Source organism: Streptomyces sp. NPDC056161 (genome assembly GCF_042268025.1).
In the GTDB taxonomy this organism is placed as follows: Bacteria; Actinomycetota; Actinomycetes; order Streptomycetales; family Streptomycetaceae; genus Streptomyces.
Genome location: NZ_JBHJUV010000048.1, coordinates 1 through 57,671, shown reverse-complemented (window position 1 = coordinate 57,671; position 57,671 = coordinate 1). Strand labels below are relative to the sequence as shown.

The following is a 57,671-nucleotide window of genomic DNA, read 5'->3' as shown; positions in this document are numbered from 1 at the left end:
CAAAGCCAGCAACCGGTTCACCACTACGGAGCGCATCCTCGCACCGTTCGCGGCCACCAATCCCTACCGGCCCGACGCGAACGAGTCTGTACCCAGCGAGATGTTCTACGGGCGTCAGCAGGAGCTCAACGACATCACCTCCATGACCGGCGCCCAGCTCCTGTACGGAGGACGTCAGCTGGGCAAGTCGGCGCTCCTACGAGCCGCCGCACGACGTTTCGAGACGACGCCGAGTCACGTTGCTCTCTACATCCCGCTGCCCACCACTCTCGGGCTCGGCCAGAAGACCGACGAACTGTGGGACATGATCGGCCGCGAACTCGACCGCAAGAACGTCGTCCCGACCCGGCAGGCCCGGCGTGGTACCGCGCAACAGCGTGTCACTGCCGCCATCACCACCTGGCTCGACGAAGACTCCGCCCGCCGTCTCCTCGTGCTTTTCGACGAGTGCGACATCTTCTTCGACGCCGAAGCCCAGGAGAACTTCCCCCAGACGACCCGCCTGCGTGAACTCATGAGCACCACCAACCGCAGATTCAAACCCGTCTTCGCCGGCCTCCACCAGGTGCAGCGCTTCTCCGGTCTGCCCAACCAGCCGCTCTACGACGCCCATTTCGGTAAGCCCGTCGTTATCGGGCCGCTGGCACCCGCACCGGCCTTCCGGCTCGTCCGGCAACCCCTGGAAGCCCTGGGGATCCGCATCTCCGACGAGCTTGTCCACCGGATCCTCGCCTACTGCAACTACCATCCCAAGCTGCTACAACTCGCCGGGCAGGCGCTCGTGCGGGCGTCCCTCAACACGCGCGTGGGCACGCCGCCTGTTCCCGGCACACCACCGTGGTGTATCGACAATGCTGTCCTCGAACGCGTCATCGGTTCTCAGGACCTCACCGACCGTACACGCAATACCATCAACCTGACCCTCGAACTAGATCCCCGCTACAAGCTCATTGCGCTCGTCGTAGCCCTCGAGGCCCATGCAGGTGGCATCGACCGCCGGATTACCACCCGGGCGCTGAGTAGGGCATGCGACGACTGGTGGCCGCAGGGGTTCACCGGCCAGGGCCCCGACGAGTTCCGCGCGCTGCTGGAGGAGATGGTCGGCCTGGGCATTCTGGCCAGCGATCCGCAGGGATGGAGGCTGCGCTCGTCCAACGTCCTACGCCTCCTTGGCAACCAGCACGCCATTGAGGAGGCACTGGAGAACCACGACACCTCCAAGCCGCTGACCAAGCTGACCGCCACCCAGGCACGGCGACCCATTGCTGCCGACAACCGCATCAGCCCGCTCACCGAACAGCAGCTTGCCCGCCTCACCACCCCGGGAAACGAGCTGCGGATCGTGATCGGCAGTGCCGCCACCGGCCTGGGCACCGTCACCGCCGTGCTGGAGGACCAGCAGAAGAGAGCCCCTTCCAAACTGGACCCCATCGTCTGCTCCACGTCACCGTCCCATTACAAGGAGCTGCTCAGCACAGGCAAGCCCGGTCCACTGCACCGCATCGTGGTGGTGAAGCTCAGCCGCTTCAACGACATCGACAAGGCCAGGGCCAGCCTCCGACAGGCAGAGACGATCCAGCCGCCCGCAGGCGTCACCCGGACAGTCGTCGCCCTCGCCGACGCCTGCAAGGCCGAGCACGTCGCCCTAGCTGCGGAATTCGATCCCGACAACGCTCTGATCCCATTGCGCCGGGTCACTCTCGATGGAATCAGCAGTTGGGCTACCGACGTGGAGGCGCTCGCGCCCTTCGCAGAGACGGAAGCCCGCAACCAGCTCATGGACGCCACAGGGGGCTGGCCGATCCTCTTGGACGCAGCACTCGTACAGGCTCGTCAGGGCCGCCGCGTTCTCACAATCTGCAAGACAATCCATGAGGGAGTCAGCTCCGGAGGACTCGGCACCAACCTCCTGGATGGCCTCGGCCTCACGGAGTCCCCTGACATGCGCACACTCCTGACTGACCTGGCCGCCCTCGACGAACCCCTCCCATGGGACGACCTTGTGGAACTCCTCCAGGACTCCCACTCCGCGCCGCAAACGGCCCTGGAGAAGCTGCGCATGCTCGACGTGCTCGCCGAGGACGAAGAGCAGCTCTACCTGCTGGACCCAGTAGTCCGCCGAGCATGGCCAGCGCAGTGGCACGGCGAGAGTCCCTCGCCTGTATGAGCCTGCGCCTGTACCACCGTCAAGTGTTGGGTCGTCACTGACGACACGAAGGCATCCCTCGTTCGACGGTGAAGTACTGGCACGGGTATTGGTCGGAGATGGCTTGATCAGGCACGGTGAGGGTCGACTCGGGGGCACGGTCATTGTTGCCCTTGACCCGACGTACTGACTGGGGTAGCCACGCCTGGCCTGATGTGCGTGTCCTACAGGCGTAGAGCCAGGAGGTGAATTTGGGGAGTGGGGAGGGCGACGCTACGGATGGGGGTCGGCTGCCGCGTCCCGCTTCAGGCGGCCCCTGCCCGGGAATCGCTCGGTACATGTCACGCTCGAATGCGGCGACGCCCCTCCTGACCTGCGCTGTACCAAAGTGCCAACTAACCTTCTGATTCCGTACCTCGGTTGCGGAACCCTAGTTGGCATCAGCCCAGGACACGAAGATTGCGTAGTGCCAACTATCGATCCTGGTCACAACCCGGGCGAGCGCGCCGGAGGCGGCGACCCCGGCGGAGGCGGCGACCGCGCAGAGGGCGGCGACGGCACGGACCTCGACCGCTCGGAGGCGTCGGCCGCAGTGGAGGCGTCGGCGGAGGTCCCGGCGACGGGTTCGGGACCGGCCCCGGGGGAGTCGGGGCGTGCCGAGCGGTGACACCGGCCGCGAACAGGGCATGCCGGACCGGTGGGTTGCCGCGCGGGCGCGCTCGGCGCCGTGGACGCGGACGGCACGGCCGGGTGCGGCGGAGCCGCGCACACCGTTCTCGCCGCTCCCGGCATTCCGAAGCCCAGGTCCAACCCCCGGCCGCCCGGCGCACAGCCCCCGGCTGCCGGCGCACAGCACCGCGCCACCCGGGCCGCCTAGTTCGGACCCGGCGTGGTACTCGTCACCACCTGCTCGCCCTGCGCGGACGCGACCGGCCCCCCGCTAGCGGACCTGCGGGCGGCCCGGACCGGCCGCGAGGCAGCTGCCGGACCGGAGCCCCGGCGGCCCGCCGTGGCCCTGGCCGCGCTCCTTGCCGACCCGTCCTACAGTGCCGCCCGCGCCCTCTGCGCCGGTGACCGGACGTCGGCCGCAGACCTGGAGGACGGGAAGAAGCCGTCGAGCCGGGCAGCCGTCGACCGTGGTCCGACCCTGTCACCGCCCGTCGACCGTGCCGCCCGCCCGAGCCGTCCCCGCGGCGATGCCACCCCGGGCGGCGACGCCTCCACCGTCCCGTCCGGTGCCGGCGGCGACTTCACCGTCGGCCGAATCAACAGGGGAGCACGACAACGCCCTTATGGGTATCACCATCTCGGCGGCCGGCACGGTCGCCGTGGCGAACACCGGCGGAACCGCGAACGCCTCCGTCGTCGTGTTCCGACCCGCGGCCCGGTGGCACACCTGGCCGCCCGCCCATCGACAGGACCGCCGCAACCACCGTGACGACAACCTCGATCAGCTCCACGTTCACCTCAAGCAACGCCATGGGCACCGCAGTTGTGGCCTGGGCGTTGGCCGGGCCCGCGTAGTGTCCGCGCTGCGCCAGACACAGAAGGAGGTGCGGATGGCCACCTGCCGCGGCATGGACGTGTCCGCCCATCAGGGCACCCAGGACTGGGCCGCCCACAAGAAAGACGGCGTCGTGTTCGCTTTCGCCAAAGCCAGCGAAGGCCAGCACACCCGGGACCCCAAGTTCGACAACCACATCACCGGGATCACCAAGGCCGGGATGGTGCCCGGCGCCTACCACTTCGCCTGGCCCAACCAGGACGTCGCACAGGAGGCCGCGAACTACATCGGCGCGGTCAAGTCCCACGCGAAGAAGGGGTTCACGCACTGGCTTGACCTCGAACGCTACTCGGACGGCCGCAACTACAGCGGCCGCAGCGCGGCCCAGATCCGGAGCTGGGCCGCCGCCTGGATCGCCGCCGTGCGGAAGGCGTTCCCCGGGCAGCGCGTCGGGATCTACACCAGCGGCGACGACCTCGCCGCGGGCCATGTGCCCGCCGGGATTCCCCTCTGGTACCCGGCCTATCCCTGGGGCGCCGCCCCCTACAGCAAGGCGGAGGCCGCGGCCCGGCCGAAGCCCAGCGGACGGGACCCGCTCGTCTGGCAGTTCACCAGCCAGCCCCTTGACCGATCCATCGCCTATCTGTCCGAGGCGGGCCTGCGCGCCTGGGCCGCGGGTGACACCTCCGAGGAGGACGACATGCCCCAGTACGTGAACCTCGGGCTCGCCAAGCCCTACACGCTCCGCCCCGGCGGGTGGGACTCGATCGAGTTCACCAACGAGTGGAGCGACGAGACCGGTGACCACGTCACAGGCGGCAGCGTCTGGGCGCGTGGCCCGGCCCGCTTCACCGGCAGCATCAGCCTGCACATCGCCGGACTGCCGGCCGGCGCGGTCGTCCAGGCCCGGATGTCCGAGTACGAGGGCGACACGCACCAGGCCGACCATCCCATCCACGAGATCATCGGCACCGCCGACGGGACCTTCGCCGTGATCCCGTTGACGAAGCGGCTCGGCAAGGGCCACGGCATGCGGGTACGGCTGCTCAACCAGGCCAAGGCCCCGGTCACCGTCAGCAGCGCCGTGCTGACCCTGGTCGTCTGGAAGGAGGGCTGATCCGCGCGGCTGCGGAGGACCGCCGGGGATGTCGTGGCGCCGAACGGGGTGGGTGCCGGTGAACCGGCGGAGCGCGAGCCATCGCGCCGCCGCGAGCGCGCCGGTATCTACGCGGTGACCACGCCGTCGCGGACCCGGCCCGGGGGCACCCCCGGGTCCCGGGTCCCTTTCCCGCCGACCGGGGACAATGGAGCCGTAACGACGGCTGCATCGGATCGCGGAGGCATGCGTGGGACTGCGGACCCGGGTCGCGGACGAACTCAGGGCGACCGTGCACGGCGGGGACCTCGAACTGCACCGGTACGAGGGGCCGCCCGGTGATCCCGGGTTGCTCGGGATCACCCCCGGCGATCCCGCCTGGCGGGTGCACGGACATCTGACCGGCATGCTCACCGGCGGTTTCGCCGCGCTGATGCTCCAGTCACTGCACCCGCTCGCCATGGCCGGGGTCGACCAGTACTCCGACTTCCGGGCCGACCCGGCCGGCCGGCTCGCCGGCACCGCGCGCTTCGTCACCACGACGACCTTCGGCTCCACGCGGGCCGCGCACGAGGCGATCGCCCTGGTGCGGCGCATCCACACCCGGGTCCGGGGCATCGCACCGGACGGGCGGCCCTACCGCGCCGACGACCCCGAGCTGCTGACCTGGGTGCACACCGCGGAGGTGCACAGCTTCCTGGCGGGCTACCAGACGTACGCGCCGCGCCGGTACCGGCTCACGCCCGCCGAGTGCGACACGTACTACCGGCAGGTCGCCCCGGTCGCCGAACTGCTGGGCGCGGAGCAGGTGCCCCGCGACACCCGGCAGGCCGAGCGCTACCTGGCCCGAATACGTCCCGGGCTCCGGGCGACCGAGGCCGCGTGGGACTCCGTGCGGTTCCTCCGCGGCTTCGGCCGGACCGCACGGGAACGGCTGGTCGTGCACCAGTTGATGAACGCCGCGGTCGGCCTCCTGCCGGACTGGGCCCGGTCCGAACTCCGCATCGTCCGTCCGGCGGCCGTTCGCACCTGCTGGGACCGCCCGGCGGCCACGGCGGTCGGCCGCACGCTCGAATGGGCACGCGGCCCCTCGGAGATACACACGGCGGTGCGCCGCCGCCTGGCCCAGGAGACCGTCACGAGGCCCTGACCGCAGCACTCGGGAACCGGGAACACGGGGGCGGCGGGACAGCGGGCCGGTGCCGTCAGGCGGTCAGCTCCGTCCGGGCCGCGGCCTCGGCCGCAAGAGGGTGACGGATGAACCACTCGGTGGCGAACAGCCGTTGCCACGCGGCCGGCGGAAGGCCGGAGACGATCCCCGGCAGGGCTCCCCGCGTCACCTCGGAGCGATGCGCGAGCACCGCGGCGACCTTCTGCTCCAGCCAGGGGCCGACATCGACGGTCGCGGTGACCTGCTCGTCCGGAACGCTGTACGCCGCCTTGCGCGCGCCGATCACGTCCTTGAGCGCGGGCACGGCCGAACGCGGGTGCGTGGCCAGGTAGAGGGCGCGCGGCTGCCAGGGGGCACCGGCGTCCGGGTAGAGCTGCCCCAGCCCGGCGGCCTGGGCGGCGAGCACGGTCACCCGGTGGGTGTGCAGGTGGTCCGGGTGACCCGTCAGCCCGCCGTAGCCGTCATGGGTGACCATGACGTCCGGACGGAATTCCCGGATGTGCGCCACCAGGCGCCCCACGGCCTCGTCGAGCGGTGCGTCGCACAACCGTGGCCGGTCCGGGGCCGAGTGGGGTACGCGCGCGTCGGCGTAGCCGAGCAACCGCGGCCCGCCGGCGCCGAGGATCCGCAGCGCCTCCGCCAACTCCGCGGCCCGCGGGGTGCCCTCGGCCCAGGTCGCCGTGACGACCGCGGTCCGCGCGCCCCCGGCCGCGTGACGGGCGAGCACACCGCCCGCCGAGAGGGATTCGTCGTCGGGGTGGGCGAACACCGCGAGCAGGCTCGGCACGGGCATCGACGGACCGCCTTCCGGTGCGAAGGGAGCCGATCGTACGGCACGGGGCACGTCGCCCGCCCCGGCCCGCCGGAGCGGAGGCGGTGCGCGCGAGCCCCCTGGCCCGCCCCGGGCAGCAGGTGACGCGGTGTTCGTCCGCCGCCATACAAAGTCGGACGATAGGCCGCCATACTGGACTTGCGGGGGGAGTGTCATGCATCGGGGCGGCTCGGCCGTACCGTGGCGCGGTCCCCGGGGAAGGGCGAGCGGCGACGGACGGGGGCGACGGCGCGCCATGGCGGACACCAGACTGGTCCAGGGCCGGTACCGGCTGCTCGACCTGATCGGGCGGGGCGGGATGGGCGAGGTGTGGCGGGCACGCGACGAGTCGCTCGGGCGGCAGGTCGCCGTGAAGTGCCTCAAGCCCCTCGGCCACCAGCACGACCAAAGATTCACCCGCGTCCTGCGGGAGCGGTTCCGCCGTGAGGCACGGGTGGCCGCCGCGCTCTCCCACCGCGGGGTGACCGTCGTCCATGACTTCGGCGAGTGCGACGGCGCCCTCTACCTGGTGATGGAACTGCTGGAGGGCCGCAACCTCGGCCAACTGCTGGAGGACAACAAGCAGCACCCGCTGCCGGTCGACGACATCGTGGACATCGCCGACCAGGTCGCCGCCGCCCTCGCCTACACCCACCGGCAGGGCGTCGTGCACCGGGACCTGAAGCCCGCCAACATCATGCGGCTCACCGACACGACCGTGAAGATCTGTGACTTCGGCATAGCCCGCCTCGGCCACGACATCGGCTTCACCGCCCGGCTGACCGGCACCGGCATCGCGATGGGCACCCCGCACTACATGTCCCCGGAACAGATCAGCGGCACGGAGGTCGACCGGCGCAGCGATCTGTACTCGCTGGGCTGTGTCCTGTACGAGATCGCCACCGGCGTGCCGCCGTTCGACCTGGGCGATGCCTGGGCGATCCTCGTCGGCCACCGCGACACCCCGCCGGTCCCGCTGCGCCGCCACCGCGCCGAACTGCCCGAGTACTTCGAGCGGATCGTGCTCGACCTGCTGGCCAAGCGGCCCGAGCAACGGCCGTACGACGCAAGCGAGGTGGGCCTGCGGCTGACGGCCGGCCGTACGGCGCCCGCCCGTGCCGCGACGGTGATGACGCCCCGGCCGTGGCCGCCCGAGGCGGCTTCCCGCGTGCTCGGGCTGCCGTCCTGGACCCGGGGCATGACCGCCGGGCCCAAGGCGGGCGGCGGCGCGCCGCGCACCACGCCCGCGGACCCCGCGGCCGGGCTCTCCCGGGAGTGGATCCCCCGGCCGCCCACCGGTCCGGACCGGCCCGGCCCGTCCTGCGCGCCGCCGGAGGCGGCCTGCGCGCTCGTCGGCCGGCACGACGCCGGCCTCGGCCTGGGACGGCTCGGCCGCTGGGCCGAGGCCGGCGAGGTGCACCGCGCCGTCGCCGCCGACCGCGCCCGGCTGCTCGGCCCGGCCCACCCGGACACCCTCGCCAGCCGCTACGAGATCGCCTTCACGCTCAGCCGCACCGGCCGCGCCGCCGACGCCCTGCGCGTCTTCACCGAGGTCGCCCGGGAACGCAACCGGGTGCTGGGCCCCGACCACCCCGACTCCCTCGCCGCCCGGCAGGAGATGGCGTACGTCCTCGGACAACTCGGCCGTCACTCCGACGCCCACCGGGTCTACGCGGCGGTGCTGGCCGCCCGCGAGCGCACCATGGGCCCGGACCACCCCGACACCCTGCGCTGCCGCCACAACCTCGCCTTCAGCCTCAGCCGGCTCGGCCGTCCGGACGACTCGTACCGGACGGTCCGCGAGGTGGCCGCCGCCCGCGCCCGGGTGCTCGGCCCCGATCACCCCGACACGCTGGTCACCCGGTACGAGGTCGCCTACGCCCTGGGACAGCTGGGCCGCTGGGAGGAAGCCCTGCGCGCCTACCGCGAGGTCGCCGAGGCGCGGGCCAGGACCCTCGGGCCCGACCACCCGGACACCTTCGCCGCCCGCTACGAGGTGGGCATCAGCCTGGGCCGCCTCGGCCGCAGTGCCGACGCGCTCCGGCTCTACCGCGGCCTGGCCGACGACCGCACCCGCGCCCAGGGGCCGGCCCACCCCGAGACCCTGCGCGCCCGCCACGGCCTCGGCGTCAACCTCGGCCGGCTCGGCCGCTGGGAGGAGGCCCTCGCCGAGTCCCGTGACGTGTGCGCGCTGCGGACCCGCGTCCTCGGCCCGGACCACCCCGACACCCTGGTCAGCCGCCGTGAGGTCGCCGTCGGCCTGGGCTGGCTCGGCCGCTGGCCGGACGCGCTCGGCGAGTACCGCCGGGTGTCCGCCGCCCGCGAGCGGGTGCTCGGCCCGGCTCACCCCGACACCCTCGCCAGCCGCAGTGACGAGGCCCACTGCCTGGAACGGCTCGGCCGGAGCGCCGAGGCGGGCGAGCTGTACCGGAGACTGGCCGTGCTGCGCCGACAGCAGGCGACGTCCGGCGGAGGCTGAGTCGGCGGACGCTGGGCGGGTGGTGGGTGGTGGGTGGTGGGTGGTGGGTGGCGGGTGGCGGGTGGCGGGTGGCGGGTGGCCGATCGGCGGTCGCCGATCCGGTCGCGGGCCGCGGTGCGGCACGCCTCTGGCCGACGTAGATCATCACGTGTTACGAAGAACCATGCCAGCACACGAGGGATCCCGGACCTACGACGCCGTCATCGTCGGGGGTGGCCACAACGGACTGGTCGCCGCCGCCTACCTGGCCCGGGCCGGACGGTCCGTGCTGGTCCTGGAGCGGCTGGAGCACACCGGCGGCGCGGCCGTCTCGACCCGCCCGTTCGCCGGGGTCGACGCCCGGCTCTCCCGCTACTCCTACCTCGTCAGCCTGCTGCCCCGGAAGATCGTGCGGGACCTGGGCCTGACCTTCCGCGTCCGCGGCCGCACCATCTCCTCCTACACCCCGACCGAGCGCGCCGGGCGCCCCACGGGACTGCTGGTCGGCGGCGGCGAGCGGCGCACCCGGGACGCCTTCGCGCGGCTGACCGGCGGCGAGAGCGAGTACGCGGCCTGGCAGCGCTTCTACGGCATGACCGGCCGGGTCGCCCAGCGGGTCTTCCCCACCCTCGTCGAACCGCTGCCCACCCGCGACGAACTGCGCCGCCGCGTCGACGACGAGGACGCCTGGCGGGCCCTGTTCGAGGAGCCCATCGGGGTGGCGATCGAGCGGGAGTTCAGCGACGACCTGGTGCGGGGCGTCGTCCTCACCGACGCGCTCATCGGCACCTTCGCCGACGCCCACGACCCCGACCTGCCGCAGAACCGCTGCTTCCTCTACCACGTGATCGGGGGCGGCACCGGTGCCTGGGACGTGCCCGTCGGCGGCATGGGCGCCCTCACGGACGCGCTGGCCGCCGCCGCGCGCGCGGCCGGCGCCACCCTCGCGACCGGGCACGAGGCCGTCCGTATCGACACCGACGGACAGCACGCCGAAGTCGTCTACCGCACGGTCGACGGCGAGGGCGTCGTCGCCGCCCGGCACGTGCTCGTCAACGCCTCGCCGCAGGAACTCGCCGCCCTCACCGGCGATCCGCGGCCCGCCCCCGCCGAGGGCGCGCAGCTGAAGGTCAACATGCTGCTCAAGCGGCTGCCCGCGCTGCGCGACACCACCGTGGACCCGCGGGAGGCGTTCGCCGGCACCTTCCACATCGCCGAGGGGTACGGGCAACTGGCCGCCGCCCACGCCGAGGCCGCGGCCGGTCGGCTCCCCGCCGCACCGCCCTCGGAGATCTACTGCCACTCCCTGACCGATCCCTCGATCCTCGGTCCCGACCTGGTCGCCAGGGGATACCAGACCCTCACCCTGTTCGGGTTGCACACACCCGCCCGGCTTTTCGCCAAGGACAACGACGCCGTACGCCGTGACCTGCTGAAGTCGACGCTCGCCCAGTTCGACGCCCAACTCGCCGTACCCCTCGCCGACTGCCTGGCGACCGACGCCGACGGCCGCCCGTGCATCGAGGCGAAGACCCCGCTCGACCTGGAGCGCGACCTGCGGCTGCCCGGCGGCAACATCTTCCATCGCGCGCTGGCGTGGCCCTATGCCCAGGAGGACACCGGACGCTGGGGCGTCGAGACCCGGCACGCCAATGTCGTGCTGTGCGGTGCGGGTGCGGTGCGCGGGGGCGGGGTGAGCGGGGTGCCGGGGCACAACGCGGCGATGGCGGTGCTGGAGCGGGACTGAGGACGGGACGCGGCGGTACCCGCCCACCCGGCGGCCGCCTCCGCCCGGCACGGCGCCCGGACCGCGGCGGTGCTCTCGCGGGCGGGAATGCGCCGACGGCACGTGCGGCCCGGGAGCGGCCCCCCGAAGAATCCGACGCCGCGCATGCGACGCCGCGCATGCGACGCCGAGAATCTGACGCTGTATCAGAAAACCTCTTCCGTCGTCCCGGGGACTGCGGCATCCTGCGCCCATGCAGACGGAGCTGAGCAAGCAACTGGGAGTCGAGCACGCCGTCTTCGGCTTCACGCCGTTTCCCGCCGTCGCCGCGGCCATCAGCCGGGCCGGCGGCTTCGGGGTGCTCGGCGCGGTCCGCTACACCGCCCCCGACGAACTCAGACGCGACCTCGACTGGATCGAGGCCCACGCCGAGGGCCGGCCCTACGGCCTCGACGTCGTCATGCCCGCCAAGAAGGTGGAGGGCGTCGGCGAGGCCGACGTCGAGGCGATGATCCCCGAGGGACACCGCCGGTTTGTCACGGACACCCTCGCCAAGTACGGGGTGCCCGAACTCGCCGCCGGCGAGGCGTCCGGCTGGCGCATCACCGGCTGGATGGAGCACGTGGCCCGCACCCAGCTCGACGTCGCCTTCGACTACCCGATCCGGCTTCTTGCCAACGCCCTCGGCTCCCCGCCCGCCGACGTCGTGGCCCGCGCGCACGACCGGGACGTGCTCGTCGCCGCCCTCGCGGGCAGTGCGCGGCACGCCCGCAAGCACCGGGACGCGGGCATCGACATCGTCGTGGCGCAGGGCTACGAGGCGGGCGGCCACACCGGGGAGATCGCCTCCATGGTGCTGACACCCGAAGTGGTCGACGCCGTCGCCCCGCTGCCCGTGCTGGCGGCGGGCGGCATCGGCAGCGGACAGCAGGTGGCGGCCGCGCTGAGCCTGGGCGCCCAGGGCGTGTGGCTGGGCTCCATCTGGCTGACCACCACGGAGGCGGACCTGCATTCCCCCGCCCTCACCCGCAAACTCCTCGCCGCCGGGTCCGGCGACACCGTCCGCTCCCGCTCCCTCACCGGCAAGCCCGCCCGCCAACTGCGCACCGAGTGGACCGACGCCTGGGACGCCCCGGACGGACCCGGCACCCTGCCGATGCCGCTCCAGGGACTGCTGGTCGCCGAGGCGGTCTCCCGGATCCAGAAGTACGAGGTCGAGCCGCTGCTCGGCACCCCCGTCGGACAGATCGTCGGCCGGATGACCACCCAACGCGACGTCCGGGCCGTCTTCGACGATCTCACCCGCGGCTTCGAGCGGGCCGTCGACCGCATCAACCGCATCGCCGGAAGGAGCGGCCAGTCGTGAACACACCTCCCACCGGTTTCTGGGCCCAGGCCGCCCAGGACCCCGACCGCACCGTCCTCATCGCCCCCGACGGCGAGGCATGGACCGCCGGCCGACTGCACGCCGCCGCCAACCAACTGGTCCACGGCCTGCGCGCGGCGGGCCTGGAGCGCGGCGACGCCCTCGCCGTCGTGCTGCCCAACGGCGTCGAGTTCCTCACCGCGTACCTGGCCGCCAGCCAGGCCGGGTTCTACCTCGTGCCCGTCAACCACCACCTCGTCGGGCCCGAGATCGCCTGGATCGTCGCCGACTCAGGCGCCAAGGTGCTCGTCGCGCACGAACGGTTCGCCGGGCCCGCCCGCCAGGCCGCCGACGAGGCCGGCCTCCCGGCGACACACCGGTACGCGGTCGGCACCGTCGAGGGCTTCAGGCCGTACGCCGAGCTCCTCACCGGACAGGACGCGTCGGCGCCCGCCGAGCGCACCCTCGGCTGGGTGATGAACTACACCTCGGGCACCACCGGCCGGCCCCGCGGCATCCGGCGCCCGCTGCCCGGCAGAACCCCCGAGGAGGCGTACCTCGGCGGGTTCCTCGGCATCTTCGGCATCAAGCCGTTCGACGACAACGTCCACCTGGTCTGCTCGCCGCTCTACCACACGGCCGTGCTCCAGTTCGCGGGCGCGTCGCTGCACATCGGGCATCCGCTGGTGCTGATGGACAAGTGGACACCCGAGGAGATGCTCCGCCTCATCGACACCCACAGGTGCACCCACACCCATATGGTCCCCACCCAGTTCCACCGCCTGCTGGCGCTGCCGGAGCGGACACGGCGGTCGTACGACGTGTCGTCCATGCGGCACGCCATCCACGGCGCCGCGCCCTGCCCCGACCACGTGAAACGGGCCATGATCGACTGGTGGGGGCACAGCGTCGAGGAGTACTACGCGGCCAGCGAGGGCGGTGGTGCCTTCGCGACCGCCGAGGACTGGCTGAAGAAGCCCGGCACGGTCGGCAGGGCCTGGCCGATCAGCGAACTCGCGATCTTCGACGACGAGGGCAACCGGCTCCCGCCCGGCGAACTCGGCACCGTCTACCTGAAGATGAACACCGGCGGATTCTCCTACCACAAGGACGAGGCGAAGACCCGGAAGAACCGGATCGGCGACTTCTTCACCGTCGGCGACCTCGGCTACCTGGACCAGGACGGCTACCTCTTCCTGCGCGACCGCAAGATCGACATGATCATCTCGGGTGGCGTGAACATCTACCCCGCCGAGATCGAGTCCGCCCTGCTCGCCCACCCCGCCGTCGCCGACGCCGCCGCCTTCGGCATCCCGCACGACGACTGGGGCGAGGAGGTCAAGGCCGTGGTGGAACCGGCCCCGGGGCACGAGCCGGGACCCGGTCTCGCCACCGCCCTGCTCGACCACTGCGCGCGGCACCTCGCCGGCTACAAGTGCCCCAAATCCATCGACTTCGTCGCCGAACTGCCCCGCGACCCCAACGGCAAGCTGTACAAGCGACGGCTGCGGGAACCCTACTGGGAGGGCCGGAACCGCTCCGTATGACCATGCGCCGGCCCCCGCGACGGCGACGCCGGCGAACCCACCGGGACCACCGCCGCGCGACGCCGGGACCGCGCCGTGCCGCCGCGTCCTTGACCCGCTCGCGCACCGCCCGCAGGATCGGGTGCCATGACGCAGGGACACGGCAGCACGGTCGACGGGGTGCTGCGGCGCAGCGCCCGGCGCACACCCGCGCGGATCGCGGTGGAGTACGGCGAGCGCCGCTGGACCTACGCGGAACTCGACGACGCCGTCTCCCGCGCCGCCGGCCTGCTGCGCGCCCGCGGCCTGGCCCCCGGCGACCGGGTCGGCGCCTACGGCCACAACTCCGACGCCTATGTGATCGCCTTCCTCGCCTGTGCGCGGGCGGGCCTGGTCCACGTGCCGGTCAACCACCACCTGACCGGCGACGACCTCGCCTACGTCGTCACCCAGTCGGGCAGCGCACTGGTGCTCGCCGACCTGGCCCTCGCCGCACGGCTGCCGGACGGCGTCCCCGTGCTGGCGCTGCGCGACACCGACGACTCGCTCCTCGCCTCGCTCGCGACGGCGGCGCCGTACGGCGGTCCCGAACCGTGCGCCGAGGACCTGGTGCAACTGCTGTACACCTCCGGCACCACCGCGCTGCCGAAGGGCGCGATGATGACGCACCGGGCACTGGTCCACGCCTACTTGAGCGCGATCACCGCCCTCGACCTGCGGGCCGGGGACCGGCCCGCGCACGCCCTGCCGCTGTACCACTCGGCGCAACTGCACGTGTTCCTGCTGCCCTACCTCGCCGTCGGCGCCACCAACACCGTCCTCGACGCACCCGACGGCGACACCCTCTTCGACCTGATCGAGGCCGGGCGCGTGGACAGCCTGTTCGCACCGCCCACCGTGTGGATCGCGCTGTCGAACCGGCCCGACTTCACGACCCGCGACCTCGGCGGGCTGCGCAAGGCGTACTACGGGGCGTCGATCATGCCCGTACCGGTCCTGGAACGGCTCCAGGAGCGACTGCCGGAGCTGGCTTTCTACAACTGCTTCGGGCAGAGCGAGATCGGCCCCCTCGCCACCGTGCTCGGCCCCGACGAGCACGCCGGCCGACTCGACTCCTGCGGCCGCAGTGTGCTGTTCGTGGACGCCCGCGTGGTCGACGAGAACGGCGCGGACGTGCCCGACGGCACACCGGGCGAGGTCGTCTACCGCTCGCCGCAGCTGTGCGAGGGCTACTGGGACAAGCCCGAGGAGACCGCCGAGGCGTTCCGCGACGGCTGGTTCCGCTCCGGCGATCTCGCCGTGCGGGACGCCGACGGATACCTCACGATCGTCGACCGGGTGAAGGACGTCATCAACTCCGGTGGGGTGCTGATCGCCTCACGGCAGGTCGAGGACGCCCTGTACACGCACGAGGGGGTGGCCGAGGCCGCCGTCGTCGGGCTGCCCGACGAGCGCTGGGTCGAGGCCGTCACGGCGGTCGTCGTGCCGCGCGGCGAGGTCACCGAGGCCGAACTGATCGCCCACGCGCGCGAGCGGCTCACCCCGTTCAAGGCACCCAAGCGCGTGCTGTTCGTCACCGAACTCCCGCGCAACGCCAGCGGCAAGATCCTCAAGCGGGCACTGCGGGACCGCTTCGGCGGCGGGGACTGAGCGGGCCGGGTGAGGGCGCGGCGGACGAACGAGGGCGCGGCGGACGAGCGACGGCGCGGCGAGCGCCTCGCGGCACGGCCGGCGGAGCGCTCAGCGCGGGCGCAGGTCCACGATCCGGCGGATCTTGCCCACCGACCGCTCCAGCGACGCCGGGTCGACGATCTCCACGTCGGCCGACACGCCGATGCCGTCCTTGACGGCCGCGGCGACCAGCCGGGCCGCCTCCCGGCGGGTCTCGGGGGTCGCGTCGGGGCGTGCCTCGATCCGTACGGTGAGGGCGTCCAGGCGGCCCTGCCGGGTGAGGCGGAGCTGGAAGTGCGGGGCGAGGCCGGGGACGCGCAGCACGATCTCCTCGACCTGCGTCGGGAAAAGATTGACGCCCCGCACGATCACCAGGTCGTCGCTGCGGCCGGTGATCTTCTGCATCCGCCGGAACACCCGGGCCGTGCCCGGCAGCAGCCGGGTCAGGTCGCGGGTCCGGTACCGGACGACCGGCATGGCCTCCTTGGTGAGCGAGGTGAAGACCAGTTCGCCCTCCGCGCCCTCGGGCAGCAGCTCGCCGGTGACCGGGTCGACGACCTCCGGATAGAAGTGGTCCTCCCAGACGTGCAGGCCGTCCTTGGTCTCCACGCACTCCTGCGCGACGCCCGGACCGATCACCTCGGACAGCCCGTAGATGTCGACGGCGTCGATCCCGAACCGCTCCTCGATCTCCCGCCGCATCTCCTCCGTCCACGGTTCCGCACCGAAGATGCCCACCCGCAGCGACGTGCCGCGCGGATCCACGCCCTGCCGCTCGAACTCGTCGAGCAGGGTGAGCATGTACGAGGGCGTCACCATGATGATCCGCGGCTCCAGATCCGTGATGAGCTGGACCTGGCGGGCGGTCATGCCGCCGGACGCGGGGATCACCGTGCATCCCAGCCGCTCGGCGCCGTAGTGGGCGCCGAGGCCGCCGGTGAACAGCCCGTAACCGTACGCCACGTGGACGGTGTCCCCGGGCCGCCCGCCCGCCGCCCGGATGGAACGGGCCACCATGTCGGCCCACAGCGAAAGATCGTTCTCCGTGTAGCCGACCACGGTGGGGCGTCCGGTCGTGCCGCTCGACGCGTGGATCCGGCGGATCCGGTCGCGCGGCACGGCGAACATCCCGAACGGGTAGTTCTCGCGCAGGTCCGCCTTGGCGGTGAAGGGGAAGCGGGCCAGGTCGTCCAGGGACCGGAGGTCCTGCGGGTGGACGCCGGCGGTGTCGAAGGACTCGCGGTAGAACGGCACGTGGTCGTAGGCGCGGCGCAGGGTCGTCCGCAGCCGCTCCAGCTGAAGCCGCCGCAGCGCCTGCGCGTCGAGCCGTTCCCCCGCGTCGAACAGCTCACTGGCCTCCGTCATGGGGTACCTCTCCCTCGCCGGGTCCATCGACTCACACCGACTCACACCGACTCACACCGACTCACACCGACTCACACCGACTCACATCGACTCACATCGGTACACGTCAATTCGGACGACCGATCATTCCGTCGCCGTGTCCGGGATCAGTAATTCAGGCCGGGGCGGGGCCGGGCAAGGGGGCGGCCTGCACTTTCTCGCCCGTCCGGCCGATCCGGAACCCCGTTGCGGGCCGGCCCGGCCAAGCCGGATGATCGGCGGGATGCCCGCGTTCACGGCGCCCGACGGGGCCCGTCTCGCGTACCACGTCCGCGGCGCGCGGGAGCCACTCGTCGTGCTGCCCGGCGGCCCCACGCGGGTCTCGGCCTATCTCGGCGACCCGATGCGGCGGCCGAAGACCAGGCCAACGACGCGGCGGCCGGCGCCCTCGCCCCGGACACCACCCGCGCCGCCCTGAGCCGTCTCGCCGCTCCCGTCCTCGTCCACGCGGGGGAACTCGACGGCGGCCCCCGTCCCGGTCCGGCCCGCCGCACGGCGGAGGCGTTCCCGGACGCGGTCTGCGTCATCCAGCCCGGCGCCGGGCACTGTCCCTGGCTGGACGACGCGGAGCGGTTCGCGCGCCGGATCGCCGCCTTCCTCGATGCGGACCCGGCCCTCTCCCCGCCCCCTCCGGGGTAGCGGCGGGCGCGTCCGGCGGACCACCGGTGTGCGCCGGACGCCCGGGGCACGCGTCCTACCGGTCCGCGGCGGCCGCCACCTCCCGCGCCCACCGGTAGTCCGCCTTGCCGCTGGGCGAGCGCCGGACCGCCTCCGTGAGCACGAGCTGGCGCGGGATCTTGTAGCCGGCCAGCTGGGTGCGGCAGTGCCGCTGGACGTCCGCCAGGGACAACGGGGCGGCGCCCGCGCGCAACTGCACCACCGCCGCCACATGATTGCCCCAGGTGGCGTCCGGCACCCCGGCCACGAGCGCGTCGTACACGTCCGGATGCGACTTGAGCGCCTGTTCGACCTCTTCCGGGTAGACCTTCTCCCCGCCGGTGTTGATGCACTGCGAGCCACGGCCGAGCACGGTGACGACGCCGTCCTCGTCGACGGTGGCCATGTCGCCCAGCAGCACCCAGCGCCGGCCGTCCTTCTCGAAGAAGGTCTCGGCGGTCTTCGCCGGGTCGTTGTAGTAGCCGAGCGGGACGTGCCCGCACTGCGCGACCCGCCCCACCTCACCGGCCGCTACCGGTTCCCAGGTGGCCGGATCGACCACCAGGGTGCGGGAGTTGACGCGGATGCGGAACCCGCGCTCCGGTCCGGAGTCGTCCGTCGCCGTGCCGTTGAACCCGGACTCGGAGGACCCGAAGTTGTTCAACAGCAGGGCGTTCGGCACGAGTTCGCCGAACTGCCGGCGCACCGTCTCCGACATGATCGCCCCCGACGAGGAGACGCTGAACACCGACGAGCAGTCCGTGCCCTTCATCGGGCCCCGCAACGCGTCGATCAGCGGCCGCAGCATCGCGTCGCCGACCAGGGACACGCTGGAGACCTTCTCCTTCTCGACCGTCCGCAGCACGTCCTCGGGCGTGAACTTGCGGTGGAGCACCACACGCTGCCCGAAGTTGAACCCGATGAACGCCGTCAGCGTGGACGTGCCGTGCATCAGCGGGGGAGTGGGGAAGAAGGTGATCCCGGCACCGCCGGCCGCGACCCGCTCGGCCAGTTCCTCCGGCCTGCGCACCGGCTCACCGGTCGGTGCCCCGCCTCCCATGCCCGAGAAGAACAGGTCCTCCTGTCGCCACATCACGCCCTTGGGCATCCCGGTGGTGCCGCCGGTGTAGATGATGAACTGGTCGTCGGCCGAGCGTGCCGCGAAGCCCCGCTCCGGCGACCCGGCTGCCTCGGCGTCGGTGAAGGCCACGGCGGGCACCTCGGCCTCGCCCGGCGCCGCGGCACCCACCCGCACCAGATGCCGCAGCCCCGCGGAGCGCGGCAGCGCCGCCGCCACCCGGTCCGTGAACTCCGCGTCGAAGACGAGCGCCACCAGATCCGCGTCCCGGTAGAGATAGGCCAGCTCGTCCTCGACGTAGCGGTAGTTGACGTTGACCGGGACGACGCGCGCCTTCAGGCAGCCGAGCACCGTCTGCAGGTACTCGACGCCGTTGTAGAGGTGGAGCCCAAGATGCTCGCCCGGCCGTATCCCGCTGTCGGCGAGATGGTGCCCGATGCGGTTCGCCGCCGCGTCCAGCTCCGCGTACGTCAGGCGGCGCTCCGTGCCGGTACCCGGGTGGTCGATGTACACGAGGGCTTCACGGTCCGGGACCGCGTCGACGACCGACTCGAACAGGTCGGCAAGGTTGTACTCCACCGTTCCTCCTGACCCGGGCGTACCTGGCATCCGACGGTTCGCCGGTCATCAGAGCAAAGGGCGCCGCAACTGTGAAGGCTTCCCGCGAAGAAATCTGACTGACTGTCAGAAAACCCTTGAAGTGCCCACCCGCCTACTGCAACCTGTTCTCGTTCCGGCAGAGGGGAGATGGGTCATGGCCGGCACCGAACACCTCACCGTGCGGCACGAAGGCGCCACACTGGTACTCACACTCAACAGGCCCGAGGCCAAGAACGCGCTCTCGCTGCCGATGCTCGTCGGCCTGTACGACGGCTGGCTGGAGGCCGACGCGGACGACACCGTCCGCTCCGTCGTGCTCACCGGCGCCGGAACCGCCTTCTGCGCCGGGATGGACCTCAAGGCCCTGGCCGGCGGCGGCATGGTGGGCGAGCACTACCGGGACCGGCTCAAGGCCGACCCCGACCTGCACTGGAAGGCCATGCTGCGCCACCACCGGCCGCGCAAACCGGTGATTGCCGCCGTCGAGGGGCACTGCGTGGCCGGCGGCACGGAGATCCTCCAGGGCACCGACATCCGGGTGGCCGGCGAGTCCGCGACCTTCGGCCTCTTCGAGGTCAGGCGCGGCCTGTTCCCGATCGGCGGCTCCACCGTCCGACTGCAACGCCAGATTCCCCGCACCCACGCCCTGGAGATGCTGCTCACCGGCCGGCCGTACAGCGCCCGCGAAGCCGGCGGCATCGGACTCGTCGGCCACGTCGTCCCCGACGGCACCGCGCTCGCCCACGCCCTGGAGATCGCCGAGCGGATCAACGCCTGCGGCCCGCTCGCCGTCGAGGCCGTCAAGGCGTCCGTGTACGAGACCGCCGAGATGACCGAGGCCGACGGCCTCGCCGCGGAACTCGAACGCGGCTGGCCGGTCTTCGACACCGCCGACGCCAAGGAAGGCGCCCGCGCCTTCGCGGAGAAGCGGCCCCCCGTCTACAAGCGCGCCTGACCCCGTGCCGGGCCGCCCGAACAGCGAAGGAGACAGCCGCCGATGCCCGACGTCCTCAAGGCCCCCCTCGTCCTGGAGTTCCCCTTCACCCGCTCGCTCGGCCCCGTCCAGAGCGCCTTCCTCACCGGCCTGCGCGAACGCGTCGTGCTCTGTGTGCGCACGGGCGACGGCCGCACCCTGGTACCGCCCGTCGAATACGACCCGGTGACCGCCGAGGAGATCCGCGACCTCGTCGAGGTCGCCCCCACCGGCACGGTCACCACCTGGGCCTGGAACCACGAGCCCCGGCCCGGCCAGCCCCTCACCACCCCCTTCGCCTGGGTCCTGGTCCGGCTCGACGGCGCCGACACCCCCCTGCTGCACGCCCTGGACGCCCCCGGACCCGACTCCGTGCACACCGGCCTGCGCGTGCGGATCCGCTGGGCCGAGGAGCGCACCGGCGCCATCACCGACATCGCCTGCTTCGAACCGTACGACGGCACCGCCGCCGAACCCACCGGCCACAGCGGCACGTTCGCGGACCCCGTCACCGGCATCGTCGCCCCCGCCCGCCTCGACTACACCTACACACCCGGCCGCGCCCAGAGCGCCTACATCGAGGCGCTCGCCGAACACCGCACCGTCGGCGAACGCTGCCCGTCCTGCCGCAAGGTGTACGTCCCGCCCAGGGGCGCCTGCCCCACCTGCGGCGTCGCCACCGCCGAGCAGGTCGAGGTGGGCCCCCGCGGCACGGTCACCACCTACTGCATCGTCAACATCAAGGCCAGGAACCTCGACATCGAGGTGCCCTACGTCTACGCGCACATCGCCCTCGACGGCGCCGGCCTCGCGCTGCACGGCCGCATCGGCGGCATCCCCTACGACCGGGTGCGGATGGGCCTGCGCGTCGAACCGGTGTGGACCGAGGGCGCCCGCCACCCCGACCACTACCGGCCGACCGGCGAACCCGACGCCGACTACGACACGTACAAGGAGCTGCTGTGACCCGTGCAGACGCGCCGGCCCCCCGGGAGATCGCCGTCGTCGCCTTCGCGCAGACCGCCCACCGGCGCGCCGACGAGGAACACTCCGAGGCGGAGATGCTCCTGCCGGTCCTGCACGAGGTGCTGGAGAGGACCGGCCTGAAGACCTCCGACATCGGTTTCACCTGCTCCGGCTCCAGCGACTACCTGGCCGGCCGTGCCTTCTCCTTCACCCTCGCCCTGGACGGCGTCGGCGCCTGGCCGCCGATCTCCGAGTCGCACGTCGAGATGGACGGCGCCTGGGCGTTGTACGAGGCATGGACCAAACTCCTCACCGGTGACGCCGACACCGCCCTCGTCTACTCCTACGGCAAGTCCTCGCCCGGCTCCGTCCGGGACGTCCTCACCCGCCAGCTCGACCCGTACTACGTCGCCCCGCTGTGGCCGGACGCCGTCGCCCTCGCCGCGCTCCAGGCGCAGGCGCTCATCGACGCGGGGGAGACGGACGAGGCCGCGCTGGCCGCGCTCGCCGCCCGCAACCGCGCGTCCGCCGCCGCCAACCCCCATGCCCAGCTGCGGGGTTCCGTCCCACAGGGGGAGTACGTCGTACGGCCCCTGCGCACCGGCGACTGCCCGCCCGTCGGCGACGGCGCCGCCGCCGTGATCCTCGCTGCGGGCGACCGGGCCCGTGAACTGTGCCCGCGGCCCGCCTGGATCCGGGGCATCGACCACCGCGTCGAGGCCCATGCCCTCGGTCTGCGCGAGCTGACCGACTCGCCCTCCGCCCGGCTCGCCGCCGAACGCGCCGGCGCCTTCGAACGGCCCGTCGACACCGCCGAGTTGCACGCGCCGTTCAGCGCACAGGAGGTCGTCCTGCGCAAGGCGCTGCGGCTCGGCGACGACGTGTGCGTCAACCCGTCCGGCGGCGCCCTCGCCGCCAATCCGGTCATGGCGGCCGGGCTCGTCCGCATCGGCGAGGCCGCCGCCCGCATCGCACGCGGCGAGTCCGACCGGGCGCTCGCCCACGCCACGTCCGGCCCCTGCCTGCAACAGAACCTGGTCGCCGTACTGGAAGGGGATCCCCGATGAGCAAGGAGCCCGTGGCCGTCATAGGGATCGGCCAGACCAAACACGTGGCGGCCCGCCGGGACGTGTCGATCGCGGGCCTGGTCCGCGAGGCGGCCCGCCGCGCCCTCGACGACGCCGAACTGACCTGGTCCGACATCGACGCCGTGGTCATCGGCAAGGCGCCCGACTTCTTCGAGGGCGTGATGATGCCGGAGCTGTACCTGGCCGACGCGCTCGGCGCGGTGGGCAAGCCGCTGCTGCGGGTGCACACCGCCGGTTCCGTCGGCGGCTCCACCGCCCTCGTCGCGGCCGGCCTCGTCGCCTCCCGGGTGCACGCCACCGTGCTCACCCTCGCCTTCGAGAAGCAGTCCGAGTCCAACGCCATGTGGGGCCTGTCCCTGCCGATCCCGTTCCAGCAGCCGCTGCTGGCGGGCGCGGGCGGCTTCTTCGCCCCGCACGTGCGCGCGTACATGCGGCGCAGCGGCGCCCCCGACACCATCGGTTCCCTGGTCGCCTACAAGGACCGGCGCAACGCCCTCAAGAACCCGTACGCCCACCTGCACGAGCACGACCTCACCCTGGAGCAGGTCCAGGCGTCCCCGATGCTGTGGGACCCCATCCGCTACTCGGAGACCTGCCCCTCCTCCGACGGGGCCTGCGCGATGGTCCTCACCGACCGGGCCGGCGCCGCCCGCGCCCCCCGGCCGCCCGCCTGGATGCTCGGCGGCGCCATGCGCAGCGAACCCACCCTGTTCGCCGGGAAGGACTTCGTCTCCCCGCAGGCCGGCAAGGACTGCGCCGCCGACGTCTACCGGCAGGCGGGCATCGCCGACCCGCGCCGGGACATCGACGCCGTCGAGATGTACGTGCCGTTCTCCTGGTACGAGCCCATGTGGCTGGAGAACCTCGGCTTCGCCGCGGAGGGCGAGGGCTGGAAGCTCACCGAGTCCGGGGTGACCGAACTCGACGGGGACCTGCCCGTCAACATGTCGGGCGGTGTGCTGTCCACCAATCCGATCGGCGCCTCCGGCATGATCCGCTTCGCGGAGGCCGCCCTCCAGGTGCGCGGACAGGCCGGGGAACACCAGGTGGAGCGGGCCAGGAAGGTGCTCGGGCACGCCTACGGCGGCGGCTCGCAGTTCTTCTCCATGTGGCTGGTGGGAGCGCGGCCGCCCGACTTCTGAAAGGTCCCCCACACGTGGCCTGTCGGCCGTCGGAACCGATCGCTAGGCTGGCCGCGGACGACGAACCGGGAGGAGCACGGACGTGGCCGAGAGCACCACCCAGCAGCAGCCGCTCAGGGGCTGGGACAAGCCGGATCTGGACCTCAGCAACGCCGATTGGCAGTCCAGCAGCCGAGGGCTTGGCGATGTCCAGATCGCCTTTGTCGAGGGCTTCATCGCGATGCGCAACAGCGGTCGCCCGCAGAGCCCTTCCCTGATCTTCACTCCGGCCGAATGGGGTGCCTTCGTCTCCGGCGCGCGGGAAGGCGAGTTCGACCTGACCTGACCCGCGCGGCACCGGGTGCGCCGCCGAGCCGATCCGGGGGACTTCCGCACCGATTTCCCAACACGCGCCCGACCGGGCCGTCCCGGGACCGGCACCTGGGCGAGGCTGACCCCCGCAAGGCACAGCCGCATCCCGGAGGTCAGGAACCATGAGCACGCTGCCGGTGATCGCCGCGGTCGACGGTTCGGACGACAGCCTGCGTGCCCTGGACTGGGCTCTCGACGCCGCCAGGCGCCGCGCGGCACCGCTGCGCGTGGTCCATGTGCGGCAGTACGCGCCGTGGGGCCGGCCCGAGGTGCTGATCGCCGGCCCGCCCGAACCGGACGACGACGACATCCTCGACGCGGTGCGCACCCGGCTGCGCGGCCCGGCGGCCGGGCAGGCCGTCGAGTACGTCGCGTTGTCCGGCGCGCCCGCCGCGGTGCTGCCCGCCCTGGGCGCCGAGGCACAACTGCTGGTGCTCGGCTCCCGGGGGCGGGGCGGCTTCGCCAGCCTGCTGCTCGGCTCCAACGGCCTGGCCGCCGCCCGCGCCGCGCAGTGCCCGGTCGTCGTCGTGCCCCGGCCCGGCCGCGACACGGGTGCCGCCGCGACGGCGGGGGAGCACGGCGAGCCGCCGGCCGGGCCAGGGCCCCGGGTGGTCGTGGGCGTGGACGTGGACGACCCCGACGACGCCACGCCCGCTTTCGCCTTCACCGAGGCCGGTCTGCGCGGGGCCCGCCTCCAGGTGATCGCCGCCTACCGGTGGCCCGCGCTGCCGCTGCCGGCGCCCGGCGGCCTCGTCCCGCCCGCCATCGACCAGGCCGCCGTGGAGCACGAGACCAGGACCCTCACCGAGGACCTCCTCGCACCGCACCGCGCCCGGCACCCGGATGTCCGCGCCGACGCCCTGGCGCTGCCCGGCGACGCGGCCGGCAACCTGGTCGCGGCCTCGGGCGGGGCAGCTCTGGTCGTCGTCGGCCGGCACCGGCGGCGGCTGCTCGCGCCCGCCCCGATGATGGGCTCCGTCACCCAGGCCGTCCTGCTGCACGCGGCGAGCCCGATCGCCGTCGTACCGCCCGCACCGCCGCAGGAGTCCGTACCGCCGCGGGACTGACCCGGCTCCCCCGCCCGGCCCACCGGAACCCCGCCCGCCGATCGCCGCCCGCCGGACGCCACCCACCGAACCCTGTCCGCCGGAACGCCGCCCAGGGGCCGCGCGGCCGGTCGCCCGCGGGTTCCGCGGCGTGGCACGGCTCCCCTGACGGGACGCCGCCCGGGCGCCGTCGACCGGGCCCGGGCACGTACCATGGCCGCATGTCGTTCCTCCGTCGCCGCAGCGCCACGCCCGCCGGGCCCGACTTCGACGTCCTGGCCATGGACCCGGGCGACTGGCCCGGCAATCTGGGCGCGGGCCTGCTGCCCGCCCCCGACGGCAGCTGCCAGGGCGTCTTCCTGCGTTACGACCTGTTCGGCGGCCGTGGCCCCGCCATGATCATCGGCAATCTCCCGGAGGGCTCCCCGGCCCGTGACGTCGCCGAGGGGGAGATCCCCTTCGAGGTGGCCCAACTGCTGCTGGCGCTGGAGAACGACGAGGAGGTCACGGTCACCGGCACCGAGGACATGCCGGTGCTCCAGGGCGACAACCTGCTGATCGTGCGCCGGCTGAAGCTCACCGAGACCCGGATCTCATGCGTGCAGTTCGACCGCAGCGACGGCATCCTGGTCACCATCGCGGCCTGGGACCGGCCCATCACCGACGACCTGTACGCCCTGCTGAAGCCGCTCCCGGCGGAGCTTTTCCAGCAGGGCTGACGACGGCCGTCAGCCGGCCGACGACCGCACGTCCACGTCGGCGGCGCGCACATACGCCACCCGGTGGCCGTACTGGATCTGGTAGTATAGGTCCTTGCCCACCACGACCCACCACGACCCGGTGCGAGTCGGTGGCGAAGGTGACCGCGTAGAAGTACTCGCCGGGCAGCTCGTCACCGACGACGTACTCCTGGCCCGCCGGGATCGTGTACGACAGCGGAGACACCGCCTGCGCGGGCACTCCCGTCGGGTACGCCTCCTTCTCCGGGTAGGCCCGGCCGTACACCGGAACGCTCGCACGCCCCGCCTTGGGCGTGATCACGAGCCCGGAGGCGTTCACGGCCGTCGGCTGTCCGGCCGGGTTGCGGAACCATGCCTGCTGTCCCAGGTACCAGATCGCCGTCCAGTCGCCCCAGCGGTCGGCCACCGCGTACTGCTGCCCGGTCGAGACCCGCGAGGACAGGTCGTTCACACCGGTGGTCGGGGCGGTGCCGAGGCCGATGTCCTTGATCAGCGCGGAGTTCTCGTCGTGGTCCGAGTACAGCCGCACCTCGCTCGACCCGTGCGCCGGGCACGGCTCGCCCGCGGTGGTGCAGCCCGTGTAGACCGGCTGGTTCTTCGCGTAGTCCGGCAGGATCGTGACCAGCCCGCCGTTCCTGCCCGCCGTGCGCTTGAACGGGTGACCCAGCAGCTCGAAGTAGTGCCGCCAGTCCCAGTACGGACCCGGGTCGGTGTGCATGCCGGGCACGGAGGAGGTGGTCGGCCCCGGCACGTTGTCGTGGCCGAGGATGTGCTGCCGGTCCAGCGGGACGTCGTACTCGGCGGCGAGGTACTTCACCAGCCGGGCCGACGACCGGTACATCGCCTCCGTGTACCAGGCGTCGGGCGAGGCGAGGAAGCCCTCGTGCTCGATGCCGACCGACTTGGCGTTGACGTACCAGTTGCCCGCGTGCCACGCCACGTCCTTCGCCTTGACGTGCTGGGCGATCAGGCCGTCCGTGGAGCGGATGGTGTAGTTCCACGACACGTAGGTCGGGTCCTGGATCAGGTTGAGGACGCCGTCCCAGGTGCCCTCGGTGTCATGGATGACGATGTAGTCGATGCCCTGCGAGGCCGGCCTGTTTCCCAGGTCGTGGTTGCCGTAGTCGTTGTCCCCGAACTCCTCGTACGGGGCCGGCAGCCAGGTGCAGGACACCGACGCGGGGCACTCCGTGCCGTCCTGGTCGGCCGGGGCGAGACCGGCCCGCTTCAACTGCCCGGTGTCCGCGGACAGGCCCGGCCGCGCGGCCAGCGCGACCGCCTGCCCCTGGTCCGTGGTGCGCTTCGCGCCGGTGCGCAGCACGTCGTACACGTCGTTCGCGTAGGAAGCGGCGGTCGCGGTGTCGTCCGCGCCGGAGAACCGGGCCACCGCGCCGTACCACTCGGCCGGATCGGAGCCGAGGGGCCGGCCCAGCTCCTTCTGGGCCGCGGCGAGCAGCGCGGCGCCTCCGGCGACGTTGGCGGCCGGGTCGGTGCGCAGCTCGGCCGCCGGGATCCCGGTCAGCCGGGCGGCCCGCGGCAGCGTTTCGAGCCGGTCGGGGAGAGCGGCGGCGTCCGGCACGCTCACCTTCGGGTGCCGGGCCGGGCGGGCGCTGTCACCGCGGGCGTCCTCGGCGCCCTCGCCGTGGTGCGGTGCGGCGGCGAGCGCGGTGTGCGCGTCGGTGAGGTGCATCGGGCCGTAGCCGCCGGACACGCTCGGCGCGCCGGCGTGCGTGTCCCAACGGGACTGGAGGTAGGAGACGGCCAGCAGGACGCTCTGCGGCACGTGGTACTCGGCTGCCGCGGAGGCGAAGGCCCCCTGGAGGTCGCCGGCGGCGGACCGGCCGGCGCCCTGGGACGGTGCGGCGCCCAGCAGCGGCAGCAGCAGCGCCGCGGCGGCGATGCCTCCTGCGGCCCTGCGCGTACGTCTCCCGCGCGGAGCGGACGTGGGGTCGGTGGCGGATCCTCGCAATGCGGCCTCCTGGGACGATCGAGCGCGGTGGGGCGTGCGGGGCTGAGCGATGCTCAGTGGTACCGGTTCGCCGACGATCCGTCAATCATGCCCAGGAAACAGCGATTTCCCACGTCAGACGGGGGTGAGAGAGTTTCGTGGCTGCGCCGCGCGGGCCTGCGGGGCGTCAGTGGCGTACACCAATGACCCAGGTGCGCACCGGGAACGCGGGGGACTGCCAGGGGCGCGCCGGGGGCGTGCATCGGGCCGACCGCGCCAGGCGACTTGGAGTACGGAACCGGCGCGGGCCCGGCGCGCGGCGCGACCCGCGGTGCACCGCCTCGGGCGCACCGCGGGCCGGTTCCGTCAGCGGGTGCCGACCGCCGCGCGCACGGCCCGGCGGGCCAGTTGGCAGTCGTCGTGCAGCCGCCGCAGCAGCAGGCGCTGCTCCTCCCCGGACGGTACGCCACCCGCCGCGGCCGGGCCGGAGGCCGCCGGGGGCGCGTCGTGCATCGAACGCTGCACGGCCGTCTCGTAGGTACGGATCTCCCGGGTCAGGACGAGCATCAGATTCACCAGGAAGGCGTCCCGCGACGCCGGGCCGGCCGACTGGGCGAGCTGGCTGATCTGCCGCCGTGCCACCGGCGCGTCCCCGAGGACCGACCACAGCACCGCCAGGTCGTACCCCGGCAGGTACCAGCCCGCGTGCTCCCAGTCCACCAGCACCGGGCCCGTCGGAGAGAGCAGGAGGTTGGAGAGCAGGGCGTCACCGTGGCAGAACTGGCCCATGCCCTGGCGGCCCGTCGCGTGCGCGATGCCGTGCAGCAGCTTCTGCAGGTCGCCGAGGTCCCGGTCGGTGAGCAGCCCCAGTCCGTGGTACCTGGCGATACGGGCCGCGTAGTCGAGGGGCGCGTCGAACGTGCCCGCCGGTGGCCGCCAGGCGTTGAGCCGGCAGATCGCGCCGAGGGCCGCACGGATGTCCGGGCGGGGCGGGGCCTCGGCCGGGTGCCGTTGCAGCGCCGCCACCCGGCCCTGCATGCGCTCGATCACCAGGGTGCAGTTGTCCGGATCCGCCGCGATCAGCCTCGGCACCCGGACGGGCGGCCGGTGCCGGACGAACGAGCGGTATGCCGCTATTTCGTGGCGGATGCGCTCCGCCCAGGCGGGCGACTGGTCCAGGAGACACTTGGCGACGGCCGTGCTGCGTCCCGTCGTGCCGACCAGGAGCACGGACCGCCCGCTGCGCCGTAGCAGCTGCACCGGAGTGAACTCCGGGCAGATGCGGTGCACCGACGCGATGGCCGCGCGCAGTTGCGCCCCCTGGGGACCGGACAAGTCGAGTCTCCCGCTGAGCGGTTGAGTGCCCGGCCCCGCGGTGCGCGGTGGCCGCCCCACGCCCGGCACGCCGGTCCCCGGATGCGCGGGAGCGAGGTAGGGCCCGCCGCCCGCGGGACGGGGACGCATCGGCCGGGGCGGAGCGGACACGGAGGACGATGCTGCGTACATGGGCGATACAGATCCCTTCGTGTTCCTGCAGTGTCTGCCTGGTGCGCGCGCCCACCCGGCCCGGTTGCCCGGGTGCATCCTGGGGAATGCGCCCGTCTGGAGGAGTGGTAGCCGGGTCGGGGTGGCGCGTTCCTACCTGACACCCGATGTGCAGTGGCACACCATCTGGCGCACCCTGGCGAACCCTGGCGAATAGTCGCCCGGCACCTTACGCCGGGCTACTGTCAACTCAGCCGAGAACCTGGGGGCTTGACGTGAGCGGACAATCCAACACCCGGCTCGCGGATCTGTTCGGCCTGGCCGGCTGGTCCAAGGGCGAACTCGCGAGGCTGGTCAACCGGCAGGCGGCGGCCATGGGCCACCCCCAACTGGCGACCGACACCTCCCGGGTGCGGCGGTGGATCGACATGGGAGAGATCCCGCGCGATCCGGTGCCGCGGGTGCTGGCGGCCCTGTTCACCGAGCGTCTCGGTCGTGTCGTGACCATCGAGGACCTCGGTCTGGTGCGGCACGGGCGTACGGGGAAGCGGCCGGCCGGCGGGAGAGTGGAACATCCCGACGGTGTGCCGTGGGCGCCCGAACGGACTGCCGCGGTCCTCACCGAATTCACGGGAATGGACCTCATGCTCAACCGACGCGGCTTGGTGGGCGCGGGTGCAGCGCTCACCGCGGGATCCGCACTCAGCAGTGCCATGTACGAGTGGCTGCACACCGACCCCACACTCAGGACCGACGCCCCTGCCCTCCAAGACCCCCTGCACGCCGACCCCGCTGGGTTCGACCGTTACGAGGCCGCCCCCATCGGGTCGCAGGAGATCGAGGAACTGGAACGTTCGGTCGAGGTGTTCCGGGTGTGGGACGCGGCCCGCGGTGGCGGGTTGCAACGCAAGGCGGTCGTGGGCCAGCTCAACGAGGTGGGCGGCATGCTCGCCTACCGTCACCCCGACCATCTGCAGCGGCGCCTGTGGGGCGTCGCGGCCAACCTCGCCGTCCTCGCCGGCTGGATGTCGCACGACGTCGGCCTGGAGCCCACGGCCCAGAAGTACTTCGTCATCGCCGCCCACGCGGCCCGGGAGGGCGGCGACCGGCCCCGCGCCGGGGAGGCGCTCTCCCGAGCGGCTCGCCAGATGGTGCACCTGGGTCGGCCCGACGACGCACTCGACCTGATGAAACTCGCCCAGTCCGGCTCGGGCTCCGAGATGCTGCCGCGCACCCGGGCCATGCTCCACACCATCGAGGCCTGGGCACAGGCGTCGATGGGCAAGGGCCAGGCGATGCGCCGCACCCTCGGCCAGGCGGAGGACCTCTTCGTCTCGGACCGGGGCGACGTGCCACCGCCGAGCTGGATGCAGATGTTCAAGGAGGAGGACCTGTACGGCATGCAGGCACTGGCCTACCGGACCCTGGCCGAGTTCGAGCCGGGGGCGGCCGCGCACGCCCAGCACTTCGCGGAGAAGGCCCTGGCCCTGCGGATCGACGGCCGTCAGCGGTCGAAGATCTTCGACTTCCTGTCCATGGCGTCCGCGTGCTTCATCGCCGACGACCCCGAACAGGCGGACCGGTACGCCCGGCTGGCCCTGATGTCGATGGGATCGAACTCCTCCCACCGCACCTGGGACCGGTTGAGCAAGATGTACCGGCTCACCGCCGAATTCGCCGGCTATCCGAAGATCAACGAACTGCGGGAGGAGATCGAGCTGGCCCTGCCCAAACCCAGGAGCAGGGGAAGCAGGAGCGCACAGGCGTAGGGCGTCCGTGCGCGCATTCCGGCGAAGTGCCCTCGCGGGTCCTGGCCGGAGCATCACCCGGGGCAGCGCTCCCGGGGTTTCCTAGGCGGGCAGCTTGGCGATGAGCACGCAGGCGTCGTCCTCACGCTCGCCCGCGCCGAACTCCTCCACGACCAGCCGCACGCAGTCCTCCGCGGTGGGCGCTGCGGCGAAGCGCGGGGCCAGGTCGAGGAGGCGGTCCACGGCGTCCGTTCCGCTGTGCCCGCGTACCAAGGCGTCGGTGCGCAGTAGAAGCAGGTCGCCGGGTTCGAGGGTCGCTTCGGCCTGTCCGTAGGCGGCTGACGGGGTCGTGCCGAGCAGGACGCCCCCGGGGGCTGCCAGCATGCGCCCCGTCCCGTCGCGGTACAGCAACGGGGCGGGGTGTCCTGCTTGGGCCCATTCGAGGGTCCGGTCGGCGGGCCGGTAGCGGCAGCAGACGGCGCTGGCCGGTGCGGGGTGTGCGGAGGTGTCCAGTAACTGGTTCAGCAGGTCCATCAGCCTGCCCGGCCGGTTGCCCGCCAGCGCCATGCCGCGTACGGCGCCCATCAGCATCGTCTTGTCCGAGGCGACGGTGATGCCGTGCCCGGTGAGGTCGCCCACGCCGAGCAGGGTGTCACCGTCCGGCAGTTGGAGGGTGTCGTACCAGTCGCCGCAGGTCGGCGGGCCTGCCGCGGCGGTGAGACGGCGCGCCGCGATGTCCAGGGACCGCGGTCCCCGGTGCGGGAGCCCGCGCGCCTCGTGCGACGGGGGCAGCACGGGCTCCTGCCGTTCGGCCGCGAGTCCGCCCCCGGTCTGCGCCTGCCGACGGTGACGCCGCAGCGAGTCACGGGTCTCGCGCACCGTCCACTGGCTGCGCCGCAGTTCACTGACGTCCCGCAGCACGGCCCACATCGCGGCCGTGCTGCCGTCGGCGTCCGGCACCGGCTCGCCCATCATGTGCAGGGTGCGCACGGACCCGTCGGGCCGTACGACCCGGAATTCCCCGTCGATCGGTTTGGCGTCGACGAGGCAGTCCGTGACCATCGCCGTGAGCTTCGGGCGGTCCTCGTCGAGGACCAGGGACGGCAGTTCGTCCAAGGTGAGCGCCGGCGCGGACGGGGAGCGGCCGAGGATCCGGTACAGGTCCTCGGACCAACTGGCCTCGTCCGTGAGCAGGTTCCACTCCGCGCTGCCGACCCGGCTGAGCAGTGAGCCGGTGGGCCCGCGATCGAGGCCACCGGGGACGGGCCCGGCCGGTCCGGCCTGCCGGAGCACCGGCTGCGCGGGGACGGTCGGCGGCGGGTCGTCCCGCAACTGCGCCAAGTGCTCGTCGAGGTCGCTGAGCTGATGCAGCGCCAGGTCGTACAGTGCGCGCTGCCAGCGCTCGTGCGGGTCCGCGGTGTCGCCGTGGGTGTCCCTCCGTACGGCGTCCACCTCGCCCTTGAGCCGCCGCGTCTGCGATATCAACGCCTCGACCGAGCCGCGCGCGGGCGGCTGGGCGGCGGGGCGATCCGCAGAGAGGTGGGGCGGCATGACGCACTCCGATGCGGGGACGGTACGGCCAAGAAGGAAGGGGGAGCGGTAACGACTGTTGCACAGCCCGCGACGCCCTGTAAGGGATTTGGCAATACACGATACGGTGGTGCTTCTGACATATGCCAGAGTCTCAACTGCAAGTCCGCCTCGTGCCATCAGCGTACGCGGCCGGGCGGGGCAAGTCGTAGCCCGAGTACGCGGTTTGACCGATCCGTCGGCCTGTCGTTGTGGCGCACCGCGTTCAGGTGTTCGGCGCGCTGAGGTTCCGTGGTGGTCATGCCGGCTCGCATGGTGACGTACATCACATCACAGGGTGCCGCGCAGGGTGTCATACACCCCGGTCCCTCGTGCTCGTAAGAACATGGACATCTGTATCCGGCAGCCCGCCCGAGCCCGTCTGATCACGGCCGAGGACCCGGAAGTCCCCGTGTCCGCCACCCTGCGCTACTCCGTGCAGGATCCGCTCGCCGTGTTCGTCGACTTCCCGCCGGAGGCGGCCCTCGACGGCGAGAGCGTCACCTGGACCTTCGCCCGCTCTCTGCTGGACGAGGGGCTGGCCGCGCCCGCCGGGGACGGCGACGTGCACGTCCGGCCGTGCGGACGCGGCTGCACGGTCATGGAGTTCCATTCACCGTACGGCGTCGCCCTGCTCGGGTTCGAGACCGCGGAACTGCGCCGCTTCCTCGCGCGCAGCTACGCCGTGGTGGCGGAGGGGACGGAGGACATCGGGGCCGTCGTCGAACGCGCGCTCGGCACGCTGTTCGGCAGCGTCTGACCCGGGCGGCGGCCCGATCCCGCGTCGGCGGCGGGAGCGCACCCGGCGTCGGCCTCGGAGGGCCTGACGGCGGCCGGCGGTCCACCGAGTGTCAGTCGTCGGCGTACAGGTCGGGGCGGCGCGGGAGTTCGACGGTCGTACGGCGGCCCGTCTCCAGCGCCCGGACCCCGGCCTCGGCGACGACCGAGGAGGCGTAGCCGTCCCACACGCTCGGACCGGTGACCCGTCCCCGGCGGGTGGCGTCGACCCAGGCGCGCAGCTCGCGGTCGTAGGCGTCGGCGAAGCGGACGACGTAGTCCTGCGCCACCTCCTCGCGGGCGCCGCCCCGTGCGGTGACCACCATGGTGTGCTCGTCGCCGATGCGGGCGCTGCCCGCCTCGCACACGGCCTCGCAGCGCACCTGGTAGCCGAAGCCGCAGTTGACGAAGATCTCCACGTCCACGAGGGCGCCGTGCTCGGTCTCGAACACCACGAACTGCGGGTCGGCCAGACCGTCCGGGGCGCCGCCCGAGGGCGTGGGGCGCAGTACGGTCACGGCGGTCAGCTCCTGGCCGAGCAGCCAGCGGGCCGCGTCGATCTCGTGCGAGACGGAGCTGTCGATCAGCATCGCGCTGGTGAAGCCGGGCGGCGAGGAGACGTTGCGGTGGGTGCAGTGCAGCATCAGCGGGCGTCCCAGACTGCCGCCGTCCAGCAGGGACTTCAGGCGCTGGTACTCGGCGTCGTAGCGCCGCATGAACCCGATCTGCGCCAGTCGCCGGCCCAGCCGGGTCTCCGCCTCAAGCACCCTGAGCGCCCCTGCGGAGTCGGGCACCATGGGTTTCTCGCACAGGACCGGCAGGCCGCGGTCGAAGGCGGCGAGGAGGGCCTCCTCGTGCGCCGGTCCCGGCGAGGCGATCAGGACGGCGTCCACGCCGGGCGCGTCCAGCGCGGCCACCGCCTCGGTGTGCACCGACACGCCGTCCAGGCCCGACACCGCCTCCTTGACCCGCTGGGTGTCGGGATCGGCGACGGCGGCCACCCTGGCGCCGCTCACCCCGTGGGCGAGGCGTCGGATGTGATCGGCCCCCATGTGTCCGGCGCCCAGTACCGCGACGCCCAGCACCTCAGCCATCTGTGCCCTTCCTCCCGGCCGGTGATCACGCCGTAGCGTACGCCGCGGTGGGAAGGAGCCGTCAGTACCGCAGCACGCCGGCGATGCCGTCCGCGTGATCCAGGGTGCCGTCCGGCACGAAGCGCACGTCGGCGCCGGTCTCCAGGCACTGCTCGACGATCTCGTCCACGATGTCCTCGCGGGCGTCGAGGTCCCCGGTCTCGGCGGGGACCAGATGGTCACCGTCGTCGCGGACGGTCACCCGGTGGTTCTCCTCGACGGCGAGCAGCCGGATCCGGCCCTCGCGGGCGCTGCGCCAGACCTCGTCGACACCTGCGGCGAACTCCTTGCGGCCCCGGGCCGCGTCCAGTTCCTCGGCCACGCGGTCGGCGGCCTTGCCCGCCTCCGCGTCGATCACCGGCCGGACGGTCTGCCACACCGCTTCGGGGGTACCGTTCGCCAGCCCGCCGTGCGGGATGTGCACGGCCTCCTTCGCGACGGCGCCGACCTCGTCCAGCAGGGAGAGCGCGGCCTGTTCACCGGTGACGTACAGCGGTCTCGGGTGCTCGCGCAGGACCACGGTCATCGCCGTGTCGGCCTCGCGCAGGAACTGCCGGGTGCCCTCGTCACGGAAGATGCTCGGGACGTCCCCGATCCGCTCCTGGCGCTCGGCGTCGAAGTTCTCCCGGTTCCGGGAGAGCGGGAAGCCCTCGGCATGGCTCTCGGCGACCCGGTCGACCGCGCCGGTCCACAGGGTGACGCGGTCGGCGGAGACCGAGAGCACCCAGAACGGCCGCTCGGCGGCGTGCGCGGAGACGAGGTTGCGGGTCAGGAAGGTGTCCGAGAGCACCACCCGCTCGGGCACGGTACGGGCCAGCGACCACACCTGGTGCTCGCCCGGCGCGGCGAAGATCACCAGGCCGTTCTCGGCGTGGGCGAGATCCACCTCGGTGAGGGCCCGGTCCAGCTGGCCGACCACGTCCGCGCGCCGGTCCCGGGTGACGGCGGGGTCGGACTCCAGTTGCTTCTTGGCCTCGGCCAGCACATTGCGCAGCCGGACCGGATCCTGGGCGTTGCCGGGCTCGCGGCGGTGTGTGGGTGTCAGCACGGACACCGCCGGATAGGCGCGCGGGCGTCGCAGTTCGGCGAGGGTCGCGGGACTGAGTGCGTGCTCCATAAGAGCACGATAGGGCGGATTCACATGTGGGGCATTTGGGGTAAATAGCTGCATGTGCCATGGCTCTCGCCGTGCCGTCGCGATCGGTGGACGGCGACGGGGGCCGCGGCCGCAGGAGGTGTGTGCAGATGGCCCGGCTGGTCGTGGAGGGGCGGGATCTGGTCCTGCGCCTGAGTGGCCCGGAGCGGCTGCTGGTCCGGCGTCCGCGCGCCGTCCGGATCCCGTGGGTGGCGGTGCGCGACGCGGTGGTCGAGCCCGACTGGTGGCGCGCGCTGCGCGGCCTGCCACGGTTCGGCCGGTGGCTGCCCGACCGGTTCTGCGTGGGGGAGTGGCGTCACCACGAGGGCCGGGACCTGGTCGCCGTCCGTGAGCACGGACCGGTCGTCGTGGTCGACCTGTGGCCCGGCCGTGCCCGGTATGCCCGCCTCGTGGTCTCCGTCCCCGATCCGGAAGGTGTGGTCCGGGCCGTTCGGCAGGCGATGCGGACGGCATCCGTGCCGGACGGTGCTCGGTCTGCGCCGACGGGTTCGCGGGAGCGGTCCCACCGAGGGTGACGGCGGATGCACCGAGCGCACATCCTGCGCCAGGTTCGCTTGATCAAAACTACAAAACATACGGCACGCGGAGAGGGCATCGGGCGATTTAGGGAGATTTTTACCAATGGCCGGTTCCTGGCGGATTCTGCCGGTCGGCACCCGGGATTGCGGGTCTCGTACGGGCAAAGCGCGTCCGAAAGTGTGAAGCGGCGGGGTCCGCCGCGTTACGTCCGCGTTGACCGAGCGCCGTCCCAGGCGCACCCTCGATATATAGGTGCTAACTACAACTTGTTCGGTGACAGACCGGACCCACCCACGAAGACGCAGGTGAGGCGCGGTACCGAGGCCGGACTGGAAGCAGGAGGAAGGTATGTGCGGCATCACCGGCTGGGTTTCCTTCAACCGCGACCTGCACTCCGAGGCCGCGACATTGGATGCGATGACCGAGACGATGGCCTGCCGCGGTCCGGACGACCGCGGCACCTGGATCGACGGTCCCGCCGCCCTGGGCCACCGCAGGCTCGCCATCATCGACCTGATAGGCGGGCGGCAGCCCATGACGGTCAGTACACCGGAGGGAACGGTCGGGCTGGTCTACTCGGGCGAGGCGTACAACTACACCGAACTCCGGCAGCAGCTGACCGCCCGCGGCCACCGCTTCACCACCGACTCGGACACCGAGGTCGTGCTGCGCGGCTATCTCGAATGGGGTGACGCGCTGGCCGAACGGCTCAACGGCATGTTCGCCTTCGCCGTCTGGGACGGCCGCGTCAAGAAGCTCGTGATGATCCGCGACCGGATGGGCATCAAGCCCTTCTACTACTACCCGACGCCCGACGGCGTCCTGTTCGGCTCCGAGCCCAAGGCGATCCTCGCCAATCCACTGGTCCGGCCTCGGGTCGGCATGGACGGCCTGCGTGAGCTGTTCACCTTCGTCAAGACGCCCGGACACGCCGTGTGGGAGGGCATGAACGAGGTGAAGCCCGGCACCGTCGTCACCGTCGACCGCTCCGGCCTGCGCACCCGCGTCTACTGGCGGCTGGAGACCCGGCCGCACGCCGACGACCAGGCCGCCACCGTGGCCAACGTCCGCACCCTCCTCGACGACATCGTGCGCCGCCAACTGGTCGCCGACGTGCCGCGCTGCACCCTGCTGTCGGGCGGGCTCGACTCCTCCGCCATGACCGCGCTCGCCGCCCGGCAGCTCGCCGAGCAGGGCGAGAAGGTGCGCAGCTTCGCCGTCGACTTCGTGGGCCAGACCGATCACTTCGTGCCCGACGGGCTGCGCGCCACCCCCGACACCCCGTTCGTGCACGACGTGGCCCGGCTCGCCGGCACCGACCACCACGACATCGTGCTCGGCTCCGAGGCCCTCGCCGACCCCGCCGTCCGGGCGAAGGTACTGCGCGCCCGCGACCTGCCCGCCGGCTTCGGCGACATGGACTCCTCGCTCTACCTGCTGTTCCAGGCCGTGCGCGGCCAGTCCACGGTCGCCCTGTCCGGTGAGTCCGCCGACGAGGTCTTCGGCGGCTACCAGCAGTTCTTCGACGAGGAGGTGCGCCGCGCCGACACCTTCCCCTGGCTCCACATGGCGAACGAGCACATCGGCAGGGACACCGACGTACTGCGTCCGGACCTGGCCAAGAGCCTGGAACTCGACGCGTACATCGGCGACGCCTACAGCGCCGCCGTCGCCGACATCGTCCGCCTCGACGGCGAGAGCGACTTCGAGTACCGGATGCGCCGCATCTGCTACCTCCACCTGACCCGCTTCGTCCGTGCCCTGCTCGACCGGAAGGACCGGATGAGCATGGCCGTCGGCCTGGAGGTCCGGGTGCCCTTCTGCGACCACCGGCTCGTCGAGTACGTCTACAACACCCCTTGGTCCCTGAAGTCCTTCGACGGCCGGGAGAAGAGTCTGCTGCGCGAGGCCACCGCCGACGTCATCCCGCGGTCGGTGTACGACCGGGTCAAGAGCCCCTACCCGTCCACCCAGGACCCCCAGTACGGCCTCGCCCTCCAGGAGCAGGCCAAGGACCTGGTGGCCCGGCCGGACCACCAGGTGTTCTCCGTCGTGGACCGGGAGCGGGTCGACCAGGCCGCCCACCGGGAGCTGCCCGCGGGTTCCCAGGCGGCCCGGCGCGGCCTGGAGCGCACCCTGGACCTGGCCCTCTGGATGGACCTCTACGAGCCCGAGCTGATCCTCAGCTGAGCCCGATCGCCCGGTCCGCGGCCGCCGCCGACGGCTGCCACCAGGTCGTCACCGGCTCCCACACCCGTACGGCCGCACCCGCGCCCAGCTCCGCCGCGGTGAACCCGCGTCCCCGGTGGGCCGGGTCCGCCGCGACGGAGACGGTGTCCACCGGGCGGGCCTGCGGGTCCGCCGGGTCGGCGACGGTCCGCACGGCGGCGTACGCGGTCCGGCCCGCGCCGATCCGGTAGGTGCCGATGGCGCCGTCGGGCACCGGCCGGGCCGCGCCGTCCAGGTCGCCGAAGGTGACCGTGGGCACGCGGTCGACGACACAGGCGTGGCCGGAGCGGTTGGTCACCCCGATCCGCAGCACGGACGGATCGGCGGGTGCCACCGCGGCCCGCACGGTCGGTGCCCGCTCCGGGCAGACGGCGTCGCGGGCGGCCACCGCGCCGTGCGGCGCGGCGAGCAGCAGGGACGCGGCGGCGAGGGCGAGGGCCGGGACGGCCGCGGCGGTTCGGACACGCATCGTGGATTCCCCCTGGACGGTGGGTCGGTACGGCTGCGGCGGGACGCGCCCGCCTGCTTGATGTGACGGCCCGGACGGCCCGGAGGTTGTGGCCGGTCGGCACCGTCACCCGTCCGTGGCACCGCGCGACGAGGGCGCGTACTGCGATGAGGGCGCGTACTGCGACGAGGGCCTCACCCGCTCCTGCCGCCGTCCGTATCGCGGGGCCGCGCGGTGCGGGGCGTCACCCGACCGGGTCCGCCGGGCAGGAACTCCCGTCGGCGGGCAGCGAACCGTACAGCAGGAAGTCGTCGATCTTGCGGTGGACGCACTTGGACGACGAGTAACCGGTGTGGCCCGAGCCCTTGTTGTCGAGTACCACCGCCGAGGTGCCGAGCCTGCGGGCGGTCTCCATGGTCCAGCGGTACGGCGTGGCGGGGTCGCCGCGGGTGCCCACCAGGAGCACCTGCGCCGTGTCGACGTCCTTGACCCGGTCACGGACGAAGTCCGTCCCCCCGGGCCGCCCGTAGCACATCAGGAGGTCGGCCAGCCGGTACCGGCCGAAGACCGGCGACGCCTTCTCGTACGCGGCGCGCAGCCGCCCGATGTCCTTGGTGATCTGTTCGGCGCCGGGGCGGTCCGGGTCGTCCGCGCAGTTGATCGCCATCAGCGCGGCCGACAGGTTGTCCACGGGTATGTCCGCCTCGTCGACGAGCCCGCCGCCGGACCCGCGCGCCGGCGTCAGCCCACCCGTCGCGAGGCCCGCCACGCCACGTGTGTCCCCGTCGTTCACCAGGGAGACCACGGCACGTTCGAGCGACGGCCACAGCTCCTTGCTGTAGAGGCCCTGGCCGATGGCGCTCACCAGGTCGTGTCCGGAGAGCCGGCCGCCGAAGCCGGTGGGTGCCGGATGCGCGTCGAGCCCGCGGACCAGTTTCAGGACCTGGTCCCCGGCCGTGCGCCGGTCCTGGCCGAAGGGGCAGCCGCGGTCCCGCACGCACCACTGCAGGAAGTCGTCCAGCGCGGTCTGCTGGCCCTGCGCGCTCGCCAGCCCCTGTTCGGCCAGGGGTTCGGTGAGGGTGTCCACGCCGTCCAGCGCCATCCGGCCCACCTTGCCCGGGAACTGGGCGGCGTAGACCGCGCCGAGCCGGGTGCCGTAGGAGAAGCCGAGGTAGTTGAGCTTCTCGTCGCCGAGGGCCTGGCGTATGACGTCCAGGTCCCGGGAGGCGTTGAGGGTGCCTATGTGGGGCAGGACGGGGCCGGAGTGCCGGGTGCACTCGGCGGCCACCTTCCGCAACAGCTCCATCAGCGCCTTCGGGTCTGCGTGGTCGGTGCCGTCACCCGTCACGGCCGAGGTGCTGGTGGCGCCCTCCCCGCAGCTGACGGGCGAGGACCGGCCGACCCCGCGCGGATCGAAGGTGACCACGTCGTAGCCGTTGGTCAGCCCGAGGTACGCCTTGCCGGACGTGGCGAGCGAGCTGATGCCCGCGCCGCCCGGACCGCCGAAGTTCAGCAGCACGGAGCCCCGGGACGTGCCGGTCGCCCGGTACCGGCCCAGCGCCACGTCGAGCGTGCCGGCCTCGGGCCGCGCGTAGTCCAACGGGACCGTCACCTTGCCGCACTGCATGTCCTTGCCGGCCCCGGATCCCTGGCAGGCCGACCAGGTGACCCGCTGTCGGTAGAAGCGCGACAGGTCGGGCTGGGCCGAGGTGGCGGACCCGACGGGCAGTCCGGCGCCGAACAGGGCCAGCGTGAGGACTCCGGCACTCGCGCAGCGCCGGACGGCGGACCGCGTGGGGAGCTTTGCCGGCATCGATGCCTCCAGGGGAGCCCCGCTGCGGTCCGGGGCAGCGCTTCCGCTCACCATAAGCGGGCTGCGGAATGCACGCCTCCGGGCGCATTGGTTCTGTTTTCGAGGGATTCACGACTGGTTCGATAACTGTGTCGCTCAATGGGGTGAAAGGTCGATAAGCCATAACTCGGACGGGTCGTAGGCGTTTATTCCGATACGGGCGAGCGCCCGTGACGATGTCTGGAAGGCAGGGAGCCTATGAAACGGGTTACCCGAAACGGTGTGATCGCCGTCGCAGCCGCCTCGGGGGCGATGGCCGTGACGATGCCGGCGCACGCCGACTCCGCCGCGAACGGTTCCGCGGCCGGATCGCCGGGGCTGATCTCCGGCAACACCATTCAGCTCCCGGTGCACGTCCCGGTGAACGTGTGCGGGAACACGGTGAACGTGGTGGGGCTCCTCAACCCGGCCGCGGGCAACGCCTGCGCCAACAAGGGAGGCAGCGGCGCCGGGAGCGAAGGAACGGCCCCCTCGGGCGGGGCGACCGCCCACAGCGGGGCGAAGGATTCACCCGGTGTGCTCTCCGGCAACGGCATCCAACTGCCGGTCGATCTCCCGGTCAACGTGAGCGGCAACAGCGTGAACGTGGTGGGAATCGGCAATCCGGTCTTCGGCAACCACTCCGAGAACACCCCCGGTGACCACCCGGCGAAGCCCACCCCGCCGCGGGCCACCCCGCCGGTCAAGCCACCGGCCACCCCGCCGGCCCCGCCCCGGGCCCAGCCCCCCGCCCCGGCGGTGAGCCACCGCGCCGCGCCGCCGGCCGACGCTGTCCTCGCCCACACGGGTACGGACCTGACCGCACCCGCGGTCGGGGCGAGCGCGGCGCTGCTGCTCTCCGGCGCCGCCCTGTACCGCCGGTACCGGCCGGGCGCGGGGCGCTGAGGCACCACCGGGGCCGTGGCCGGTGCCCCCGGCCGGACAGTGACCGGCCGGGCATCCGCCACGGCCCCGGGTAACGGGTCGGGGCCGGTCGCCCTGCGGGGCGGTCCGGTCGACCCGCGGGTCCGGTGCACGGCACCGGACCCGCACCGCTCAGGGCGCTCTCGTCGACGCGCTCCGCCGAGCGGGCCGTGCGGTCCCGTAGGGCGGGAGCGTCGGCGCGGGCGCTTTCGCGGCACCTGGGTGCGTCAGTCCGCGGCCCCGTGGAACCTCCGGTGCAGCGCGCGCACCTCCCCGGTCAGCTCCGGCACCGGACCCCCGACGCGCACCTCCGGCGCCACCGCGCTGATCGGCAGTGGCCGTACCGGCGCCGCCGGCACGCCCAACTCTCCCAGCCAGCACACCAGTTGTTCCGTGGACGCCACATAGACGATCCGGCCAAGACCGACCCAGGCGTGCGCCGCCGCGCACATCGGGCAGTGCTCGCCGGACGTGTACACGGTGGCGGCGGCCCGCTCCTGCGGGGTCAGCCGTGCCGCGGCCCAGCGGGCCAGCTCGAACTCCGGATGCCGGGTACGGTCCCCGGAGGCCACCCGGTTGTGGTCCTCGGCGAGCACGGTCCCGTCGGCGGCGACGAGGACCGACCCGAACGGCTCGTCCCCCGCCTCCAACGCCTCGGCCGCCAGCTCCACACACCGGCGCAGATACGGCAGCTCGTCGTCCCTCACCATGGCGCACACCCTTTCGCGCTCTCTCGCCGTACGGTTTCGGGCGCACGGTACGGCGGACGGGCCCGGAGCCACCTCATTGGACGGACGGCACGGCGTGGCGGGTCTCCTCGCGGTGCGTTCCTTTCGGCCGCGTGCCGCATGGCGCATCGCCCCGTACCGGTCCGCCCCGCCCCGCCGCGGTCGACCCCGCAGCGGACGTCCGGTGCGGGCGTCCGCTGCGCCGCCCCGAAATTCCGTTGCCGTGTTCGACTCCTGATGCTGAAGTGACCTCATGGACCGCACAGCCGTACTCGCCCACTACGACCACGACATGCGCGCGGGCGCACAGCCCGACGGCCCCGGGGCTCGGATCGAACGCACCGCCACCGTGGTCCGGCAGGTCGCCGAGGCCCACGGCTGGAACGGTGTCCTGTGGTCCGCCCTGGACGAGACGAACGCGGACGCGGTCATCGCGGCGCAGATCGCGTACTACACCGGCCTCGGTCATGCGTTCGAGTGGAAGCTGCACGGCCACGACCTTCCCGGCGACCTCGGACCGCGCCTGGCCGCGGCCGGATTCACGTCCGAACCCGAGGAGGCGCTGATGGTCGCGGAGACCGCCGAGGTGGTCGCGCTGACCGCGGACGCCGAACTGCCGGAGGGCGTCCGGGTCCAGCGCGCCGACGACGCGGCGGGGATCGATCGCGTGGTCGACGTGCACGAGAAGGTGTTCGGCACGGACGGGAGCGGGCTGCGGCACCGGCTGCTCACCCATCTCGCCGTCGATCCCGGCTCGCTCCTCGTGCTCGTCGCGCTCGCCGGCGACGAACCGGTGAGCGCGGCCCGGCTGGAACTGGTGCCGGGCACGCGGTTCGCCGGGCTGTGGGGCGGCGGGACCCTCGCCGCCTGGCGCGGCCGTGGCCTCTACCGCACCCTGATCGCCCACCGCGCCCGGACCGCCGCGGCCCACGGCTTCCGCTACCTCCAGGTGGACGCCTCGCCGATGAGCCGTCCCGTCCTCGAACGCCTCGGCTTCCACGTCCTGACCACCACGACGCCCTACCTCTACGAGGCGTAGCGGCCCGCCGCGGGCGGCGCGGTCCGCGGCGGGCGCCGTCACCGCCGGTTCGGCGTGAGGCCGGACTCAGCGCTGTGGCCGGGTCCGGTCCAGGGCCGCCACGCCCACCGCCGCGAGGCCGATCTGGATGAACCACTCGATCCAGTCCGGTCCCTTTGTGTCGGCGACCCCGAATCCGGCGGCGATCGCCGAGCCCAGCAGCGCGGCCACGATGCCGACGAGGATCGTCAACAGGACACCGATGCGCTGTCGGCCGGGCACGACCAGCCGCCCCAGCACGCCGATGACGATGCCGATGACGACGGCACTGATGACACCTGAGATCTCCATCTCCGCCCCTCTTCGTCGAAATCCCCCGTTGTTGTGCAATGTGCCCGCTGAATCCGGAGGCAGTCCGGTCCGGTTGGTGCCGGGGCTCTCTGTTCACCACCCGGACACGCCATGTACCTTTCAATCGATTGACGCGGGTAGAACCATCACCTCTGTTCTACGCGCGCAGACTTCGCGCCCGCACCGCCTCTACCCCACCCACGGAGGTCCGCCGGATGCTCGGAATCAGAACGTCCCCCCGCAGACTCACCACCGCCCTGGCCGGGTTCGCGCTGCTCGTCGCTGGAGCGGCCCTTCAGGTCGGTACGGCGGCCGGCCCCGCGCACGCGGCCACCACTCACCGCATCCTGTTCGACAACGCCCATGCCGAGACGGCCGGAAACGCCGACTGGATCATCTCCACCAGCCAGCCCGACCCGCTCGGCCAGGACTCCTCCCCGTCCGCCGAGACGGACTGGACCGGCGCCCTCTCCTCCTGGGGCGTCGCCCTGCAGAAGGCGGGCGGCTACAGCCTGAAGACGCTGCCCTCCGGTTCCAGCCTGAGCTACGGCGGCTCCTCGACCACCGACCTGTCGAACTTCGACACCCTGGTCCTGCCCGAGCCGAACACCCTGTTCACCAGCGCCGAGAAGACGGCGATCATGAACTTCGTCAAGAACGGCGGCGGCCTGTTCATGATCTCCGACCACAACGGGTCGGACCGCAACAACGACGGCGCCGACTCGGTCAAGATCCTCAACGATCTGATGACCAACAACACCGTCGACTCGACCGACCCGTTCGGTTTCTCGATCGACGTGCAGAACATCAGCTCCGGCTACCCCGCGGCCATCAGCGACAGCACCGACCCGGTCCTGCACGGCTCGTTCGGCACGGTCACCAAGAGCCTCATCGCCAGCGGCACCACGGCCACCCTCAAGCCCTCCGACAATCCGGCGGTCAAGGGCCTGCTCTACCGCTCCGGCTACTCAGGGAACACCGGCGCCTTCTTCGCCACCAGCACCTTCGGCAGCGGCCGGGTCGCCTTCTGGGGTGACAGCTCGCCGATCGACGACGGCACCGGCCAGTCGGGCAACACCCTGTACGACGGCTGGAACGACACCGGCGCCACCAACGCGGCCCTCGCCCTCAACGCCACCGCCTGGCTCGCCGGTTCGGGCGGCAGCGGCGGCGGGGACGGCGGCTCCGGCACCTGCACCGCCGCCCAACTGCTCCGCAACAACGGCTTCGAGTCGGGCAACACCACCTGGAGCGCCACCAGCGGTGTCATCACCAACTCCAGCGGCGAGGCCGCCCGCACGGGCTCGTACTATGCCTGGCTCGGCGGCACCGGCACCGCCGTCACCGACACCCTCTCCCAGTCGGTGACCATCCCGTCCGGCTGCTCCGCGACCCTGAGCTTCTACCTGCACATCGACACCGCGGAGACCACCACCAGCACGGCCTACGACACCCTGAAGGTCCAGGTCCTGAACAGCTCCGGCACGGTCCTGAGCACACCCGCGACGTACTCCAACCTGAACGCCGCCGCCGGCTACACCCAGCGCAGCTTCGACCTGAGCGGGTACGCGGGCCAGACCGTCACGGTCAAGTTCACCGGCACGGAGGGCTCCAAGCTCCAGACGTCGTTCGTCGTCGACGACACGGCGGTGAACGTCAGCTGACCCGACCGAGGGAGGCGGGCCACCCGGCCCGCCCCCTCGATCGGCTCGGTCAGCGTGCCGCCACCGTCCGCTCGGGCGTGTTCCAGCCGGAGACGCGCACCCGCGGTGCCGCGCCGCGCAGGTCGGCCGTTCGGTAGACGGCGGTCAGCGTCGTCGTCTCGCCCGGCCACAGGGTGACCTGGTTGTCGGACCAGCGCACCGGCAGCACCGGCGTGCCCGCGGCGTCGACGAGGTGGACGTCCGTCAGCAGCGACGGCGTCCGGCCGCGCCCCGCGTTGCGCAGCGTCACCGTCGTGGTCGACGTGCCGCCCGACGACACCGTGGCCGCCCGCGCGGACACCGGTGCCGGGGCCATGCGGCCGAGGCCCGTCAGATCGGCGTAGCTCGTGGTCGGTGTGTGGTACCAGTCGGTGCGGTTCCAGTCGAGGGTGTCCGGCCGGGTGGACAGCCAGTACACGTTCCGGCTCACCTCGTGGCCCGCCGCGTCGGTGAGCAGGAGCCGGACCAGATACGTCGTCGGCAGACCGCGCACCGACCGGGGCAGGGTGAGCGCCGTGACGTGCGCCCCGTCACCGGGCGCGGTCACCCCGTGCACGGTCCGGTCGAACTTCGCCGTGCCGTCGGTGCCGAACAGCGTGGCCCGCGCGGTGAGGGGTCCGGCCGTGGTGTGCCGGTTGTTGACGACGACGACCGTGCGGTCGTCGTACGAGTACTGGATGTGCAGCGGCTCGCCCGCCTTCTTCGCACCGAAGTAGGACCCGCCCTGGTCGAGGAAACGGTCCGTCAGCTGCCAGTGCAGGGAGGTCCAGCCGCTGTTGAACATCCAGTAGACCAGCCCGGTCGCGGGCTTCGCGGCGTCCGTGGCGTTGCGGGCGTACGCCTCGAACTGGGCGCGCACGTTCTCGTACTGCAGGAGCTGCGCCTTGCGCACGTAGTCGGCGAGGCCGGCCGGGGCGCCGTAGCGGCCGGCGAGGGCGGCGTCGTGGATCCGGAGGGTACCGAACGTCTCCGACGGGGAGCGGTGGTACTGCCGGGCGTCCGGATCCCGCCAGAGGGCGTCCGACTCGGCCGGTGTCAGCATCCGGCGCAGGGTGTCACGGGTGGGGATGTCCGGGCCCGCGCTGGTCTCGGAGTTGAAGCCGGTGGCCCCGCCCTCGCGCTTGGCGTACCAGTAGCCGGGCGGCACCCAGTCGTAGGGCCCGGTCATCTTCATGCCCGAACGGCCGAGCTTCGGAGAGGACTTGTCGGCGGCGGCGGGTACCACGGGTACCGGCCAGTCGGCGGCCCGCAGGGCGTCCAGATAGTTCCGTTCGATCGTGGCGTCGGGTGCGGCGTCGCTGCCGATCAGGAAGGAGAGCACGCTCGGGTGGTTGCGCAGCCGGGCGGCCTCGGCGGCCATCGAGGCCCGTGCGACCGCGTGGTCGGCGGCGCTCCACCGCTCCCCGGACCCGTCGCTGTTGGTCTGGCCCTCCCACTTGTCGCAGCACTCCCAGCCCGGCAGCGTGAGGACGCCGTGGCGGTCGGCCAGGTCGAAGAACTCGTCGGGCTCGATGTGGCCTTCCAGGCGGATGGTGTTCAGCCCCAGGTCGAGGGCGTACTTGAGCCGGTCCTCGGCGTACGTCCTGTCCCAGCGCAGGAATTCGTCGGGCGACCAGCCGCCGCCCTTGATCAGCAGCCTGCGCCCGTTGACCTGGTACTGGCGGGCGCCGTCGGCGTTCAGGGGGGCCCGGACGTCGCGGATGCCGAAGGCCGTGTGCGCAGTGTCCGAGGCGGAGGCGGAGACGGAGGCGGTCAGATCGAGGTCGTACAGGGGCTGTCCGCCCAGTCCGGCCGGCCACCACACCCGGGGCGAGGCCAGGTGCAGAGCGGGGACGTCGGCGGGGGTGAAGGTGACCGTCTTCGTCTGGTGCGCGGCGAGCGGTACGGTCCTGCGCAGGGCGGTCCCGGCGACGCCGCCGGAGACCTCGGCCGTGACGGGCGCGTCGGAGTCGTTGCGGACCTGCGCCTCGACGGTGAGGTCGGCGGTGGCCAGCGAGGGCACGTCCAGCCGGGTCAGCACGTGCGCGTCGCGCAGCGCGACCGGGCCGCCGCGGCGGACCAGCACGTCGCGCACGATGCCCATGTTCGCGTCGGGCGGCGGCTGGAGCCAGTCCAGCCATCCCATGGTGAGGTGCTTCTTCGGGTCGTTGGGCAGGACACGGAAGGCGACCGTGTTGGTGCCGGCGCGCACCAGCGGTGTGAGGTCCAGCTCGTGGTGGGTGTAGGCGCCGCTGACGTCCGTCGCCGCGGCCACCCGCCGGCCGTTCACGTAGACGTCCGCCGCCGAGATCACTCCGCTGAAGTCGAGGTAGGTGCGCCGGGAGGGGTCGGTGACGGTGAGGTCCGTGCGGTACCACCACGGGACCCGGAAGTCCGCCTCGGGGATCTTCCGCTGGTTGGTCGAGAAGAACGGGTCGGGATACCTGCCGTCGGCGAGCAGCGCGGCGAGCACCGTCGAGCGGGGGCCCGCGGGGTGCCAGCCGGTCACCGGGTAGCCGGGGGAGGAGACGGCCCCGGGGGAGTCGGTCACCTTCGCCGTGGACTGGATCGCGTAGCCGGACAGCGGGGTGGCCGTGCCGGCCGTCGCCGGGACCCGGGTCACCGCCACGGGGCCTTTCGCCGGGGAGGGATCCCGGGGCCCGGCCCAGGCGCCGGTGGCCAGGGTGCAGAGCAGGCCGAGGGCCAGGAGGGAAGTGGTGGGGCGGCGTCTGGCGGCGGGGCGAGGAAACCGAGGAAACGGAGGAAACCGAGGAAACACTGCGTCTCCAGCCTCGTAAAGTTAGGAAACTTTACTAACCCGGGTCAAGCTAGAGCGCGGGGAAGGCCGTGTCAATCATCGTGCGGTCGTGTTCATCAGGGGTGCGCTCGTGTCCGTCAAGGGCAGTCGTGTTCATCGGGCGTGCGGTCGTGTTCAACGGGGGTGCGCCGGCGTTCCTCGGGAGTGTTCTTCGGGGGTGCGGTCGTGTCTGTCGGGGTGCGGGGCCGCGCCGACGACCCTGGGGCCGTGCCGATGACCGCCGGCGGGCGTCCCGATCGCTGACCGGCCGTGCCCATCTCCGCACTGGCCAGGTCAACGACCCTGCGCGGCGAGGGACGTGGGCGTCACCCGGTCGACCTGCGGTCGAACACCAGCTCCCGCGCCGTGTCCAGTGCCGTGGCCACCGCGCCCAGCAGGACCGCGTCCTCGCCGAGTCGGCTCGCCGCGATCCGCGGCCGCAGCGGGGTGAGCGTGCGCAACTGCTCCCGCACCGGCCGCAGCAGCAGGTCCACGCTGTGCCCCACGCCGCCGCCCACCACCACCAGATCCGGGTCCAACACCGCGGCGGCCGCCGCCACGGTGTGCGCGATCCGCTCGCCTTCGAGGCGGACCGCCCGGACCGCAGCGGGGTTCTGCTGCCGCGCCGCGTCGAAGACGGACTTCGCGGTGAGTCGGCCGCTCATCCCGAATTGCCGTGCCGCCTCGACCACGGCCACCCCCGAGACCGCGTCCTCCAGCCGCTCCGGCTGCCGCTGTCCCTGCCAGGGCAGGAAACCTATCTCGCCGGCCAGCCCGTGCGCCCCCGTGAACAGCCGCCCGCCGCTCACCACTCCCATGCCGAGGCCCGTGCCGACGAGGATGTACGCGAACAGCCGACTGCCCGCGCCGACCCCGTACGTGTACTCGCCCAGCGCCGCCAGATTCGCGTCGTTGTGCACCTCCAGGGGGACACCCAGTTCCTCGCCCATCCGGTCGAACAGCCCCGCGCGTCCCCACCCGGGCAGATGCATGGCGTACCGCACCCGGCGCTGCTTCGCGTCGTACACGCCGGGCGTGCCCACCACCGCGTGCACCACCTCGGCCGGGTCGACCCCGGAGCCGGCCACGACCTGGCGGGCGGTGGCGACGACGAGGTCGGCCATGGCGGCCGAGCCGCGGGCCCGGTTGCGCACATCGGTCCGGGCCACCACCGTGCCGTCCAGGTCGGCCACCGCCACCCGCAGCCAGCCGCGTCCGACGTCCACGCCGAGGACGTGGCCCGCGGTCGGGTCGGCGGCGTACAGGACGGCGGTGCGGCCCCGTTCGGGCGCGTGGGTGCCGACCTCGTGGACGAGTCCCGCCGCCGCCAGTGCGGCCAGCGCGCTGGAGACCGTCGGCTTGGACAGCCCGGTCTGACGGGCCAGTTGGGCGCGTGACGCCGCGCCGAGGGCGCGCAGCCGGTCCAGCAGCAGCCGCTCGTTGGTGCTGCGCAGCCGCTGCCGGTTCCAGGGCTGGTTCTGCTGCTCCGTCACGTCGCTGGCGGCCATCCGACCATTCTCATGCATTTCTGACGCGTACTTGACGCATCTAGTAAGGCTCCTTAACTTTGTCGGCCATCCGGCCCGTCGGGCGCAACTACCCCGTCTCCGCGTGCACCTTCCCCTCCCCGTCCGCACCTCCCGTGTCCGCGTGCACCTCTCCGTGTCTGCGTCAGGAGTCCCCATGCCCGGTAGTCCCTCACCCGAGGGCGGTTTCGTCCGCCGCGTCGGACTGTTCCAGGCCACTGCCATCAACATGAGTCAGATGTGCGGCATCGGCCCGTTCGTGACGATCCCGCTGATGGTCGGCGCGTTCGGCGGCCCCCAGGCGGTGATCGGATTCGCCGCGGGCGCGGTGCTGGCCCTGTGCGACGGACTCGTGTGGGCCGAACTGGGCGCGGCGCTGCCCGGCTCCGGCGGCAGCTACGTCTATCTGCGTCAGGCGTTCCAGTACCGCACCGGCCGGCTGATGCCGTTCCTGTTCGTGTGGACCGCGATGATCTTCATCCCGCTGATCATGTCCACCGGTGTGGTCGGCTTCGTCCAGTACCTCGGCTATCTCGTCCCGGATCTGGGGCAGACACCGGGCGACCTGATCGGGCTCGGGGTCATCGCCCTGGTCGTCCTCCTGCTGTGGCGCGGGATCGAGCACATCGCCCGGATCACCGCCGTGATGTGGACGGTGATGATCGCTTCAGTGCTGCTGGTGATCGTCGCGGCGGCCACGGACTTCAGCCCGCACCTCGCCTTCACCTACCCCGCGCACGCCTTCGACCTGACGAGCAACCACTTCTGGCTCGGCTTCGCCGCCGGACTGACCATCGGCATCTACGACTACCTCGGCTACAACACCACCGCCTACATGGGGGCCGAACTCAAGGAGCCCGGCCGTACGCTGCCACGCTCGGTCCTCTTCTCCATCCTCGGCATCATGGCGATCTACCTGCTCCTCCAGATCGGCACCCTCGGGGTCATCGACTGGCACCGCATGACCGACCCGCACGACATCGCCGCCACCTCGGTGGCCTCGGCGGTGCTGGAGGAGACCTGGGGCAAGGGCGCCGCCGACACCGTGACCGTGCTGATCCTCATCACCGCGTTCGCCTCGGTGTTCGCCGGTCTCCTCGGCGGTTCTCGCGTGCCCTACGACGCCGCCCGCGACCGCGTCTTCTTCCGCCCGTACGCGCGGCTGCACCCCCGGCACCGCTTCCCGACGCTGGGTCTGGCGACGATGGGTGTGATCACCGGGGTCGGCTTCCTGATCGGCCGCCACACGGACCTCGCCACCCTCATCCAACTCCTGACGACCGTCATGGTCATCGTCCAGGCGCTGGCCCAGATCGTGGCCCTGACGGTGCTGCGCAGGCGTCAGCCGGCCCTGCGCCGCCCGTACCGCATGTGGCTCTACCCCCTGCCCGGCATCGTGGCGCTGATCGGCTGGTGCGTGATCTACGGGTACGCCGACCGGAACTCGCCGGGCCGCCACCCCATCGAGTGGTCCCTGGCCTGGCTCGCGCTGGGCTGTGTGGCCTTCCTGGTGTGGGCGCGGCTGGAGCGGGTGTGGCCCTTCGGGGGCAAGGAGATCAGCGAGGAGTATCTCTCGGCGCCGGCCACCGACACGACGCCCAGCAGGGCCTGAACAGCGGCGTTGCTCACCGGCGGATCCGGCAGGCCGGTCCGGCAGGCGGATGCGGCGGGGTTGACATGCAGGTGATTGCCTGCATAACGTCGAGTGTGCGATCAGAGGGCGACACCGGTGTGGACAAGGTCTTCAAGGCACTGGCCGACGGGACGCGCAGACGGCTGCTCGACCGGCTGCACGAGGCGAACGGACAGACGCTCGGCGAACTGTGCGAACACATCGACATGACACGTCAGTCGGTGACCCAGCACCTGGCCCTCCTGGAGGAAGCCAACCTGATCGGCACGGTGCGGCGGGGGCGGGAGAAGCTGCACTACCTCAACCCCGTGCCGCTCCACGAGATCCAGGAGCGGTGGATCGACAAGTTCGAGCGCCCGCGCCTGCGCGCGCTCGGCGCCCTGAAGCGACGAGCCGAGGAAGCCATGAGCGACAAGCCGAGCTATGTGTACGTCATCTACATCGAGAGCACGCCCGAGACGGTCTGGGACACGCTCACCGACGCCGATCTCACCGCCGGGTACTGGGGGCACAGCAACGTCTCCGACTGGCGGCCGGGATCCCGCTGGGAGCACGTGCGCACCGACGGCTCCGGCGTCGCCGACGTGGTCGGCACCGTGGAGATCAGTGAGCGCCCGACACGGCTGGTGACGACCTGGGCCGCCCCGGAGGACGCGGACCGGCCCGAGCGGCATTCCCGGGTCACCTTCGACATCCAGCCGCACGCGGACATCGTCAAGCTCACCGTCACCCATGAAAACCTGGGTGGGGAGGACGAGCTGCGCGACGTGTCCGCCGGCTGGCCCGCGGTGCTCTCCAACCTCAAGTCCCTCATCGAGACCGGCAGTCCGCTGCCGCAGGAGCCGTGGCTGGTGCCGGGTCACTGAGCGGGCGCGGCGGGGCCGTCCGGCTGCTGCCGGACGGCTCCCGCCTCCCGAAGGCGCTTCACGGCGCCGCTACAGCGTGTGTGGCCTGTCCTGCATCTGCGGCCTGTCCTGCATCCTGGGCGTGCTCTTCTTCGCCGCCTTCGCCGACGCTCCGGCGCAGAGCAGCCCGAGGGCCACGGCCAGCCCGCCTATGACGACGTTGTTCGCAATGACGCCCGCGTCCGGGTGGCTGCCGACGATCCACGGCGCGATGATCATCCAGACTCCCAGGGCGCACAGGCCCCAGCTCAGGCCGTACATGCGTTCCGGTGCCCTGGTGAACCCCAGGGCCAGCAGCCCGATCGCGATCCCGATGATCAGGTTGTGCACCGCGAGGGCGGGCTGGCTGGTCGTGTAGTGGACTATCCAAGGGGACGCCGCGCAGTACAGACCGAGCAGGAACAGTGGTCCGTCCATCAGTGCCACATCGCGACCGCCGAGCATGCGGGCGTAGCGCTCCCGCATTTCGGAGACATCTGGGTGGCTCGTCATGTCACCTCTGGTGTGCGAGACATCACCTCTGGTGTGCGAGACATCGGCCATGATCCGTCTCCTTCGTGACTGGCAGGCTTGACTGCGTCTGATGTGATGTGCGGTAGAGAGCCGCTTATACGCATTCTCCCCTTATTTGACCCTTATGTGTAGTGGAGCCGACTAGGGTGGCCGGTCACGGCGGATCGATCTTGCGCAGGCCGGCCGCGGCCGGACCCGTGCGGGCCCGCGGCGCCCGCCACCGTCCGGCCGACTCCTGCCGTCAACTCGGGGTCGGCGCCCGCCCCGTGGCGAAGGACCGGGCCCGCGGTCGGCCCGGGACCGCCCGGCGAGAGGTCTCGCCGCGCCTGCCCGACGGCACCGGCACCTGCCCGCGCGCCCTCTCGCCGCCGATTGCCGCGATGCCCCGGAGACGTTGCCGTACGGGCCCCGCGCTACCGGACCCCCCACGCGGCGGTCCCTCGTCCGGGGGACAGTCGGACATGGTCGTGTCCGTCCGGGGCAGACGCAGCACAAGGGCGTCGACCGTCCTGGAACGAGAGGTGACTGCCGCTATGAGTGCGAAGGTGTTGGAGCGCTTTCCGGCCGGAGCCCCGCGTGGGTCGTGGCCGGCGGAGGAGTACGCGGCACGGCGGCGGGCCCAGGGTGAGCCCGCGACCGTGGTGATGGACCTGGAGTCGGACGCCTTTCTCGTCGTGGTGCCGACGGGCGACGAGGACTGACTGACCGGGCGACAAGGGCTGACCGGGCGAGGGAAGGCCGGCCGGGCGGCGACGCCGGTCGGCCGAGCGACCCGGCCGCGGTGTGCGGCAGGCACGGCCGCCCCTCGGACGCTTCGTCCCGCCCGGGAGCGGGCGCACATGAGGGGGGCGTCACCTGCCTCGACCGGCCCACCGTGTTCGGGAGGAACAGCTGTGCGGGGCGGGGGTGCTCAGCCCACGAGGGCTCGTCCTGGCCCGAACGCCGCATTCGGACCCTCCTGTTCGCACGGCCGGAGAAGGCGGGCGCATTCCCGTTATTTTCGTTCCTGTTCCTGTTCCTGTTCCTGTTCCTGTTCCTGTTCCTGTTTTCTGTTCTGGCTCCGGCTCCGGCTCCGATTCTGCTTCCGGTTCAAGGGTTTCTCTGTCACAGCTTCGTGAAATTCCGAGGTCCGCGATACGAGACCCGTCGGGTGCTTCTTGACTGCCCTCACCGGCGACTGTCACGATCGGGAGTATGAAGATGCGACTGGACCTCACGCGGCGACGCCACGTCGACCTCGCGCGCGTCTCCAGCGCCTCCTGTTGCCCCGCGGCAGCCTGATCCCCGTACCGGTCCGCCGCGCTTCGCGCGCGCCGCATCCGTCTTCGCCCCGCCCCCTGGCACGACGTCGTGCCCTGCCGTCCGGCACCGCCTGAATTCCCGTCTGCTTCCGCCTGCCGGATCCGGCGCCCGAAAGAATTCCGCAACGGGAGTTCCGCAGGCCCCAAGCGCCCCCGGAATCCATGCCTGCGCGTGATCCGGACCGACGACCACCCCGAACTCATCGTGGAACGCCACGGGTTGTACGGCTCAAACGCACATCCCAGCCCCTCCTCGAACCCAAGCTGCTCGGCACCCCCGAAACGCCCACACCCACACCTGTATCCGTACCCACACCCCGCACGCCCCGGCCGCCCGCGAGCGGCACGGGACCGCCCGGTCCTGGGGGCCGTACGGCACGGACCCACCCGGTACTCCTGACCGCTCGGCCCGAGGCGTCCGTCGCGAGCGGACCCTCCGGACCCGGAACAGCGGACCCCCGGACCAAGAAAAAAGAGGGACCCCATGGCCACCGTCCTGTCCGTCTCCGGCAGCCCGTCCGCCTCATCCCGTACCGGCCGGCTGCTGCGCCACCTGGACCAGCGGCTGATCGCCCAGGGCCACGAGGTGATCCCGCTCGATGTGCGCACCATCCCCGCCGAGGCACTGCTCGGCGCCGACGTGCGCCACCCCGCGATCGTCGAGGCCGCCCGGCTGTTCGACCGGGTCGACGGGGTCGTCGTCGGCACGCCGGTCTACAAGGCCGCCTACTCCGGCGTCCTCAAGGCGCTGCTGGACCTGCTGCCGCAGTACGCGCTCGCCGGCAAGACGGTGCTGCCGCTCGCCACCGGCGGCACCACCGCCCATGTGCTCGCCATCGACTACGCGCTCCGCCCCGTCCTGGCCTCCATGGGGGCCGGGCACATAGTCCAGGGCTGGTTCACCCTCGACAAGGACATCACCGTGCACGAGGACGGCTCGCTGACCGTCGCACCCAACGCCGCCGGGGCCCTGACCCAGGTCGTCGACCAGTTCTCGGCCGCCCTGGGCCACACCCCGCTCCTCGCGGCGGCGGGCTGAGCACGACGGCCGTCCCTGTGTTCACCGACGGCCGCTACGTGCCGGGCGGCACCCGGCCGCCACGCCGCGGCCCGCTCTGACGGTCACTCGCGATCGGAGACCCACGTGTCCCTCACCTTCCACTGGTTCCTGCCCACCAACGGCGACAGCCGGCATGTCGTCGGCGGCGGCCACGGCCCTCCTGTGACCGCCTCCGGCCGGGACCGGCCACCGACCGTCGGCTACCTGAGCCAGATCGCCCGCGCCGCCGAGGACCTCGGTTTCGTCGGCGCGCTCACCCCGACCGGCGCCTGGTGCGAGGACGCGTGGCTGACCACGGCGATGGTGAGCCGGCACACCGAGCGGCTGAAGTTCCTGGTGGCCTTCCGCCCGGGTTTCGTCTCGCCGACGCTCGCCGCGCAGATGGCCTCCACCTTCCAGCGGCAGTCCGGCGGGCGGCTGCTGCTGAACGTCGTCACCGGCGGCGAGAGCCATGAACAACGGGCCTACGGGGACTTCCTCGACAAGGACGCCCGGTACCGCCGGACCGGTGAATTCCTGCGGATCGTACGGGAGTTGTGGGAGGGCAGGACCGTCGACCTGCACGGCGAGCACCTTCGCGTCGAGGACGCGCGGCTGACCCGGCTGCCCGATCCGGTGCCCGAGGTGTACTTCGGCGGGTCCTCGCCGATCGCCGGTGAGGTCGCGGCCGAGCACGTCGACGTGTATCTGACGTGGGGCGAGCCGCCCGCGCAGGTCGCGGCGAAGATCGAGCGGATCAGGGGACTGGCGGCGGCCCGGGGCCGCACCCTCCGCTTCGGCATCCGGCTGCACGTGATCACCCGGGACACCTCCGGGCAGGCATGGGCCGAGGCGGACCGGCTGCTCGCCGGTTTCGACCCCGAGACCGTACGGTCCGTGCAGGCGGGCCTCGCCCGCAGTGAGTCCGAGGGCCAGCGGCGCATGCTCGCGCTGCACGGCGGCGGCCGCGACGGACTGGAGATCCACCCGAACCTGTGGGCGGGGATCGGGCTGGTGCGCGGCGGGGCGGGGACGGCCCTGGTGGGCAGCCACGACGAGGTCGCCGACCGGATCGAGGAGTACCACGACCTCGGCATCGACGAGTTCGTACTGTCCGGGTACCCGCACCTGGAGGAGGCGTACTGGTTCGGCGAGGGCGTCCTGCCCAGGCTGGCCGCCCGGGGCCGGTGGCGGCACCCGGCCGAGCACCCGCGGTTCTCCTCGTCCCCGGTGCCGTCCACGAGGTGAGCCGGCTGCGGCGCGCCTCGGCGGAACGCGCGCTCATGGCCGGGTCCGCTGTCGGCCCGCGCGTTCAAGGCAAGGTCCGCCGCTGGAGCGTGTGCGCACAGCCGGGGCCGCCGCAGGCCCGTGCCGGTCCCCGTCAGTGCGGTCCCCGTCAGTGCGGTCCGCTCGCGAGGGCGTGCAGATGGGCCCGGCGTGATTCCGCCGTCTGGCCCTGGACCAGGAGGAACAGGGCCTCGCGGGCCAGCCGTTGGGCGGGCGAGGAGAGCGACAGCGCGCGCCCGCCGCCGGCGGCGACCGCCGCGGTGGTGGCCGCGCGCAGCACCTCGTACGCCTCGGCCCGCACCGTCAGCCGCTCCTCGGGGCGTGCGGCCGGCCGTTCCCCGGCGTGCTGCTGCGGTGCGGGCAGATCGGCAAGGGCGTAGGCCCGGCCGCGCACCTCGGACAGCCGGGCCCGCAGAGGTGCCGCCGTGTCCTCGTCGAGCAGGGCGAGCGCCGCCTCCGCGACGCCGAACACCGCCGGGCTGGTGTTCAGCGTCTTCGGCCGGTCGGTCGCGGCCCAGTCCGGGTACGGCAGCCGCAGGGCCACCGCCTCGTCCGGCAGCCACAGGCCGGTCAGCTCCAGCGACACCGTGCGGGACGCGGTCAGCGCCGCCAGGCGCAGCGGCGCGGACGCCCGCAGACCCGGCTGCTCCCGGGCCTCGGCGAAGGCGAACAGCGCCTCGCCGGCGTCGGTCACCCCGGCCAGCAGCATGACGTCGTTGAGCCCCCACCCGGTGTACCAGGGGACGGTTCCCGCGAACCGCCAGCCGTCGCCCTCCCGCGTCACCCGCACCGGGGTGCGCGCATGGGACCGCAGATGGGCGTAGGCCACCCCGGACAGCAGTTCGCCGCGGGCGAGCGGGCCCAACAGGCGTTCACGCACCGGGAGTTCGCTGTTCGCCAGGGTGAGCACGGGCGTGTGGTGCTGGGTCTGCACGAACCACGTCGAGCAGCACGCCCCGGCCAGGATCTCCGCGGTCCGCCGGGCGACGGCCGCCGGCGCCGCCGCACCTCCGTACGCCACCGGCGCGCTCACCCCGAGCAGCCCCGACGCCTTGATCGCCGCGATGTGGGCCGCGGGCACTTCCTCCTGGTCGACGCGTTCCGCCGCGGGGGCGAGCAACTCGTCCGCGAGACGGCGGGCGCGGGCGACGAGCGGGTGCGCTGCGTTGGTCATGGCGGGAATTCTCCCGATCCGGTGGAGCGTGGGGCGCAAGCGGGGGGTCTGCCGGGTGTTCGGTCCGTGACGCGTGCCGGTTCCGCCGTCGCGGCGGACCGGTCCGGACCGGACTCCTCCGCACTTGACTGGTCTAAACCCTTGACTGGTACAGACCAAGGCGGTTGAGTGTGCCTCCACCCCCCACCACGGCCGTGCCCTTCGCGGGGTACGGCCGTGCTCCGCAGAGGAGTTGATTCATGTTCAGGCGTCGTATCGCCGCGCTCCTGGCCTCGCTCGCGCTCGGAGCCGCCGCCCTGGTGTTCCAGTCGGCCCCCACCGCCTCCGCCGCGAGTTTCGTGGTCAGTGAGGCGCAGTTCAACCAGATGTTCCCGAGCCGGAACTCGTTCTACACCTACAGCGGGCTGACCGCCGCGCTCAGCGCCTACCC

At 72.4% G+C, this 57,671-nt stretch carries 44 protein-coding genes and 2 pseudogenes (1 of these 46 running past the window's edge); 30 read left to right on the top strand and 16 right to left on the bottom strand.

Going from position 1 to position 57,671, the window contains the following annotated elements; translation table 11 throughout:
* The 4 genes from ACFC09_RS34325 to ACFC09_RS34310 form a co-directional block, all read left to right on the top strand.
* A protein-coding gene (locus ACFC09_RS34325; RefSeq protein ID WP_376534830.1) for a hypothetical protein crosses the window boundary here: on the top strand, window positions 1-2,167 show its end. 3,662 nt of this gene lie to the left of the window's left edge; only the last 2,167 of its 5,829 coding nucleotides appear in the window; the start codon falls outside the window, past its left edge; its stop codon occupies window positions 2,165-2,167.
* A gap of 445 nt (window positions 2,168-2,612) precedes the next feature.
* The gene (locus ACFC09_RS34320; protein ID WP_376534828.1) at window positions 2,613-2,813 is read left to right on the top strand and encodes a hypothetical protein; all 201 of its coding nucleotides are present in this window, start codon (window positions 2,613-2,615) and stop codon (window positions 2,811-2,813) included.
* 625 nt (window positions 2,814-3,438) lie between these two features.
* The gene (locus ACFC09_RS34315; RefSeq protein WP_376534826.1) at window positions 3,439-4,767 is read left to right on the top strand and encodes a glycoside hydrolase family 25 protein; all 1,329 of its coding nucleotides are present in this window, start codon (window positions 3,439-3,441) and stop codon (window positions 4,765-4,767) included.
* Between the two features lie 229 nt (window positions 4,768-4,996).
* Window positions 4,997-5,896 carry an oxygenase MpaB family protein gene (locus ACFC09_RS34310; RefSeq protein ID WP_376534824.1) on the top strand — a complete coding sequence of 300 codons (900 nt, stop codon included), beginning with the start codon at window positions 4,997-4,999 and terminating at the stop codon, window positions 5,894-5,896.
* A gap of 55 nt (window positions 5,897-5,951) precedes the next feature.
* Here ACFC09_RS34310 and ACFC09_RS34305 read toward each other — a convergent pair whose 3' ends face one another.
* A complete protein-coding gene (locus tag ACFC09_RS34305; RefSeq protein WP_376534822.1) occupies window positions 5,952-6,710 on the bottom strand; it encodes a PIG-L family deacetylase in 759 nt (252 codons plus the stop codon).
* A 274-nt stretch (window positions 6,711-6,984) separates the two neighbouring features.
* On the opposite strand from ACFC09_RS34305, the gene ACFC09_RS34300 reads away from it, so the two are divergent.
* From ACFC09_RS34300 to ACFC09_RS34280, 5 genes are all read left to right on the top strand, one after another.
* Window positions 6,985-9,207, top strand: coding sequence for a tetratricopeptide repeat protein (locus ACFC09_RS34300; RefSeq protein WP_376534820.1), 2,223 nt, complete (start codon window positions 6,985-6,987; stop codon window positions 9,205-9,207).
* Between the two features lie 163 nt (window positions 9,208-9,370).
* Window positions 9,371-10,933, top strand: coding sequence for a phytoene desaturase family protein (locus ACFC09_RS34295; RefSeq protein WP_376534818.1), 1,563 nt, complete (start codon window positions 9,371-9,373; stop codon window positions 10,931-10,933).
* Window positions 10,934-11,165: 232 nt separating this feature from the next.
* On the top strand, window positions 11,166-12,278 hold the full coding sequence (locus ACFC09_RS34290; RefSeq protein ID WP_376534816.1) for a nitronate monooxygenase: 1,113 nt from the start codon (window positions 11,166-11,168) through the stop codon (window positions 12,276-12,278).
* Complete coding sequence (locus ACFC09_RS34285; protein WP_376534814.1) at window positions 12,275-13,825, top strand: acyl-CoA synthetase; 1,551 nt, start codon at window positions 12,275-12,277, stop codon at window positions 13,823-13,825. The genes ACFC09_RS34290 and ACFC09_RS34285 overlap by 4 nt, the downstream gene beginning before the upstream one ends.
* Before the next feature lie 126 nt (window positions 13,826-13,951).
* On the top strand, window positions 13,952-15,454 hold the full coding sequence (locus ACFC09_RS34280; RefSeq protein WP_376534812.1) for a fatty acyl-CoA synthetase: 1,503 nt from the start codon (window positions 13,952-13,954) through the stop codon (window positions 15,452-15,454).
* Window positions 15,455-15,544: 90 nt separating this feature from the next.
* On the opposite strand, the gene paaK is transcribed toward ACFC09_RS34280, so the two are convergent.
* Window positions 15,545-16,840: a phenylacetate--CoA ligase PaaK gene (gene paaK / locus ACFC09_RS34275; RefSeq protein ID WP_376534810.1), complete on the bottom strand. Its 1,296-nt coding sequence runs from the start codon at window positions 16,838-16,840 to the stop codon at window positions 15,545-15,547.
* A 733-nt stretch (window positions 16,841-17,573) separates the two neighbouring features.
* Window positions 17,574-19,193, bottom strand: coding sequence for an acyl-CoA synthetase (locus tag ACFC09_RS34270; RefSeq protein ID WP_376534808.1), 1,620 nt, complete (start codon window positions 19,191-19,193; stop codon window positions 17,574-17,576).
* A gap of 175 nt (window positions 19,194-19,368) precedes the next feature.
* On the opposite strand from ACFC09_RS34270, the gene ACFC09_RS34265 reads away from it, so the two are divergent.
* The 7 genes from ACFC09_RS34265 to ACFC09_RS34235 all read left to right on the top strand — a co-directional run bounded on the left by ACFC09_RS34265 (window position 19,369) and on the right by ACFC09_RS34235 (window position 25,499).
* Window positions 19,369-20,169: a crotonase/enoyl-CoA hydratase family protein gene (locus ACFC09_RS34265; protein WP_376534806.1), complete on the top strand. Its 801-nt coding sequence runs from the start codon at window positions 19,369-19,371 to the stop codon at window positions 20,167-20,169.
* A 42-nt stretch (window positions 20,170-20,211) separates the two neighbouring features.
* On the top strand, window positions 20,212-21,153 hold the full coding sequence (locus ACFC09_RS34260; protein ID WP_376534804.1) for a Zn-ribbon domain-containing OB-fold protein: 942 nt from the start codon (window positions 20,212-20,214) through the stop codon (window positions 21,151-21,153).
* Window positions 21,150-22,220: a thiolase domain-containing protein gene (locus ACFC09_RS34255; RefSeq protein WP_376534802.1), complete on the top strand. Its 1,071-nt coding sequence runs from the start codon at window positions 21,150-21,152 to the stop codon at window positions 22,218-22,220. The genes ACFC09_RS34260 and ACFC09_RS34255 overlap by 4 nt, the downstream gene beginning before the upstream one ends.
* Window positions 22,217-23,383, top strand: coding sequence for a thiolase domain-containing protein (locus ACFC09_RS34250; protein WP_376534800.1), 1,167 nt, complete (start codon window positions 22,217-22,219; stop codon window positions 23,381-23,383). The genes ACFC09_RS34255 and ACFC09_RS34250 overlap by 4 nt, the downstream gene beginning before the upstream one ends.
* 82 nt (window positions 23,384-23,465) lie before the next feature.
* Window positions 23,466-23,708: a DUF397 domain-containing protein gene (locus ACFC09_RS34245; RefSeq protein WP_376534798.1), complete on the top strand. Its 243-nt coding sequence runs from the start codon at window positions 23,466-23,468 to the stop codon at window positions 23,706-23,708.
* 148 nt (window positions 23,709-23,856) lie between these two features.
* Window positions 23,857-24,801, top strand: coding sequence for a universal stress protein (locus ACFC09_RS34240; protein ID WP_376534796.1), 945 nt, complete (start codon window positions 23,857-23,859; stop codon window positions 24,799-24,801).
* Between the two features lie 200 nt (window positions 24,802-25,001).
* Window positions 25,002-25,499, top strand: coding sequence for a hypothetical protein (locus ACFC09_RS34235; protein ID WP_376534794.1), 498 nt, complete (start codon window positions 25,002-25,004; stop codon window positions 25,497-25,499).
* 9 nt (window positions 25,500-25,508) lie between these two features.
* Here ACFC09_RS34235 and ACFC09_RS34230 read toward each other — a convergent pair.
* Together ACFC09_RS34230 and ACFC09_RS34225 are read right to left on the bottom strand one after the other, a co-directional pair.
* Window positions 25,509-27,489: pseudogene (locus ACFC09_RS34230) on the bottom strand (N-acetylmuramoyl-L-alanine amidase).
* Window positions 27,490-27,834: 345 nt separating this feature from the next.
* Window positions 27,835-28,974, bottom strand: coding sequence for an aminoglycoside phosphotransferase family protein (locus ACFC09_RS34225; protein ID WP_376534792.1), 1,140 nt, complete (start codon window positions 28,972-28,974; stop codon window positions 27,835-27,837).
* A gap of 254 nt (window positions 28,975-29,228) precedes the next feature.
* Here ACFC09_RS34225 and ACFC09_RS34220 point away from each other — a divergent pair, with 254 nt between their 5' ends.
* Window positions 29,229-30,722 carry a hypothetical protein gene (locus ACFC09_RS34220; RefSeq protein ID WP_376534790.1) on the top strand — a complete coding sequence of 498 codons (1,494 nt, stop codon included), beginning with the start codon at window positions 29,229-29,231 and terminating at the stop codon, window positions 30,720-30,722.
* Between the two features lie 81 nt (window positions 30,723-30,803).
* Here ACFC09_RS34220 and ACFC09_RS34215 read toward each other — a convergent pair whose 3' ends face one another.
* A complete protein-coding gene (locus ACFC09_RS34215) occupies window positions 30,804-32,252 on the bottom strand; it encodes a SpoIIE family protein phosphatase (RefSeq protein ID WP_376534788.1) in 1,449 nt (482 codons plus the stop codon).
* 364 nt (window positions 32,253-32,616) lie between these two features.
* Between ACFC09_RS34215 and ACFC09_RS34210 the strand changes: the two genes are divergently transcribed.
* Entirely contained in the window at window positions 32,617-33,030 is a 414-nt protein-coding gene (locus ACFC09_RS34210; RefSeq protein WP_376534786.1) for an SsgA family sporulation/cell division regulator, read from the top strand.
* Between the two features lie 91 nt (window positions 33,031-33,121).
* Here the strand turns inward: ACFC09_RS34210 and ACFC09_RS34205 are convergent, their stop codons facing one another.
* Window positions 33,122-34,141 (bottom strand): Gfo/Idh/MocA family protein, encoded by a 1,020-nt coding sequence (locus ACFC09_RS34205; RefSeq protein ID WP_376534784.1) that lies wholly within the window; start codon window positions 34,139-34,141, stop codon window positions 33,122-33,124.
* 61 nt (window positions 34,142-34,202) lie between these two features.
* Complete coding sequence (locus tag ACFC09_RS34200) at window positions 34,203-35,297, bottom strand: chemotaxis protein (RefSeq protein WP_376534782.1); 1,095 nt, start codon at window positions 35,295-35,297, stop codon at window positions 34,203-34,205.
* 128 nt (window positions 35,298-35,425) lie between these two features.
* Between ACFC09_RS34200 and ACFC09_RS34195 the strand changes: the two genes are divergently transcribed.
* Complete coding sequence (locus tag ACFC09_RS34195; protein ID WP_376534780.1) at window positions 35,426-35,851, top strand: hypothetical protein; 426 nt, start codon at window positions 35,426-35,428, stop codon at window positions 35,849-35,851.
* Between the two features lie 352 nt (window positions 35,852-36,203).
* Window positions 36,204-38,045 (top strand): asparagine synthase (glutamine-hydrolyzing), encoded by a 1,842-nt coding sequence (gene asnB / locus ACFC09_RS34190; protein ID WP_376534778.1) that lies wholly within the window; start codon window positions 36,204-36,206, stop codon window positions 38,043-38,045.
* Here the strand turns inward: asnB and ACFC09_RS34185 are convergent.
* Both ACFC09_RS34185 and ACFC09_RS34180 read right to left on the bottom strand, forming a co-directional pair.
* A complete protein-coding gene (locus ACFC09_RS34185) occupies window positions 38,038-38,553 on the bottom strand; it encodes a DUF4232 domain-containing protein (protein WP_376534776.1) in 516 nt (171 codons plus the stop codon). The genes asnB and ACFC09_RS34185 overlap by 8 nt on opposite strands.
* 223 nt (window positions 38,554-38,776) lie before the next feature.
* The gene (locus ACFC09_RS34180) at window positions 38,777-40,345 is read right to left on the bottom strand and encodes an alpha/beta hydrolase (protein ID WP_376534774.1); all 1,569 of its coding nucleotides are present in this window, start codon (window positions 40,343-40,345) and stop codon (window positions 38,777-38,779) included.
* 237 nt (window positions 40,346-40,582) lie between these two features.
* Here ACFC09_RS34180 and ACFC09_RS34175 point away from each other — a divergent pair, with 237 nt between their 5' ends.
* A complete protein-coding gene (locus ACFC09_RS34175) occupies window positions 40,583-41,269 on the top strand; it encodes a chaplin (RefSeq protein WP_376534772.1) in 687 nt (228 codons plus the stop codon).
* A 245-nt stretch (window positions 41,270-41,514) separates the two neighbouring features.
* Here ACFC09_RS34175 and ACFC09_RS34170 read toward each other — a convergent pair whose 3' ends face one another.
* Window positions 41,515-41,997 carry a nucleoside deaminase gene (locus tag ACFC09_RS34170; protein WP_376534770.1) on the bottom strand — a complete coding sequence of 161 codons (483 nt, stop codon included), beginning with the start codon at window positions 41,995-41,997 and terminating at the stop codon, window positions 41,515-41,517.
* 271 nt (window positions 41,998-42,268) lie between these two features.
* Between ACFC09_RS34170 and ACFC09_RS34165 the strand changes: the two genes are divergently transcribed.
* Window positions 42,269-43,054 (top strand): GNAT family N-acetyltransferase, encoded by a 786-nt coding sequence (locus ACFC09_RS34165; protein WP_376534768.1) that lies wholly within the window; start codon window positions 42,269-42,271, stop codon window positions 43,052-43,054.
* A gap of 66 nt (window positions 43,055-43,120) precedes the next feature.
* On the opposite strand, the gene ACFC09_RS34160 is transcribed toward ACFC09_RS34165, so the two are convergent.
* On the bottom strand, window positions 43,121-43,384 hold the full coding sequence (locus ACFC09_RS34160; protein WP_376534766.1) for a GlsB/YeaQ/YmgE family stress response membrane protein: 264 nt from the start codon (window positions 43,382-43,384) through the stop codon (window positions 43,121-43,123).
* Window positions 43,385-43,599: 215 nt separating this feature from the next.
* On the opposite strand from ACFC09_RS34160, the gene ACFC09_RS34155 reads away from it, so the two are divergent.
* On the top strand, window positions 43,600-45,048 hold the full coding sequence (locus ACFC09_RS34155; RefSeq protein ID WP_376534764.1) for a hydrolase: 1,449 nt from the start codon (window positions 43,600-43,602) through the stop codon (window positions 45,046-45,048).
* Window positions 45,049-45,097: 49 nt separating this feature from the next.
* Here ACFC09_RS34155 and ACFC09_RS34150 read toward each other — a convergent pair whose 3' ends face one another.
* Window positions 45,098-47,845: a sugar-binding domain-containing protein gene (locus ACFC09_RS34150; RefSeq protein ID WP_376534762.1), complete on the bottom strand. Its 2,748-nt coding sequence runs from the start codon at window positions 47,843-47,845 to the stop codon at window positions 45,098-45,100.
* Between the two features lie 344 nt (window positions 47,846-48,189).
* On the bottom strand, window positions 48,190-49,371 hold the full coding sequence (locus ACFC09_RS34145) for an ROK family protein (RefSeq protein ID WP_376534760.1): 1,182 nt from the start codon (window positions 49,369-49,371) through the stop codon (window positions 48,190-48,192).
* A 175-nt stretch (window positions 49,372-49,546) separates the two neighbouring features.
* Here ACFC09_RS34145 and ACFC09_RS34140 point away from each other — a divergent pair, with 175 nt between their 5' ends.
* Window positions 49,547-51,001, top strand: a complete 1,455-nt coding sequence (locus tag ACFC09_RS34140; protein WP_376534758.1) for an APC family permease — start codon at window positions 49,547-49,549, stop codon at window positions 50,999-51,001.
* Window positions 51,002-51,120: 119 nt separating this feature from the next.
* Window positions 51,121-51,888 (top strand): ArsR/SmtB family transcription factor, encoded by a 768-nt coding sequence (locus ACFC09_RS34135; RefSeq protein WP_376534838.1) that lies wholly within the window; start codon window positions 51,121-51,123, stop codon window positions 51,886-51,888.
* 69 nt (window positions 51,889-51,957) lie between these two features.
* On the opposite strand, the gene ACFC09_RS34130 is transcribed toward ACFC09_RS34135, so the two are convergent.
* Window positions 51,958-52,419, bottom strand: coding sequence for an SPW repeat protein (locus tag ACFC09_RS34130; RefSeq protein ID WP_376534756.1), 462 nt, complete (start codon window positions 52,417-52,419; stop codon window positions 51,958-51,960).
* Between the two features lie 554 nt (window positions 52,420-52,973).
* Here ACFC09_RS34130 and ACFC09_RS34125 point away from each other — a divergent pair.
* From ACFC09_RS34125 to ACFC09_RS34110, 4 genes are all read left to right on the top strand, one after another.
* Window positions 52,974-53,141: a hypothetical protein gene (locus ACFC09_RS34125; protein ID WP_376534754.1), complete on the top strand. Its 168-nt coding sequence runs from the start codon at window positions 52,974-52,976 to the stop codon at window positions 53,139-53,141.
* A gap of 493 nt (window positions 53,142-53,634) precedes the next feature.
* A complete protein-coding gene (locus ACFC09_RS34120; RefSeq protein ID WP_376534836.1) occupies window positions 53,635-53,721 on the top strand; it encodes a putative leader peptide in 87 nt (28 codons plus the stop codon).
* 504 nt (window positions 53,722-54,225) lie between these two features.
* Window positions 54,226-54,780, top strand: coding sequence for an NADPH-dependent FMN reductase (ssuE, locus tag ACFC09_RS34115; RefSeq protein WP_376534752.1), 555 nt, complete (start codon window positions 54,226-54,228; stop codon window positions 54,778-54,780).
* Window positions 54,781-54,885: 105 nt separating this feature from the next.
* On the top strand, window positions 54,886-56,028 hold the full coding sequence (locus ACFC09_RS34110) for an LLM class flavin-dependent oxidoreductase (protein ID WP_376534750.1): 1,143 nt from the start codon (window positions 54,886-54,888) through the stop codon (window positions 56,026-56,028).
* 148 nt (window positions 56,029-56,176) lie between these two features.
* Here ACFC09_RS34110 and ACFC09_RS34105 read toward each other — a convergent pair whose 3' ends face one another.
* Window positions 56,177-57,241, bottom strand: a complete 1,065-nt coding sequence (locus tag ACFC09_RS34105) for an acyl-CoA dehydrogenase family protein (protein WP_376534748.1) — start codon at window positions 57,239-57,241, stop codon at window positions 56,177-56,179.
* A gap of 239 nt (window positions 57,242-57,480) precedes the next feature.
* On the opposite strand from ACFC09_RS34105, the pseudogene ACFC09_RS34100 reads away from it, so the two are divergent.
* Window positions 57,481-57,671, top strand: a pseudogene (locus ACFC09_RS34100) (chitinase); the annotation flags it as partial.

Coding starts and splice junctions, on each gene's coding strand:
- ACFC09_RS34215 (WP_376534788.1), bottom strand. CDS start 32,252: ATGCCGCCCCACCTCTCTGCGGATCGCCCCGCCGCCCAGCCGCCCGCG.
- ACFC09_RS34280 (WP_376534812.1), top strand. CDS start 13,952: ATGACGCAGGGACACGGCAGCACGGTCGACGGGGTGCTGCGGCGCAGC.
- ACFC09_RS34265 (WP_376534806.1), top strand. CDS start 19,369: ATGGCCGGCACCGAACACCTCACCGTGCGGCACGAAGGCGCCACACTG.
- ACFC09_RS34295 (WP_376534818.1), top strand. CDS start 9,371: ATGCCAGCACACGAGGGATCCCGGACCTACGACGCCGTCATCGTCGGG.
- ACFC09_RS34125 (WP_376534754.1), top strand. CDS start 52,974: ATGAGTGCGAAGGTGTTGGAGCGCTTTCCGGCCGGAGCCCCGCGTGGG.
- ACFC09_RS34225 (WP_376534792.1), bottom strand. CDS start 28,974: ATGTACGCAGCATCGTCCTCCGTGTCCGCTCCGCCCCGGCCGATGCGT.
- ACFC09_RS34185 (WP_376534776.1), bottom strand. CDS start 38,553: ATGCGTGTCCGAACCGCCGCGGCCGTCCCGGCCCTCGCCCTCGCCGCC.
- ACFC09_RS34305 (WP_376534822.1), bottom strand. CDS start 6,710: ATGCCCGTGCCGAGCCTGCTCGCGGTGTTCGCCCACCCCGACGACGAA.
- ACFC09_RS34240 (WP_376534796.1), top strand. CDS start 23,857: ATGAGCACGCTGCCGGTGATCGCCGCGGTCGACGGTTCGGACGACAGC.
- ACFC09_RS34175 (WP_376534772.1), top strand. CDS start 40,583: ATGAAACGGGTTACCCGAAACGGTGTGATCGCCGTCGCAGCCGCCTCG.
- ACFC09_RS34130 (WP_376534756.1), bottom strand. CDS start 52,419: ATGACGAGCCACCCAGATGTCTCCGAAATGCGGGAGCGCTACGCCCGC.
- ACFC09_RS34195 (WP_376534780.1), top strand. CDS start 35,426: ATGGCCCGGCTGGTCGTGGAGGGGCGGGATCTGGTCCTGCGCCTGAGT.
- paaK (WP_376534810.1), bottom strand. CDS start 16,840: ATGACGGAGGCCAGTGAGCTGTTCGACGCGGGGGAACGGCTCGACGCG.
- ACFC09_RS34210 (WP_376534786.1), top strand. CDS start 32,617: ATGGACATCTGTATCCGGCAGCCCGCCCGAGCCCGTCTGATCACGGCC.
- ACFC09_RS34170 (WP_376534770.1), bottom strand. CDS start 41,997: ATGGTGAGGGACGACGAGCTGCCGTATCTGCGCCGGTGTGTGGAGCTG.
- ACFC09_RS34205 (WP_376534784.1), bottom strand. CDS start 34,141: ATGGCTGAGGTGCTGGGCGTCGCGGTACTGGGCGCCGGACACATGGGG.
- ACFC09_RS34235 (WP_376534794.1), top strand. CDS start 25,002: ATGTCGTTCCTCCGTCGCCGCAGCGCCACGCCCGCCGGGCCCGACTTC.
- asnB (WP_376534778.1), top strand. CDS start 36,204: ATGTGCGGCATCACCGGCTGGGTTTCCTTCAACCGCGACCTGCACTCC.
- ACFC09_RS34250 (WP_376534800.1), top strand. CDS start 22,217: ATGAGCAAGGAGCCCGTGGCCGTCATAGGGATCGGCCAGACCAAACAC.
- ACFC09_RS34140 (WP_376534758.1), top strand. CDS start 49,547: ATGCCCGGTAGTCCCTCACCCGAGGGCGGTTTCGTCCGCCGCGTCGGA.
- ACFC09_RS34260 (WP_376534804.1), top strand. CDS start 20,212: ATGCCCGACGTCCTCAAGGCCCCCCTCGTCCTGGAGTTCCCCTTCACC.
- ssuE (WP_376534752.1), top strand. CDS start 54,226: ATGGCCACCGTCCTGTCCGTCTCCGGCAGCCCGTCCGCCTCATCCCGT.
- ACFC09_RS34300 (WP_376534820.1), top strand. CDS start 6,985: ATGGCGGACACCAGACTGGTCCAGGGCCGGTACCGGCTGCTCGACCTG.
- ACFC09_RS34105 (WP_376534748.1), bottom strand. CDS start 57,241: ATGACCAACGCAGCGCACCCGCTCGTCGCCCGCGCCCGCCGTCTCGCG.
- ACFC09_RS34180 (WP_376534774.1), bottom strand. CDS start 40,345: ATGCCGGCAAAGCTCCCCACGCGGTCCGCCGTCCGGCGCTGCGCGAGT.
- ACFC09_RS34155 (WP_376534764.1), top strand. CDS start 43,600: ATGCTCGGAATCAGAACGTCCCCCCGCAGACTCACCACCGCCCTGGCC.
- ACFC09_RS34315 (WP_376534826.1), top strand. CDS start 3,439: ATGGGTATCACCATCTCGGCGGCCGGCACGGTCGCCGTGGCGAACACC.
- ACFC09_RS34120 (WP_376534836.1), top strand. CDS start 53,635: ATGAAGATGCGACTGGACCTCACGCGGCGACGCCACGTCGACCTCGCG.
- ACFC09_RS34200 (WP_376534782.1), bottom strand. CDS start 35,297: ATGGAGCACGCACTCAGTCCCGCGACCCTCGCCGAACTGCGACGCCCG.
- ACFC09_RS34290 (WP_376534816.1), top strand. CDS start 11,166: ATGCAGACGGAGCTGAGCAAGCAACTGGGAGTCGAGCACGCCGTCTTC.
- ACFC09_RS34165 (WP_376534768.1), top strand. CDS start 42,269: ATGGACCGCACAGCCGTACTCGCCCACTACGACCACGACATGCGCGCG.
- ACFC09_RS34145 (WP_376534760.1), bottom strand. CDS start 49,371: ATGGCCGCCAGCGACGTGACGGAGCAGCAGAACCAGCCCTGGAACCGG.
- ACFC09_RS34160 (WP_376534766.1), bottom strand. CDS start 43,384: ATGGAGATCTCAGGTGTCATCAGTGCCGTCGTCATCGGCATCGTCATC.